Source organism: Virgibacillus sp. AGTR (genome assembly GCF_016919725.2).
In the GTDB taxonomy this organism is placed as follows: Bacteria; Bacillota; Bacilli; order Bacillales; family Amphibacillaceae; genus Virgibacillus; species Virgibacillus salarius.
Map to the genome: position 1 here is coordinate 1 of NZ_JAJERH010000017.1, position 52229 is coordinate 52229.

Sequence of the window (52229 nt, forward strand, 5' to 3'; positions counted from 1 at the left end):
GCTACTAGAGGAAGCGTAAATCTGAGCATTTAGTGATAAGGACTGAGCGAATTTTGCTCCGTTTTTCTTATGGAATTATTTAGATGAAACGACCTGAGTCGATCGACTCAGGTCGTTAAGTTGTTATTATGATATATTCGCTTGTTTTGATTTTCTACTTAATGAATTAGTGATAGAGGTTATTGCTCCGTCTCCAGTGACGTTACAAGCTGTTCCAAGGCTATCTTGAGCTAAGTATAATGCGATCATTAACGAAACCATAGTTGGACCAAAATGAAGCATGCTTTCTAATAATCCAATTGCAGCCATAACTGCTCCTCCTGGAACTCCTGGTGCAGCAACCATTGTTATCCCTAGCATTAAAATAAATGGAACAATAGTAGCGAAACTAACAGCATCCCCCTGCAAAAACATAACAGCTAACGCACAGCTAACTATTGTAATAGTACTTCCAGACAAATGAATGTTTGCTAGTAAAGGAACCGTGAAATCTGCAATGCCTTCACGTACTTTTAGAGTTTTTGTGTGCTTTAGTGTAACAGGAATAGTAGCTGCTGAAGACTGTGTTCCCAATGCTGTGAAATATGCTGGCACCATTCTTCTCAACATACTAAATGGATTTTGTTTACTCATTGTTCCCGCTATTGTATATTGAATAGTTAAATACAATATGTGAAGTATAACTATCATAACAAACACTTTAGCAAAAACTGCTAGAATCGTACTTACTTGCCCAGCTGCAGTCATATTGGCAAATATTCCAAAAATATGAAATGGAAGTAATGGAATAATTACTTTTTCAATAACTATATGAATAATGTTACGAAAATCCTTTGTAATATTATATAATGCATCTCCTTTTATCGCAGCAATTCCAAGGCCAATTACAAATGAAAGAAGAAGTGCTGTCATTACTTCCATTGGTGGTGGCATAGCTACTTGGAAAAACCCTTCACTAAGACCTTCTGATGGATCTGTAAAGGATTGTAACGATTGATTGTTCAGCATTAAAGGATATAACATTTTTGCTGCAAGAAATGCTAAAATGCCAGCAATAACTGTAGATGAGTAAGCAATAATACCAGTTAGTCCAAGTAATTTACCTGCACCACGCCCCATTGAACCAATTCCAGGCGCTATAAAGCCTAGAATAATTAATGGGATTATAAAACCAAGAAAGTTCCCAAATAGGTCGTTAAAAGTAGCAAACAAGCGAATAAACCAGTCATTAGCAAATGACCCAACGGCAATACCTAGTAGGATTGCTATTAGTATTCTTAGTAGTAATCCAAAACCTTTCACTGATTCCCCTCCCTTTTGTAATACCCCCTATTTTACACAATTTATAATTGATAGTAAAACTAAATTTAAAAAAAGCGTACCAATTTTGTTGGTACGCTTTTGTCTGTTTAGCTCATCCCATAAGGACCTAATTGTTGGGAATTACTAGAATTTCCATTATTTGAGTTTGTCATTTGCGAAACAAACGGAATCATTTTCTGCATGGTCTGTCCAAGATTTTGATTATTTTTAGTCATCGTATAATACGTTGCTGCTCCTACACCTACAGAGGCAATAATCGGTAACCACATTCCATTTTTTTGCATTTAAACCAACCCTTTCTAAGATCCTTATAGTTAAAACGCAGACAATATTAGATTGATCTACTTGTCTTAAATAATGCAAGGAATCAACTACCAACATGTCCAGACTCAATGGCCGCGTTTAATCCAGCTAATCTTCCAGTTACTAGAGCTGAAGTTATATTATAACCGCCGGTATAACCGTGTATATCAAGAATTTCGCCACAGAAATAAAGTCTTTCCATTATTTTTGACTGCATTGTATTTGGAACAATTTCTTTAATTGAGACACCGCCTCCTGTCACAAATGCTTTATCAAGAGGTAAAGAACCATGAACTGTAAAGGTAAACTGTTTAAGATCATGTATAAGTTGTCGAATGATTTGCTTAGACAGTGATCCTGCTCTTTGATCTTCTTTAATCTGATGTTTAGTTAGCAGATATAAAATAAATCGTTCTGGAGCTATCCCTTTTAAGATATTTTTAAAGGATTTTTTAGGATTCATCTCCACATTACGTAATATTCTATCTACAATTATTTGTTCCGATTCATGTGGTAATACATCAATAATCATTGGAACAACAGTTCTTCCCTTTTTTAACTCTTTTACAACAAATTGAGAGCATCTTAGTACTGCAGGACCTGAGATCCCAAAATGAGTAAAGATCATATCCATTTGATGGCTAATAATCGGCTTATTCTTTTGATTAAGTACAGATAACTTAACATCACGTAAAGATAGACCTTGAAGAGCTTTATTCTGTATAAAAGGTTCATTAGATGTTAATGCAACCTCTGTTGGATAAAGTTCTGTTATTGTATGACCAGCTTTTTTTGCCCATGCATATCCGTCTCCCGTTGAACCTGTTCACTTACAAGGCATGTTTTAATTGAAGGTTATCTCTTTAATATCAACCTTGTCTATACCTTTTTTGTCCTCATCAATATCAACAATGATTTTATCAATTACTATCTGCATAAGCTGTTTCTTTTCATTTTGTTCAAGTGCTTCCCAATTATTAGCGGTGCTTTTCATCATTTCTATTATTTCGGAATTTATTTGATTCGGCTTATTCATATTAAATTTAGCAATTTTCTTTTCATATTCTGCATGTTTTTCGTGTTCTTCCTTCATGCGATCTTGAAATTCTTCATCCGTTAACATTTCATTCGCCCAAGCATATTGCCATTTCTTTTGTCGCTGTTTAATTTTATCTATTTCCTTTTCTAGTCGCCTGATTTTTTGCTTATTTTCCTTATTATCCAATGGATTTATTTCAACTTCATTTTCATTAAATGCAATATTCTTTAAATAATCGATGAATTTCTGCTCTATAAATAATTCACTAAAGCTGGGCATATCGCATTTATGGTATAGATTATTGGTACATCTATAACGTTTATATTGTCGTGCTTTAATCCCTTTCATTTTCGCTCCGCATCGAGAACATCTTAATATACCAGAAAAATAATAGCTACTAGTGGCTTGTTTACCATGAAATTTTCGTCTTGCGTCCCTTGTCGCGAGTGCGCGATCAAAAGTTTTTTTATCAATTATAGGAGGGTAAATGTCATCTACTTCAAAGCTTTTATCTTGGTTAACCCTCACACCGTATTGTAACGTTCCCACATTCTTTTTATTTGTTAATACATACTTTACCTTTCGTTCATCCCATTCGGCTCCTGTACGTGTTTCTAAGCCCATTTCATTTAACTTTATAGCAATACTTCTATCGCTCAATCCAGATAGATACCATTCATACATATCTTTTAAAATGGATGCTTCATGTTCAACAATGACGAAATTTCCATCAATTTTATTATGTCCGTATCCAACTGTTCCACCTTTCCATTTACCTTCTCTTGTCATTTGCTCCATTCCCATAGAAACACGCTCCCCTAATCTTTCGCGTTCGAATTGAGCGAAAGAGGCAACGAGTGTAATAAACATACGTCCGATTGCGCTTGTGGTGTCGTAAACTTCTGTAGCTGATTTAAATTTACAATTATTTTCCTCGAATTTTTGTAGCAAATTGTATAAATCTAATACTGATCTTGTTAGTCTGTCCAATTTATAAACAAGAACACAATCAATTAAGTCATTTTCGATGTGGGTGATCATGCGCTTTAATTCAGGGCGATTTGTGTTTTTGGCGCTCGCTCCTTCTTCAACATAATAGCCCATAATCTCCCATCCTTGCGATTCGCAATATGCTGTAAGCTGTCTTTTTTGCGCTGATATAGAAAAGCCATCTAATTGTTCACGAGTAGATACACGAATGTATAAAGCTGTTCTCAAAGTTTATTCCCCTTTCTTAATTAAGTGTTTTGGCATGTCAACATAATCAATAATGTTTCCAGTTAATTCCCCATTTTCATCCTTCCATATGCCCTTGTACACAGGTATATTTAATATTTCCTCAGCTCTCTTTTGTCTTCGTTTAGCTTCCAACGATATAACGTTCATGATATACCTCCTGAATATAAAATTTATTTTTGTACATTTCTAATCTATTGTAAGCAAAGTCATAATCGACATTAAATATCTGCATAACATCATATATTGTATAGTTGTATAGCTTGTCTAGCATAAAAGTAGGAATTGCTAAATGATAGCTGAAATTATTTGCTTGCCATTCTTGCAATTCTAAAAATGGAAACGGAAGAAATTCTTGTCTACCAACATGCCAAAGAGGGTGGCATAACTCATGAGTAAAATCCTCCCATTGTTTCTGTTTAGAGGCAAAAGCATCAATGAAAATAATATCTTTGCCATCCTTAGAAACTGTTTCGCTACTATATTCCCAATAATAAACGGGCATATTTAATCTTTCTGCTATCGTCATTATATTTAATTCTTTCGGATCAGTAATGTTACATCTAATTAAAAGTTTTTTTATATAATCCTCTGTTCTTGAAGTAGTGATAAACATAAAATCCCCCTTGTTTATAGAATGTATGTTCGATTGTTGGTTATAAGAGAGGGTGTACATGATTTGTACACCTTTATTCAAAATTTATATATACTTTATCTCTTTCATTTTCACCAATTTGAGCCAAACCTTTTTCGGTCCAAGCATATTTCGCGATAGCAACTAATTTACCAAATTCTTCACTATCTGATGGTTCGTGAATGCGAGCTGTGATAGAATCAGATCCCCAATATTCATCCGAAGAGAGTTTATCTATAATAGATTTAATTTCATCTTCACCATTCGCATCCGTTACTAATCTTGCTACAATTCTTCCTTCTCCCGGTTCTTCTTCCTCTATTATTTTGTAGTCGATATCAGCGCTACTATTACATGCTGTTAAAATGAAAACAATACTAATTAAAATCAATATTTTTTTCATTCTAATCCCCCCTTTTTAATTTTCTATCTATGAATAATCTTAGTTGTCTTTTTCATCCTCTTTGAAAGCTTCCCATATTTTCTTTAATCTTTTAAGATCTTCCTCTTTATTTTTTGGAAGTTCTCTATACCATCTTTCTAATGATGGATCGTTACGGAAAGCCTCAAAGGCTTCTTCTTCTGTCATGTGTGGTTGGTCGCTATGACCTAATAAGTAGTCTGTAGTGACATTGTATAATTTAGCTAGATTTCTTATTATATCTGGATCTGGATTTCTAGTACCGTTTTCATAACCAGATAATGTATTACTTCTTACCCCTATTTTATCTGCAACGAATTTTTGGAGATATCCGTTTTTTTCTCTTAACTCTTTAAGTCTCTTAGCAAGAATCTTATCATTCATATACAACAACCTTTCTTGCATGCATTATATCGCAAATCATGAATTATTAATTAAAAAATCGCAAAAAGTGATAAAAAATGTTGACTATCTCATTTTGCGATGTTATATTTAGAACAAGACATCACGAAATGCGATTTTTTGAAGGAGGTGAATCTCTTGAAAGACACCGAGATCATTACTAATAATTTAAAAAAAATGAGGGAAAAAAGGGGGATTAAACAAAAATTTATTGCGGAACAACTAGGTATATCACCTAATTATTACTCTCAAATTGAAAACGGTCATCGCCAACTACAGATTGAACACATTTTAAAATTGCGCTCTATTTTTGATGTTAGTTTAGATGAAATTTTTTTTAATAATGAGATCGCAATTCGCGAAAATAAACAAAAACAAGCAATATAGGAGGTAATCAGATGAGTTCAAAAATGAAACAAAAAATTCAATTTGATAAGTTGCAGCACTTGCAGATCAACATGAATGGGCAAAAGCTTTGTTATGAAGGAAGTATTGAGATTAATGGACTTCAATTGGAAGAGGGTATTAGTTCAGTTGAATTGATTCTCAAAGCCAGTAAAAGTCCAGAAGTTATTGTTGAGTATCACCCTCGTTTAATTAAACAGGAAGTTGCGGTAGCACTTGGATTAACTATTGTTGAGTAATCTTCCTCTTGAATGACGGTTCAAGAGGAAGTGTAAAACTATTTCATGATTACAATTGGCGCTTTGCTTGTGAAATAAACTTCAGTTTCTTGTATCAATCTTGGGTTTTTGTAGTGAAAGTGATTCACAGTATCAGCAACATCTTGTTGATCAAAGTGTTCCAGATGATATTCGGTAGTACCTTTTGGCGCATTTTTAATCAATTGCTCTATTTCTTTCGCTATATATTCTCTATAAGCCATAATCACCCTCCTTTCTAGCACTAGTTTACTAGAAAAGGTTGGAAATAAAAATAAAGGAGCGATTCAAATGAATCAATTAAAAGTAATTTCATTCAATGGAAAATTAGTAACCGACAGCAGAGAAGTGGCAGAAATGGTTGGTAAATCTCATGACCAACTTATGAGAAGTATTAGAAAGTATGTTGAATATTTAACCTCTGCAAAAATGCAGACGTCAGAATTCTTTGTTTCTAGCACATATAAAGATTCAAAAAACGAAAGTCGACCGTGTTTCTTAATTACTAAAAAAGGTTGCGATATGGTCGCTAACAAAATGACCGGGGAAAAAGGTGTACTATTCACTGCTGAGTATGTAACAAGATTTGAAGAAATGGAAAAGCAACAACCGAAAATTCTATCAGATAAAGAGCAACTCATGGCTTCCATGAAATTATCTATTGAACACAATGAAAAGATCGAACAGCATGATGAGCGCATTACAAACCTCGAAGAAACTATGCGTATAGACGGAGCGCAAGAACACACTCTTAATAAAAAAGGTAAAAAAGTTGTTATGGAAGCACTAGGTGGTAAATCGTCACCTGCATATAAGAGCATGGCATTCAAAGTATTTTCGGCTTTTTGGAGAGATTTTAAAAACCATTTTGAAATACCTAGGTATGGCGATTTACCAAAGAAACAGTTTGAAGAAGGATTGCGCTTTATAGGCATGTGGCAACCATCGACCAGTTTAAAAATAGAAATTGATGAAACCAACAACCAACAAACGTTAGAAGGTGTTATTTAAATGATTACTAAAAAATTAACTTTAGTACTTGGTGATTGCCAAGCAGTTGTGGAAGTAGAGAAACAAGGTGATGACTTCTATATATTCACTCTTTCGGAATATGAGGTCAATACAGACAAAACAAACGACGAAGAAACACAACGCGAGGTTACTAGTGTTATAGAACTGTTTCTTGGTTCGGATGAAATTAACGAATTAATAGATTCTTTAAGGCATTTAAGAAGTGAAGGTCCACTAAGTTTTTTAAATAAATGAGGCAAAAAGAGGAGCGCATTAAAGCGCTAATAAATAGGGAGGGTCTAAGATGCCAACAAAAGTTACGTACAAAACAAGCGAGGAACACACAAAGAAACTAATGCTTAACTTTTTTAAGAAAACAAGCATTCCGCGTATTATCGCGGAACACCAAAACAAACAGGAGGAATCAAAAACACCGAGTGGGGGTCGGTAATTACATCATAACGTATTTATTGAAGCATTACTGTGCAACCCCTGCAATTGTGCGAATCCTGCACATTGAAGGAGGTGAAAATGATGGAATATGGAGCACGATTTCGGAAGATGAGAAAGCGAGCTGGTTTGTCACAAGAGGACTTGTCGGAAGTAATGCACATGTCACGGAGCAATGTATCAAGGCTAGAAAGTAATAAGCTTAAGATTTCATTCGATGATGCAATCAAATGGGCGCAAGCAACGAACTCACAGGACATGCTTATTGCATTGGTTTGCAACATAGATATAGCGAGCGCCGCCCAAATGATAGCCGATACGTTCCAAGCAGCAGGAACAATTCTGTTAGGAGGTCTTATATGAAGGAAGCAAAGGATTGCTATGTAGCTGTATACGGTTTAATCATATTGTTCTTTATCATTATTAATTATTTCTAGGAGGTAACTATGAATCTAGAAAAGCACTTTTTAAAAGAGCATCGTAACAGAGCAAGCAAAGAGTACTGCTGTGTAAAGGATTTGAATAAAAGGATACCAGAATTGATAGAAAATGGAGATTTTTATAAGGCAAAACATACGATTATTGACCTTACTAAATCTATTCATGAATTGGAACAAATGAGCAGCAAGAAATACAAAGAAGACAAACTTCATAAACTGGTGCAGGAATTAGCACATCGAGGCGTTGACGTAGAAATAGTTAGGATGCATTTAAATGAGCGATAAACAAATAGATTGGTTTTATAACTGTCTAGGAATCGTGATGTTAATTGTGTGGTTTTTCTTACTTATCAACTATTAGGAGGTAAAACATGCGAGCAATAATAAGTTTTGAAGGTAAGCAATGTCCAGTGAAAGGTATCCGGTGGAATGAAGATGGAAGCATTGCACATTTAAGCTTTTATGATAAAAATGGAGAATTCCGGACTATTTTTAAAGAGGATTACGATCTTAAAAACATGGTCACGTGGGAGGAAGTAGAGTGAATCACCCAGCTGTCGAAAGAACATTGCGTACAGGCTATCCAGCAATGAACTATCGCACAAATGAATATTGCGTGGACATGTTTGGTGAAACGGTATGTACTGGCGACGAGATTCTAGTCTTTCAAGATTCGTTTTTCTTGGCCGGAGCACTGACCGAACGAGAAAAGGAGATCTTGGAATTGCTGGGCGCAACTTATGAAGAAGCGCAATAAAATACACCCTCTGCCAAGGGTGCAAAAATTGATCGGTGAAAATCATTAAATTATGACTTTATTATACTTCACCGATCCAATTAGGACAAGGGAGGAATAAACAATGGCCATATCATTTGTCGATGAATACAAGCTATATCGTTATAACGGTTGTGGTGACACCAAAGCATTTGGTCTTGTAGCTGCACGAATAGCGTTAAGTGGTACACATGCGGATTTAAAGGCAGTACATGATTTATATATAGATGATCTTATTAATGACAGTCAAAATTCTATTAATCAATTGGAGGGTATGAATTATGAGCGAATTACAAATGCAGTATCAGCAGTCTAACAATACAGGGGTTACAGCACAATCTTCTTCAAGTCGAGAAATGGAAGAGGTAAAGGGTCAAATATTTATGGCTCGCCAGTTTCCGAGGGATGTTTTTCAGTCAGAACAACGCATTTTGGATGCCTGTAAACGACCAGCCTTAGCAGAAGTGGCGGTTTATAGATATCCAAGAGGTGGGTCGAAAGTTGAAGGGCCATCTATAAGATTAGCGGAAGTATTAGCACAAAATTGGGGGAACCTAGCATTCGGTGTGAAGGAATTAGAACAACGTCCTGGTGAATCTGTGGCTATGGCTTATGCGTGGGATTTAGAAACGAACGTGCGACAGGAAAAAGTATTTACTGTTAAGCATTCACGAAAAGCTAATGGCTCTGTTCAAAAACTTACGGATCCTCGTGATATTTATGAAATGGTAGCAAATCAAGGGGCTCGACGAGTACGCTCGTGTGTCCTATCCATTATTCCTGGTGACATTACAGAAAAGGCTACAGAGGAATGTAATAGGACTTTACAAGGAAACAACAAGGAACCTTTAAAAGAGCGTTTAGCGAATGCTCTATCAACCTTTAAAGACAAGTATCGTGTCACAAAAGAACAGATAGAAGAACACATGGGCTACAACATATCAGCATTTACCGAACGTGATTACGTTGATCTTATCAAGATATTTACATCTTTAAGAGACGGAATGAGCAAGCCTGATGACTGGTTTAAAAAAGAGGTCAAAAATAAGCAAGAATCGAAGCTGTCAGAAGCTTTTAAGGCTGATGAAAGTAAAACTATGGATAAGGAAGAAAAAGAGACAGACAAGCCTAAAACAGAGGAAGTGAAGGCTGATGACGACGAAGGAACACAGCAAGAAATTGACTTCGAATAATTACTATTCTCTTGAAATGGACAGGCAATATATGTCTGTATCGCAATTTAAACGTTTTATAGAATGCGAAGCTAAGACTATGGCTTATTTGAAAGGTGAATACAAGGAGCCGACTTCCAGTGCAATGCTGGTCGGTTCCTATACACATGCAGCATTTGAAAGCGAAGAATCATTTAATCAGTTTATAGAAGAAAATAACGGATCTATCTTTAAAAAACGTGGTGGCAAATACCAAGACTATGAACAAGCTGATTTGATGATCGAATCTTTAAAGAATGATCCCTTTGCCATGTTTGCTATGACTGGTGAAAAAGAGCAAATATATACAGCAAACTTATTTGGAGTCGACTGGAAATGCAAGATTGACAACATTAACCATCAACATCATTTTCTTTCGGATTTAAAGACTACACAGGACATTCATAAACGCTATTGGAGCGAGAAATACGATGGTTGGGTGTCGTTTATCGAGCGATGGGATTATGTGTTGCAGATGTCTATTTATCGCAAGATTATCGAGCAAAATACAGGTTATCTGTATACACCTTATATCGTCGCTGTAAGCAAAGAAAAACAACCAAATAAAGCTGTCGTGTATTTTGATGAAACTCGGTTTGATTTTGAGTATGAATATACAGAAGCAAAAATGCAACGAATTATGGAAGTTAAAAACGGTGAAGTGGATCCAGTTAGCTGTGGGAAATGTGATTATTGCAAGAGCAAGAAGAAGTTAAATGGAGTAATTGAAGTTGGAGAATTGATCTATGCACAATAAATCAAATGTACGTCTCCCAGAACATCTCTGGGAGACTGCACAAGACCAAGAAGATTTAAAGCAACTGATATTGCAGTATATGGAGCGTTATGAGGGTTATACCGTTTTAAAAGTTAAAGGCAGATTCGCTGTTTGTCAGATTAATAGGTAATGAGGTTGGAGGTGATAGAGTGGCTAGACCAACGAAAGAAGGATTGGACTATTTTCCACTTGATGTTGACATTGATCAGGACGACAAAATCGCATTAATTGAGGCTACCCACGGACTTGAAGGATTCGGAATAATTATCAAGTTATTAATGAAAATCTATGACAACAGTTATTTCTATAAGTGGGGAGAAAAAGAACAATTACTTTTCTCTAGGAGAGTTAATGTAAACATTAATAGAGTTAATGACATCATTAATGATTGTGTTAAGTGGGGGATATTCTCAAAACGATTGTATGAACAACATGAAATTCTTAGTTCAGCTGGGATTCAGAGGCGATATTTGGAAGCATCATCAAGGAGAAAACAAGTCAACATCACCTCTGACTACCTGCTTTTGGATGAAAAAGAGGTTAATGCATACAAAAACTTAGTTATTGTGAACATTAACTCGATAAATGAGGAATTTAGTGCACAAAGTAAAGTAAAGGAAAGTAAAGGAAAGGAAAGTAAAGCAGTAGTAAACGAAAACTCTACCGCCTTTGCATTAATTAAAAAATATCTTGAATTGAAGAATCAAATGCATCACAGCTCTAAAGATGAATTAGCTGCCCAAGAGGTTGAAAAAGAAGGAGTTCCTCCAGATGAAGCTGTTCAATATTTAGAAGAATGCTTTAGAGATTATGAATCAAAGAAAAAACATAGCAGAGATCAAATAAATACTCTTAACTATTGTGTTGGATATATTCTAGATCGCCATTACCAAGAAAGGGAGGAATCTAATAATGTCACAGGGATTCGCGGACGTAGGGGGAGCTATTCAAAAAATAATAGATCGGGCACAAGCTATGAGCAAGCAAAGCGAGAACTCGACGCAGCAGAAAGAGCCTTTGGAGGACATTAATTGTTTAGATTGCAGAGACACAGGCATGTTGATCGAAAAAGTGGAGGAAGAATTAAAACTAAAAGGACAAGAGCCTATGAAGATTCTCAAAGATGTAGGCAGACCTTGCCACTGTGTTAAGCAGAAAAGCTTAAAAAATAGATTTAAAAATGCACTAATTCCTGATGAATTTAAGGATGCCCGATTTGATAACTATGTCTTAGAAAGTGATGTACAAAAAACATTATTTAAAGCCATCAAAGACTATCTAGAGGACTTTCCAAACATTATTGAAAATAAGCCAGAACATAACAGCATAGGGTTTATGGCTTCATTTGGAGAAAGTCGAATTCGTGCAATGAATGCCGAGGATCGTTATCAGGCTAAAGCTGAACATAATAACTTTGGACTCGGCAAAACACATTTACAAATGGCTGCGGCTAAGTGGATATTAAACCGCATTCGTGTAAGGGATGAAATTGCACCAGGTCAGAAATCGAAATTTGATCGTGGTTGCAGGGTGCTTTGTGTATCGGACGTTACCTTTATGGATGATCTTACTAGCGCAAAAATGGCTAGCGATGGTGGAGAATCCCTTAATAAATTAACAGAAAGTGCACTACAAGCTGATGTGTTGGTTTGGGATGATCTAGGAAAATCAAAGCATTCGGAATCAAAAGAGGGTCTCTATTACAAAATTATCAATGAGCGGTACCTACACAAGAAACCAATTATATTCAGTTCTAACGAAGATACAGGAACTCTAGCGGATAAGATCGGATATGCAGCATCAAGTAGATTGCTAGGAATGTGCGGAGATCATTTATATAAAGTCGAAGGCAAAGACTATAGATTACGGAAAGGAGCTTAATCATGCAACACACAGAATGCGCCACTTGTGGCAGAAAGCTAAAGGATAAAAAGAGCATTGAACGTGGTTATGGTCCTGTCTGTTACGACAAGCATTTACAAGCTATCGAAGAAGAATTTGAAAGGAATCAAATGACTATTTATGACGTGATAGAGGGGGAAGCCTATGTGTAACACCTGCAATAACACAGGAGGAATCGCATATCGGACAAGCTGGGGCATTGAATTTAAACCCTGCCCAGATAATCACTGTGACTTTTCTCGGGATGATAGCGATATTGAACGGTTGCAGGCATGGCTGGATAGCTTGGATAGGAGTAAGTCGGCGTGAATACTGCAAGCGAATCAAATATTCCTCTACTTCCTAAGGGTGTGAAATATAGATTTATCTTGGAAGATTTGGAACTTGCTTTCAGTGAAAAACAATTAAAAAACATCGTGAGCCAATGGGAATACGGCAGAAGCATTGAAGATATTGCAGAAATCAACTCCAGGAATCCACATGAAATATTTTTAGCTCTGTATGATCAAGCACGAAAAGAAAATATAAAACGTCCGTTTGCTTATCGGATTGGGAGGTCTAGGAAATGAAATTAAAAATATTTAGATTTGGAAATGATCGTTGCGATTGGGTGTGTCATGAAAGCAAAGAAAAGGCAATACAATTTTATGTGTCAATATGTGGCGACACTTGCTACCAAGATTTGCTGGAATTTTGGGGAGATGAAGCTGTAACAGAAGAACCTATGGATAAAGTATTTACATTTTACCCTGATGAAGAAACGCCCGATAAAGACACATTTGAGAATCTCATTAAGAAATATTGCGATAAGCCGGATTTTTTTGCTCATAGTGAATTATAGGAGGTCTAGGTGTGAGTGATTACATTGTCTACTCAACTCATATGAAACCTTCTAAGATAAAGGGAGAATTTCCAGATATATTCTATGAGTACATTGCTGTCGATTCAGCAATAGGGTTTTTCTACACCCTTACAAATGACAGAGAAAATGCTTATATATTCGATGAATCGCAATTAGAGGATGCTCGTTTTATTGCAGATTGCTGGAGAATGAAAATTAAGGAGGTCTAGGGATGGATAACAGAAAGATAGATCAATTAGTAGCTGAAAAGGTTATGGGATTTGAAGTGCGGAATGGTCAACGTGCGGAAGATGGAAAAAGGTTTGGAATCCCATCCTACAGTCAAAAAATAGAAGATGCTTGGCAAGTGGTTGAGAAGTTAGATCGAAAATATGAATTTGAACTCACGAGATTTGAAGATGAAGACAAATGGTATTGTGATTTAACAAATTGGAATGATGATTTAAGGAGTATTAGATCGGTTGAAAAGACAGCCCCACTAGCAATATGCAAAGCAGCACTAAAAACAGTAGGTGTGGAGGTTTAGGGATGGATAAACGGTTGGAAGAAGCTAAAGAACTAGTTGCCGACTATAGAAATAAACAAAAATCAAATAACGTACTTTTAACTGACTATGGTCTGGACTTAATTGATTATCTTATCCAACAAGCAGAACGTGCGCAGGAGTTGGAGGCAGAACTCGATGCATGTGCATCACTATACGAAAGGAAAGATGGTTGGGCTTGTTATCTTGCGAAAAAGAACAGACGCTATGAACAATATTTGAAAGATATACGGGATATAAGCACAGGATCACCACACAATTTTGCTGTGGAAGCATTGAAAGGAGGAGAATCCAATGGATAAACGGTTGGAAGAGATAAAAGAAGCTTATAGATTATCTCATAAAGAAATAGGGGCTTATGTTAATTCAGAAGGGATAGAATACCTTATCCAACAAGCAGAACGTGTGCAGGAGTTGGAAACTTCAAGAAAAGAAATAGCTGCATCTTTCGCTGAAACGTGGCAACAAAACCAACGCTACAAACAGGCTTTGGAAGAAGTGCTTTTTGAAGCTTATGAAGAAGCAGGAACGCATCCAGATACAGGTTTACAAATGGATACATGGATAACTAGACGGATTGAACAGACATTGAAAGGAGTAGCCAATGGATAAAATATGCGAAACACATGGGCGTTTAAGGTGTAGCGAGTGTGATTATGTAGGAGAGTTAGAAGAACGTGTGAAAGAGTTGAGGAAGCTGTCCTTGAAACTCAATCATGATTTATTCAGTGAACGGATGGAGAAAGACAGATACAAATATGTAAATGAGATTCAAAAAGAAAGAATTAAAGAGTTAAAACAGGCTTTGGAGGAAATAGAATCACGAGCATTGCAAGAAATCAATTCAGGGGGTCAGCTAGATCCCGAAGAAGTGGTTGAAATAGTACGTCAACATTTATAAAAAAAGGAGAATCAGAATGAAAACAATAGTCTTTTGCCACAGAACCGGCGTAGGTGAACATGATATTGATGAAGAAGAATTCGAATTTGAAGATGATGCTACCGAAGAAGAGATAAACAAAGAATTTGCAGACTGGGCATGGGAGCGAGTTATGGATGACTTCACTTGGTACGAGAAGAGAGTAGAGGGATGAACTATAACAGGCAATACTATAAAGGCATTCCTCTACGGTTGATTAAGCGTAATTATAAAAAAATGAAAGCTAAACGATTCGTAATCAATGACACCAATCAAAATGTATGGATACCTAATAAACATCTGAAATCGGACGGAACTATCAAGAATACGGAGAATCTGGACTATATCTTTCGTAGAGCTAAAAGACAATTAGAAATTGCATTGAAAGGAGTAGAGAAAGGTTAAATTAGACAGAAAATATGAAGGAGTGAAAAATATGCATAGTTTTATGGTGTATGACAAAACAACCAATGAAACGATTTTCGAAGCCAATACGGAATGGGAGTGTATGGAATATATGTTAGAAAAACACCCTAATGACGACAACGTAATCATAGGCAGGACTAATACAAAATCCGAATAAAAAGCGAATTAAATAACTAACCCTCCCTTAATGGGAGGTGAAGGAGGAAATGGAATGAAGAACTATTTTTATAAAACAATTTTTAGATGTTTCAGTAATGCCGTTTTCGCTAGATACGGAAGTGTAGCGATTACGCTATACAAAGATGAAGCAAAGTCATTAATCAGATTTGTGGTATATGACATACCGAAAAGTAAGTTAGATGAATTACCAGAAGATAAACACGTCAATCATATTCAAATCGACAATTCATATTCCATACACGATGTTGATTTCAACGATGATATAAGCGTATCACAAAAAATAATTGATCTTTCGACTGCTTTTGAAATAGAAGTGTACAGTTCTTAATTAGAGGAGGAAATGGAATGAAGGCAAACATAAACCTTGAAATAAATAAGGAAGATCTCAATTACGAACTTGAATGTTTGGTGTCTAAAGTAGCTTCAGAACAAGTTAAAAAAATGGTTAGAGAACAAGCAACTGACATGGTGCGAGAAGAAGTAGAAAAAATCATTGCCCCAATTGTGGATAGTTATTTAAAAACAGCTATAGTTGGGGAAGAATATAAACCCATTCATAGCGATAAACCACCAAGGACAGAAGTTGATAAATATATCAAACGTACTCTGCAAAATTATTTAGATGAACCTTGTTTCCGTTATTCAAATACTGCAAGCAAATTAGGCGAAAAATATATGCCGTCTTCAAGTGGTGGAACGAAAACTACCAGAGCCGAATATTGGATTATGGATAAGGCAAGAGAATATGCAGATAAAGAATTGTTCTCGAAAATTGATTCACAAATCGAAGAAACAATAAAAAGCGTTATCCCTACAGGAGAACAAATTCAAGAAATGATAAAACAAGAAATACAAAACAAATTCAACCAGAAAGGCGTAACGTCAAAGGAGGAATCTGTGTGAAGGATATTAAATATCGGGCGTGGGATAAGAAAAGTAAAAAGATGCGATATGTAAACTGTATTGTTTTCGACGGGAAAGGTTCTTTTGAAAGTAATACTCAATCTATAAAACTAGTGAATTTGTGGGGATATGACATTATCGAAGGAAAAAACATTATTGTCCAAAGAGAACCTAAAGACGTCGATTTACTTCAATATACAGGCTTAAAGGACAAAAATGGAACAGGGATTTATGACCAATATATTTTAAAAAGAACAGTAACTGTCGTTGTTTTCGGAAGTGGTCATCCTCCTGAAGATGTTATTGAATACTTGAAAGTTGAATACAGAGAAGATTATGCAGGTTTTTACATTGGAGAAGACCCATTAGATAATTTTGTCGGTGCTAGATATGACGTGGCTACTGGTTGTGATTGTACTGATGTCGAAGTAATCGGAAACGCATTTCAGCACTCACACCTACTAGAAGGCGTAACGTCATGAAAGAACAATACCAGGAGGTCAAACAATGAAAGCTTGGCACACTCAAGATATTAACGGAGAAATGCAAGAAATTGTGTTCGCAGAAACTAGAGCAAAAGCGATATATCAAAGTGAAGCTTACGGGTGGACTGATTATATTAACGTGAGAATTAAAAGAGCGAGATACGCTGATGGTTTAGAAGGGAACCCCAAACAATTAAAACAGAGTATGTTAGAAAACGGATGGTGGTTTGAGTGTGATAGTTGTTTGACACATGTAGATATCGAAAATTTAATAAATCAACCAATTGTAACCAATAACGGAAAGGTAATGTGTGATACGTGTTTCAATAAAAAATTCAATCGGAGGTCAAACAATGAACTTAAATAAATTATTCCCCATTCAAAAGGAATTAGATACAAGGATAGAAAGAGAAAAAGGTCTGGAAGGACAGAACTTGCTAGATAAAAAGATACTAGCTCTACAGGTTGAATTAGGTGAGTTAGCTAATGAATGGCGTGGTTTTAAGTTTTGGAGTAATAAACAAAAGCCACAGCTCGCATACAATAAAGGTTGCGATGAATGCATTGGTGGCATTTCTAAGTCATCTCCTTTATTAGGGCCATATAGAAAGTGTGAGTATTGCAGAGTTAACCCACTCCTAGAAGAATACGTAGACTGCCTACACTTTATTTTGAGTATTGGGTTGGAAAAAAATCTTGAAGGTGTAAATGTTCCACTATCTGATAGGTTGCAAGTTGATATAACAACACATTTTAACGAGGTGTTTTTCTGGGTCAGTAATTTTAGAGATGTAGTTCTTGATAATGGTGAATTTGGAGATCTTGATTATATTTATAGAATTTTATTCATGCAATTTATTCGATTAGGCGAAATGCTAGGCTTTACCACAGAACAAATCGAACAAGCCTACCTTGATAAAAACAAAGTGAACCACGAAAGGCAAGCAAATGATTATTGAAACATTATACAAACACCGAGAAGGTCAAACATTAGTCGTTGCTGGGCACTTGTCAAAATATGAAATAAAAGCACTTATAAATAAGGGCTGGAGATTTGAGGAGCCAAAGGTCAATAAACATGGGATAAAAGTTAGTTAGGGGGATTGGGATGAATGAAGAAACAGTAAGAACTTTATCCAAAGTATTATCTAGAAATGCAGAGATATACGCTGAAAATATTCGTTCGAAAATAAGTAAACTAAGGAGTGATTGCATGAGTGAATGGCTTACTACAGGTGAAATGATAGATAAGTTGAAGGTTGGGGAGATTGCAGAATTGAAAAACACCTATGTCAAAGGAATAGAGGATATTGCATATAACGCTGTCATACGAGATAACGAAGGTTTTAAATGGTATCGCATCGATAGTGATAAAAAGGACTCTGAGTGCTTTGAAATTAACAATGTTGTGATTAATTGGGAATGGCGCATCTTACCAAACTATGTATCTTTTGAAGAAGCTATGGAAGCTTTGAATAAAGGGAAAATCACACATTTCCATCCCTTTCATAATCAGAGTGTCACTGTACATCCGGATGCTAATTTACAAGGTTGGATAGAAACGTACACATGGAAAGACTTAATTACAGGCAAATGGACGATAGAAAATGTATAGCAAAGAACACAATATAAAACCTATCTGGAATGGTTGAGGGGGTAATAAACATGAGTGAAGAAACGTGGCTTACTGCTGGTGAAATGATGAATAGCTTAAAAGTTAGAGAGATCGCCATTAGTAAAGAATCAAATATAAAAATAACTAAAGCCTTAAATGGAAATCTAGAATATGTAGATTACCCACAAGGAATAGTTGCTATGGAGCCGAAAATTCTTAATGCATTGTGGAGGATTGAACCCAACTATGTAAGCTTTGATGAAGCTATGAGTGCAAGAAAAAATGATGGCAAACAGGTATATTTTATCGATCCAGCAGATGGATCTCAACTTGAATTAAAAGGAACAGATCCTTTGTCATACTTTGGTCGGTTCAGCTGGGAAGAATTATTTAACGGAAATTGGTTGATTGAAAATGCTTGAATTTACGATACCTGGTAAGCCAGTACCAGCTGTCAGAATGACTCAAAAGAGTATGTACAAGAACAAATACGCACAGCGTTATCTGGCATATAAAAAGCAGGTTGGGTGGATTGCTAAGCAGCACATGAAGGATAAGCCCATTGAGGGACATGTAGGAGTTAGATTAACTCATTATATACATGGTAATAGAGCTGATATAGATAATCTATTTAAAGGCGTTACTGATGCTCTCAATAAGATCGTATACAAGGATGATCGGCAAGTTAAACAGATGGAATCAAGAATTATTCCATGTGAAAAGGAAGAACAACGGACAAAAATCGTAATTTATGAATTAGATCGGCTGGGGAATATAGCAAATTAGAACGTATGTGTCGATTCTGGGCGTTTTTATAACAGGTTAATAGTTTTTACTCATTTAATTAATAGAAACGCTCAGATTGGCTCTATTTTAAAATGTGGGGGTTAGGTCATGAAAGAATCAAAAGCAACTGTAGATTTAAATGAAGATGCAGTCTATCGAGTTGTTCAAGGGAAACTAGAAAAAATGGATAAGCCTCCAACTGGGTTTGGTGAGGTTATTCAGAAGTGGCAAGATGGGAAGCTTGGTCGATATGAGGTTAAGTATACTAAGTGAGGGGCTTAATAAAATGAAATTGCATGTAAGTTTTAAAGCTAGAATCAAACAATTGTTTTGTAGTCACAATGGGAAAGTCGTAAGAAGTTGTTGTAGCCAAGGAATAAATAGCAAAGAGGGTTATTGGTATATGGATTATCAGTGTCTTGATTGCGGATTTTCTTATGGCGAATGGATTAAAGCTGATAGAAATCAAATGGAATTATTGTTTAAAGCAGAAAGACATAAAATTAAATAACAAGCTACTGGAACAACCAGGGCACTGAATGACAGCATTAGCTGCGTTTGGTGTCCTTTTTATGTCATTGCAACTATTTTACAAATTTAATCGATTTTTGCAACCGAGTGGGAGGAAAGAAATGTATCAATGGAAAGTCAGTGAATACAGAAAAGATAAACGAGTGGGCGCACTATCTCCTGTAAAACGGAGCGAGTATGTACAATCATTATTTCAAACGGGGGTTGGTTGGAATGCAAACATGGGCGGACAAATTAATAGGCGAGTACAAAGTGGGACGCGAGGGCTTAACAACGAAAAAAAACAAATTGGATCCAGAGATACTAGAAGATAAACAAGATAGGAAACAGATTAACAGCATGTTCAATGATATGTCGTATTCTATTGAGTGGATGGAATCAGGGAGGCAACCAGGATTATATCGTGGCGTTGATAAAAAGAATGCTTATAGGAAAAAGCAATATGATGAAATAGAAATCATTCCAGATATTACAGAGCAATTAGAGCGAGAGCCTTTGTATATGAGTCAGGAACAGCGGCGCATAACACTTGATTTACTAAGGAATTTTTCTCACAGAGAAAGGGAATGTTTCGTCATGCACGAAGCTGAACAGTTAAGCATGCAACAAATTGCTGATAAGCTTAACTTGAAGAAACGTACTGTGCAACAGTATATTGAAAGAGCAAGAGAGAAAGTTAAGAAAATAAGCGCATAAAGGGTGAGAGTTATGGAAGCGAGAAAAGAGAAAAAGTTATCAAAGGAAGAATTGAAGTTTCTAAAAGCTATGCAATTCGTGGACGTGTTTGGTAAGAGAAATAAAAAGAAAGAGAAAGACGGATTTATATATTTGGTGAAAGATAATGCTTCAAACCTTGTGAAAATAGGAATTACAACAAACCACGTGAACAGGTTGAAATCATTAAACACAATGGTTCCGTTGGGAGTAACCACTATTGCTGTTATTCCCTCAAAAAGATATGAGTCTTTAGAAAAAGAAGTACATGAAAGGTATAAACACAAAAGGCGAAATGGCGAATGGTTCGATTTTAACGACGATGATGTAAAAAGTTGCTTGGATTTCATCAAAAATAATGACGTACGATGACGTACGAAGTTCTGATAATTGATAGGGCTGTTATATAGTTCTCTTGCTATATGCGGTAGTAGCCCGAGAAATACCTTACGGTATTAGCACACTCTTTATAAGGAGGTGTTGCAAAAGGAATCGGTTATGTATTTACGCTCATTGATTACCTGGGGTCAGTGAGTGATCGGTTACGATATATTGTACTAGGATATGTAAATGGTGCATCCAAGTTTTGCGAGGGCTTGGGTGCTATTTTTTCGTTGGAAGTGTAGGAAATTATTCCCTTTTGTCGTATTATGGAGGCAAAGGGGGTGAGAAGATGATAGAAAAGATTAAATCATTATTAGATACTGGTGATTATAAAATCGAACTATATAAAGATGACACTGCTGTACAAGACGATGTTGTACTAGTGGTAACAGTATCACATAAAGTTAATAAAGATGGATTTGACAGACATGAGTTCGCACTTCGAGATGAAAAAGACAAAGAAACTTTATTAAATTATTTATCACAATTATTTATTTAGTATAAGGATCTAAAGCACCCATAGTGGTGCTTTTTTATATGCATAAATTTACTACTACAAGGGGGTAGGGTGATGACATAAATGGCTAAATTAACTGCAAAACAAGAGTTATTCTGTCAGGAATACATTATTGATTTAAATGCTACTCAGGCAGCTATTAGGGCAGGCTATAGTGAGAAAACAGCTAGGCAGACTGCTGCAAGACTGTTAACAAAAGCTAACATTTCCGCGCGTGTGAAAGAATTAAAAGATAAAAGAGCTGAAAAACTGGAGTTAGATGCTTACTGGGTCTTAAAACGGTTAAAAGAGATTTCGGATAGATCTATGCAGCAAGAACCTGTTATGCAATGGGATCCCAATTTAGGTGAAATGGTTGAAACTGGTGAATATCAGTTTGATAGTAACGGAGCTAATAAAGCCACTGAATTAATTGGTAAGCATATTGGTATGTTTGATCCTAAGTTAAAATTACAGCTTGAAGCACTTCAAATTAAGAATGATAAAACGAAGAAAGAAACGGAGTTCATCGAGGAACGCACTAAGCTTATTAAAGGTGAGAAGAAAGATACTAGCTTGCTAGATGTTCTAATAGATGCGGTGACGGATGATGAATAAGAAAATAAAGTTATCGCCTAAGCAAAAACAGCTAGTAAAGCAACCGTTTGATGTTGGTTTAGAAGTGGAGGAAGGAACGCCACGTTCTGGTAAAACAACAGGCGTACATTTTCGGTTAGCGTATCTTTATACCATTTCAAGAGATACAAACCATTTAGTTAGTGCCTATAATCAGGAACAAGCTTTCAGGCTATTTATTGACGGTGATGGAACTGGGTTAATGCATATATTCGGTGATCTAGCAAAAATCAAGCATGATGAACATGGGGATCACTTAGAGATTCATACTCCTAAAGGCGTTAAAAAGGTTTATTACAAAGGTGGAGCCAAAGCAAATAGTGTTGGTGCTATTACTGGTATGTCACTAGGTTCTGTGGCATTTGGGGAAATCAATTTACTTCATATGTCATTCATACAGGAATGTTTTAGACGAACAATGGCAGCACAGGATAGATATCATATTGCAGACCTTAATCCACCAGCTCCTAATCATCCGGTTATTAAAGAAGTATTCGATGTACAAAATACACGATGGACTCATTGGACCATCGAAGATAACCCAATAATTAGCGAAGAACGAAAACAAGAAATCTATGAAACCCTTAAAAAGAATCCGTATTTGCTAGATCGTGACTGGTTTGGAAAAAGAGTAATGCCAGAGGGCGTTATCTATTCCATGTTTAATCCAGCCATTAATCAGATTCCTTCTTTGCTAGGGAAACCATATGAAATGTACTTTGAAGCTGATGGTGGGCAATCAGATGCTACTTCATGTAGCTGTAATATCGTTACATTGTATGATGGTAAATTTAGATTGAATCGGGTAGCTAACTACTATCATTCTGGTGCTGAAACAGGACAAGTAAAAGCCATGAGTACCTATGCCAAAGAGATTAAAGAGTTTATTCATTGGTGTGTTGAAAAGTTTGAAATGAGATTCACAGACGTATTTGTGGATCCTGCCTGTAAATCATTAAGAGAAGAGCTTCATAAAATCCAAATTGATACAGCAAGGGCAGATAACAACGCCTCAGATGCGAAAAAACAGGGTGGAGGTATTGAGGTTGGTATAGAGCGATTCCAGAACTCTATGACTAATGAACAATTCTTCTTAGTAGAGACGGATAAATATGATCATTACAACTTTATTAAAGAAATTGGCATGTATGTACGTGATGATAACGGTAATCCAATAGATGACTGGAACCATGCGCTGGATGAGGCAAGATATGCCAACAATTACTTTTATAAAAATTACGTGTTGTAGGTGGTGAGGCGATGTTCAAGCGGTTTATAGCAAAGGTGAGGGAGGTGCTCTATAAGATGAATTTGATTAAAGGTATTAAAAAGCTTTCTGATACGAAAGACGTGTACATGAATGAAGAAATGTATAATGCTATTGAAAAATGGAATTGTTTATACAAAGGCTATTTCGAAGAGATACACAAAGTTTTTTATCATACTATTGATGGCAAGAAAACAAGAACGATGCACTCGCTTAATATGCCAAAAGTTATTTCTGAGGAAATGGCATCGTTAGTGTATAACGAAAAATGCGAGATCAGCATAAGTGATGAGTCTCTTTCTGATTTTATCAAAGAAGTGTTTAAGAACAACAAATTTGATAAGAACTTTCAAGATTATCTTGAATACAACTTTGCTCTTGGTGGCATGGTTATAAAACCTTACGTAAAAGACAATCAAATAAAACTATCATTTGTAACTGCTGATTGCTTCATCCCCTTATCTTGGGATAACAAAGGGGTTTACGAAGGTGTTTTCATAAATCAGTTTGTTAAAAATAACAAGTATTACACACATTTAGAATGGCATACATGGGAAGCTGACACACTAATTATTCAAAATACCTTACATGTCAGTGATACTAAAGGAGAATTAGGAGTTGATATTACAGGTCGCTTTGATGATTTTTTCCCTGGTGTTGCAATAAAAGCAGTATTTCCTATTAAAAAGGAGAAGAAAGCAAACTCATTTGTGTATTTCAAACCTAATATTGCTAATAACATCGATACTCAAAGCCCATTGGGTATTTCTTTATTTGCTAACGCTGTCGATACTTTAAAAACAATAGATACCCAATTCGATAGCTTTAATAGGGAATTTAGGCTTGGGAAAAAACGTATTATCGTACCAGCTCAGATGGTAAAAACAACGGTAGATCCAAACACACAGGAAATTCACCGTTACTTTGATCCAGAGGACGAAACATACGAGGCTTTTAAATTCGGTGATCCGGAAGAAAGTCCTGTAAAAGATATTAAAGTTGAATTGCGAGTGGATGAACATATATCAGCTATAAACGCTAATCTAAACTACTTAGCGATGCAAACAGGTTTTAGCGCAGGTACATTTACTTTTGATGGACAGAGCATGAAAACAGCAACAGAGGTTGTAAGTGAACAATCAAAAACATTCAAATCTAAAAAATCACATGAAACGATTATCGAGGCTGGAATACATGAATTAATTGAATCAATCGTTCAAATAGCAGAACAATATAAAATTTATACAGCACCAGAAAATATTGAAGTTACAGTGGCATTTGATGATTCTGTTGCTGAGGACAAAAACGCTGAAATAGCTAAACAAATTCAAATGATAAATAATAAGTTGAATTCACGTAAGCGAGCGATCATGAAAATACATGGATTGGGTGAAACAGAAGCCGAGGAATTACTTGCAGAGATTAACGAGGAAAATAAGACAGCTACAGCAGAAGAAATGGACTTCTTCGGAACTGGTGGTGGAAAATAGTGAACAAAATACCTAGTTTGGATGTTGGAACTAACCTTGTAAAGAGAGGTGGTTTAGCATTAATTTATAAAGGCGAAAGAGTGATCCCGTTAAAAGATGTGAAAAGGCATGAATAAGCGTAAATTACAGAAGCTATCTAAGCCAGTCACAGACGTTTATTTAGTTATCGAGGAACAAATACTCTTGAACATAGCGAAACGCCTTAAAAAGTATGATTCTGTGCTGAATAATGACATAGAATCATGGCAGTTGAATGCATTGAATGAAATAGAGTCACTAAACAAGCAAAATATTGAGCTACTAAGAAAGCATTCTGGTAAAACAAGTGAAGAGATTATGAAAGCTATAGAAAAGGCTGGGTATGGATCATTATTAGACATTGAGCCAATGCTAGAAGATGGAGCTAAAAGAGGTAAGCTTAATAAAGTGCCCCCTGTTAAAGAAAGCAGTTCATTGCTACAGGTCTTAGAAGGTTATGAGAGACAAGCCAAGAACAGCTTTAATTTAGTTAATTCAACTATGCTAGATCAATCAAGAATAATATATTTAGACATTATTAATCAAACTACAGGCGAGGTTTTAGCAGGAGTAACTACAGCTCAACAAGCATTGAGAAAAACAGCCAGTAAATGGGCTGAACAAGGTGTTCCGGCGTTAATTGATAAAAAGGGGCGGCAATGGTCTACGGAAGCTTATACAAGTATGGTAATGCGTTCAACAAGTAACGATGTAGCCAATGGAATGCAAGATACTAGATTTAATGAATATGGTGTTGATCTAGTGGAAATCAGCTCACATGCAGGAGCCAGACCATTATGCGAACCATATCAAGGGCGTATCTTTAGTAGAAGTGGTAACAGCGAGAAATATCCAACTTTATCAGAAACCAGTATTGGGCATCCTGCTGGTTTATTTGGTGTGAATTGTGGTCATGTTAAGTATCCTTATTTTGAAGGAATGAAAAAAACATATCATCCTTATGACCAAGAAACTAATGATAAGCAATACGAAAGTAGTCAAAAGCAGCGTTATCTGGAAAGACGTATTCGTTATGCAAAACGTGAGGAAATGATGCTTAACGAATTAGGGGATAAAGAAGGTGCTGAGATAGCAAGGCGTAAGGTACTGGATAGACAAGCGAATATAAGAAACTTTATTAACGAAACTAATCGTACCAGAAGGTATGACAGGGAGCAGGTGAGATAATGGGTAAGAAAGTAAAGGAACTAGAAGAAAAGGTAGGACATTTGGAAAATATGTTGCTGACCTTAGCTAAAAAAGTGCATGACCTAGAGAATAAAGATAAAGAACCTAAATACTTTGGTTAGATTGTCCTTAGCATGACATAAAAAGGCTTTTTTATTATGCCTTTTATCTGTTAGGCGTTAAAGAGACAGAAGGACAATTATCCGTAATGGAGGGAAATATAAATGCTTAAATTTTTACCGTTAAACTTACAATTCTTTGCCGATGGAGGCGAGGGAACAGATGAGGGCGACCAGCAAGCTGACAACCAAGCTGGAGGAAATAACCAACAACAGGACCAAACACAAGATAAATCGGGTACTGATTCCCAACAATCAGAGGACAAAACTTTCTCTCAAGAGGATGTTAACAACCTTGTTGCTAGAGAAACAAAGAAGCAACAGGAAAAGCTATTGAAACAATTAGGTGTCAATGAGTTCAAGGATGCTAAAGAAGGTATGAAGCAATTTAAAGAATGGCAGGAAAGCCAAAAGACAGAGCAAGAAAAGTTGAATGAGAAGTTAACCACATTCGAATCTCAAATCAATGAAAAGGATGCTACCATTTCAGATTTGCAAGCAGAAAATGAAGCTATCAAAGCAGGTATCACAGATGAAAAGAATTTGGAAGCTGTCATTACATTAGCTAAGACCAAGGTTAATGATGATGTGGATATCAAAGAAGCTATTAAGCAAGTAGTAGAAGATTATCCGCATTTTGCAGGAAAACAAGATGAAGAAGAATCTAAGCCGTCTTTTACGACTGCAAAACACCAACAGCAAGGTAAATTAGATGCCTTTGCACAAACATTATTAGGAAAATAGGAGATGATAACATGCCAAATGCTATTAACTATGCACAAAAGTATCAAACTGAATTAGACCAAGTAATTAAGCAAGCTACACTAACAAATGACCTTGAAACACCAAGTGTGAATTGGATGGGGGCAAGAACTTTCCATGTTCCTTCTCTAGCTGTTTCTGGGTACAAACAGCATAGCCGTAATGGTGGATTTAACCGAGGTTCCGTTAATGTAACTCATGAACCATATACACTACAATTTGATCGTGATGTAGAATTTTTTGTTGATCAAATGGATGTAGACGAGTCTAATCAAGCAGCGAGTGCAGCTAACGTAACTAGAGTTTTTCTAAATGAAAATGCTGGTCCTGAAATAGATGCTTACCGTTTTTCTAAATTAGCAGCTAAAGCGAAAGATGTTGGTCAGGATACGGCTGAAAATGTAACTGAAGGCACACCAAAAGACGTATTTGATCGTTTAAAGGCGGATATTAAAAAAGTTCGTAAATACGGAACCGCTAACCTCAAGGTCTATGTATCTACAGATGTAATGGATGCTGTGGAATCTTATAAAGAGGGGAAAGGTAACTTCTCATTACAGAATGAAAATACAAACATTGAAACAAGAGTAACAGTTATAGATGGTGTAAAACTTATAGAAGTATTCGATGTAGATCGTTTTCATACTGCATTTGATTTTACAGATGGTTTTGTTCCAGCAGTAGATGCACAACAATTGAATTGGATAATTGTTTATCGTGGAGCTGTTATTGCAAAAGCAAAGCTAAATTCCGTTTATTTATTTCAACCAGGTCAACATACAGAAGGCGATGGATACCTATACCAAAATCGTTTGTATCATGATCTGTTCGTACTAAAAAATCAAGCTAAGGGTGTAGTTGTATCCAATAAAGCACCTGATACAGGCGCATAATAGAGGGGGAATAGAAATTGATTTTACGTAAAGAAAATGTTGTTCTAAAAGAGGAAGATAATGGAAAAATTAAAGAACTTAAAGCAATGGGGTATCAGGAGACTGATGAACATGGAAAAGTTAAAGGAAAGGAATCAAAAACTGTTGCTGATGCTACCCATAAGAAAACATTAAATGAAAATAAGGCATTAAAAGAAGAAATCAAGACACTTAAAGAAGAAAACGCAGCATTAAAGAAAGAATTGGAAGAAGATAAAAAGGCATCCTCTAAATAAGGGGGGTGCTTTTATGTATATTGATAAAACCTATTATATAGACGATTTCTTAGGCGAATCTGTAGAAGATGAAGAGACACTAGACCGTTATATCAAGCGCGCCAGCGAGGTTATAGATCAAGTAACTAATTACAAGATCCAGATGAAAGGGTTTGATAGTTACATTCCTTTTATTCAAGAGCAGATCAAGAAATCTACTGCTGCACAGGTTGAATTTTATGCCGAAAAGGGTGGAGTTTCAGCAATAGATGCAGGAACAGAAAGCGAACTTACTAGTGTAAGCATCGACTCCTTTTCATATCAAGATGGAGGGGCAAGTAATAGTGGAAACGCTAGCAAGCAATCAAAGCGAGTAAGTCCTTCTGCCTTAGAATATCTCAAAATTACAGGGTTGCTTTACACTGGATTGGATGTGCGCTAACTATGGCAATTATTAAACAAATTCCTAAAAAATTGCTAGTACATTCCGTTAAATATCAGCCTTTGATTGGCAATGATGGTTGGAACAATGAATACGGCGAGGAAATAACCATTAACCATGTACGTGTTGTTCCTATAACCTCTATGAATAGAAGTTCGAATAGTGAGGGGAAACAGGCGAATCATACGGTTATTATAGATCGTGTTAATTCATCCTATTTCCCTGATGATGCTAAAGCAGGGGATAAAATAACCTTTAGAGGAACAGGACGAGAAGCAACTCTTGTTAAATACCCGAGTGCGTTTGATAGTGACCCTCATCACCTAGCAATAGAGGTGATCTAGTTGTTTAAAGTTAAAGTAGACTTTGATACCAAGAAGGTAAACAAAAAAGTAGATGACGCGTTAGGATATGGTCAATTTGTTTTGGATAATCTTGTCTTGAAGGATAGTAATTATTATATTCCTAAAGACTACGGTTATTTAGAGGAAAGCGGAATTTCGCATTCGAAAATAGGTGAAGGGGAAGTCGCTTGGGATACACCGTATGCAAGGAAATTGTATTACAATCCACAGTACAACTTTAGTAAGGATAAAAACCCTAATGCCAGAGGATTATGGTTTGAAGCATCTAAAGCTGAAAAATTGAAACAATGGCTAGATGAAGCGCAAAAAGCCACTCGATTAAAAATATAGGGGGTGTAAATAATAGACTTTCTAGAATCATTAAAATCGTATACAGAAGGGTTGTCATTTACACCTTCCGTTGTTGGTATTGGTATGTATAATCAAAAAGGAAACAGCATAGCTATACGACCATCGCCAGCCAATATAAACGAGAGATACATGGAAGAGGGGTTAATATACCCTTTTAGCTTTCAGCTATTAGTACATCATCAAGATAACTTAGAAGGTTATGACATGATTAATCGATTAATGAGCGAATATGAAAACCTATCAAATGGAGCTATCACAAGTCGTGATGGCTCTTTTCGTTTGGTTTCATTTCAATGTACAACAACACCTAATTTTGTACAAAAGACGAGTTACGGTGTTCTTTGGACTGCCTTATTTGAGGCGGAATTATATATTTAAGGAGGATGAACATGCCAGAAGGATTCTTATTAAATTCAAAATACAAGATGGAAATTAATATAACGCCTAATGAAGAAACGGAAACATGGGGAAGGTTAGCTAAAGGTATCACTAGTATGGAGCCAGATCCAAACGAAGAGACTTCTCAGGATAATTATTATGATGGGGATGGTTACGGAGAAACTGATGTTATTGGTGCACAACTCATTAGTTCATTTTCAGGTCATCGCTATTATGGTGATCCAGCGCAAGACTACATCTATTCAAAGGTGCTTGAAATAGGACCAGCGAGGCGTACCGATTACCGTTTAACTTTACCAGATGGATCCACTTTCGAAGGACCATGCACCATAGCAAATATTGTTGGACCCGGTGGGGATGCCATGGCAAAAGGTGAGATTTCATTCGAGATACATTTTGCTGGTAAGCCACAATACACAGCGCCTACTCCCTAAGGCGCCCACTAGCCTTTTAGCTTCCAATGAAACAGATACGAGTGTTGATCTAAATTGGAATGCCGCTGAGGGTGCTAGTGGGTATAACGTATATCAAGATGGTGCAAAAATTGACACTGCATCCATAAATAGCTATTCGGTATCCGGGCTAACAACAGCTACCAACTATGCATTTTATGTAACAGCAATAAATGATAAATATGGTACTGAATCCGATCCGTCAACTGTTGTAAATGTAACTACATTATAAGAGTAGCCAAATGGCTGCTCTTTTTCTATGGGAGGAATTTAGATGAAGGAAATAGGTATTCAAAGAGCGATAGAAGAAGTTTCAATTGATGGAACAGTTTATGAAATAGATACCTCAGATGATAAAAGAAAGAAGTATGCGGAATTAGCTTCCAGATTAAATAAATTAGGGGATGAAATAGAAACACAAGCAAAGCAAAATGATGAAAAAGTGCTGGTAGAAGCATTGGAAAAGGTAAAAGAAGAAACAAAACTAATTACAAACGAGGTTATTGGAGAAGGTGCTTTTGAAGATATATATCCAAAAACCAATAATTCCACAGAGCATACTATTGGTGTAGTCTCTGATGTTCTTCAATATATCAAGATAAAACAAGACGAACGACAGAAACAGCATTTTGAGAAAAAGCGCTCTAAATACACCAAAAAGAAGAAGTAAGAACCTATGTTTTTAACGGAGCAATTAAAAGATACATGCACTTATCAAGGTATACAACTGGAATTAGATTTAACTTTCGATAACATTCTTTTTTTCTTAGAAATGCTGAAAGATAAAGAGCTACACATTATAGAAAAGATTCTAATAGGATTAGAGATGCTTATTGAAAACTTTGAAGATATAGAGAACCTAGCTTTAGAAGAAAAAATTGATTTATATATATATATTTTAGAAAATGAGCTTGATTTTGTAAGGAAAGATCAAAATGATCAAGAAAATCAAGGCTTGAAGGATGATACGCAAGAACAAGAGGAACAAGAAGATAAAGATTATGATTTTAATGTTGACGGGGAGCGTATTTACGCTTCTTTTTTAATGGATTATGGCATTGATTTACTTGAACAACAAGGAAAGATGCATTGGAAAAAATTCATGTCTTTATTTAGTGGGTTAAGCGAGAAAACGCCTTTCATGCAAGTTGTTCAAATAAGAACAATGGATGTTCCTTCTCCTAGTAAAGATAACCAGAAAGAGCGTAATAAAATTTTAAGTCTTAAACGGAAATACGCACTTGAACAAAACACTGGTAAAACAGCAGATGAAGCGTTTGAGAATATAATTACAGCCTTCGGAGGAAAGGCAGGTGGTAAATAAATGGCAGACGGTTCTATTACGATAGATACGAAAATAGATCAAAAGGGTGCTGAACAAGGTGTTGGTACGCTACAAAAAAACTTGAATGGTACTGCTAAGAAGATGAAAAAAGTTGGCGGACAAATGTCGAAGTACGTTACTGCGCCAATGGCAGCACTAGGAACAGCTTCTATTGTAGCAGCTGACACAGTAGACAAAGCGTATAACAATATTATCGTTGGTACAGGTGCGACAGGTGACAAATTAGATAGTCTTAAATCTAGTTTTGATAATGTCTTTAAAAATGTGTCTAATAGTGCGGATGAGGTTTCTAATGCTATCTCTAACTTAAATACATTAACAGGTGCAACTGGTCCAGTTTTAGAGGACTTAACCAAAAATGTATTAGACGCTTCAAGAACGCTTGGTGAAGATGGGGTCGCTAACTCAGAAGCTTTTGGTAAAGCAATGGGGCAGTGGCAAATACCTGCTGAAAACGGAGTGTCTGAATTAGATAAGTTATATAAAATGACGCAGGATTATGGAGTTGGTCTAGATCAGATAACTGGCCATTTAAATACTTATGGATCCGTACTAAAAAATGCAGGCTTTAACATGACGGAATCAGCAGATTTAATGGCAAGATTGGAAGCCAATGGTATTTCTGTCTCTAGGGTTATGCCTGGTCTAAATAAAGCTTTTAGAACATGGGCAGGTGAGGGAAAGAACTCAAGAAAAGAGTTCGAAAAAGTAGCTACTAAAATGAAAGAAGCTGAAACAGAAACAGAAGCCCTTGCAATAGCTACTGAAGCGTTTGGCGCTGAGGGTGCACAACGTATGACAACAGCAATAAGAAATGGCGCTATACCTTCACTTGATGAACTAGGGAAAGGGTTTGAAGATGCTGGTGGATTAATACAGGATACTTCAGATGAAACAAAAACAATTGGTGAAAGATTTCAAGAATTAAAAAACACTGCAACGATTGCTTTAAAACCTTTAGGTAATGTATTGCTTGATATAGCTGAAAAATGGCTTCCACCGTTAATTAATGGGGTAACGAAACTTGCAACCTGGTTTAATAATTTATCACCAACAACTCAAAAATTAGTAGTAGTATTAGGAGCGGTGGCTGCGGCTATTGGTCCTCTTTTATTAGTGCTTGGTAGTTTAATGTCTGCCCTTCCAGCAATTATTCCAATGATTAAAGGAGTAGGTGCAGCATTTCGTTTTATGACAGGTCCTGTAGGATTAATTATAAATCTAGTAGCATTATTAGCTATATTTGTGGTTACCCATTGGGAACAAATAAAAGCAGTGACAATTACAGTTTTCACAGCCATATGGAGCTTCCTACAATCTACATGGAACATCATTGTCGAGGTAGTAAAAGTAGCTGTACAAGGCATATGGGGTACGATACAAGCCATTTGGACCATGATCAAAACAACTACTGTTACTATATTTACAGGTATATGGACATTCCTGCAAGCAACTTGGAATGTAATTTGGACAGTAATTAAAACTGTGGCACAGGGAATCTGGGGAACGATTCAAGCGGTGTGGAATATGATTAAGACCACCACGCAAGCGGTATGGAATGCGATAAAAGTAGTCATTTCAACTGTGTGGAATATAATCAAATCAATTGTTAAAGGCGCAATAAATGTTGTGAAAACAGTTATAACAACTGTGTGGAATACAATTAAAACAGTAACAAGTGCAGTGTGGAATGGCATCAAAAAAGTGATATCTAGTGTCTGGAACGGAATAAAGTCCGTAGTTTCTAGTGGTATCAACTTAGTTAAATCTATTGTTACTAGTGTGTGGAATGCTATTAAAAGCGTTACTTCTTCTGTATGGAATGGAGTTAAGGATACAGTAGGAGGATTTATTGATACTATCTGGGGTACAGTTAAAAGAGTATTCGGTAAAATTAAAGACTTTATTGGTGATGCTTGGGATGGAGTGAAAAGTGGTACTGATGACGTTTGGGATGGAATAACTGGATCCATAAAAGGTGCAATTAATGGAGTTATCGGAGCTATTAATGGAATGATAGATGCTCTAAATGGTCTTCACATAAACTTACCTAAAATTCCCGACTGGGTTCCTGGTTTAGGTGGAAAAGGCGGGGGTTCAATTAGCTTTCCTGATATACCTAAAATCCCGAGCCTTGATGTTGGTACAAACTTTGTTGCTAAAGATGGACTAGCTATGATTCATAAAGGTGAGGCTGTCGTACCTAAGAAATATAATCCTGCTCTCGGTAATGGTGGCGGAAAGAAAACGGATCTACACATTGCATTAATTGTTGATGGAGAAGAATTAACAAGGATTGTAGAGCCTAATATAGATACATCAATGGGAGACAAACTAACACTTAATGCGTATTTGCGGGGGGATAGATAATGTCTATTATCCAGCGATTAGACGGGAAAACCTATGACTTGAAAAAATTAGGTATTCGCACAAAAGATTTCATTATTTCTTCCCCATCATACGAACACACAACAGAAACTGTAGCAGGTAGACCAGGGGCAATTGACATGGGGTCTACTTTCGGACCAAGAGAAATTACTTGCGAATATAAAGCGATTGCTTATGATACTGCTGATTTTCCACTAATGAGAGATGAGATATTTAGAATGTTTCGCAGCGATGAAGCTTTTTATCTAATTGAAAAACGAGAACCAGGGAAACGATGGCTTGTTAAAGTAAGTAATACCTTCCAACTAGAACAAGCTTATGTATATGGTGACTTTAGTGTTACATTCATTTGTAATAAGGGATTTGCAGAATCCATAGCTACAACAGCCACACCTTATGAATGGGATGTTGATATGTGGCAGTGGGGTATGGGTCTAGATTGGGATAACCACCAATACGAGCATACAGAAAACAATTTTACTATATTGAATTCTGGCGATGTTGCTGTGGATCCACGTTATAGAGACTTAAAGATAACCATACAAGCAAATGCCCCATCTTATTTAGAAATAATTAATCACACAACAGGTGACATTTACAAATACAATGGTTCACTTGACCTTAATGATACTTTGCTAATAGATGGCATACGAAGCACTAAAAACGGCTTTTCGGTATTTCGAGATACAAATAAAAAATTAATTACGCTCGCACCTGGTCCTAATGAAATTGAAGTTAAAGGGGCTACGGTAGAGCGTATTTTATTTGATTTTAGATTTTATTACTTATAGGAGGTTGGTGGTGTGAAACTTAATCTGACGGAATCACCAATAACTAGAAAAGAACGATTAAAAATTAAAGAAAATTGGATGATGATTCAAGATGACTTCAACAATGTAGTCAGCAAAATATCTGACGAAGCATTTCAAGAGGTTGTCGACAATGCAAAATTAAACTGGTTACCCGAATATGTTGATACGTATGAGGATATAGCAACCATATACCCTAATCCAGAAGAAGGCGACACAACTATGGCACGTCATGCTTCTGCTGATTTTCCAACTGATCCCGATGATAAAAGAGACGCTGGAGTTGTATGGCGGTTTGATGGTACAGAATGGCAGCCTATTCAACAGATCGATGTATCAGCTTTTAACCAAGCGTTTGATGATTTAAATAAAGAAATAGGAAGCGTACAATCAAACTTGACAGGTCATGAAACGGATTTAGACAATCCACACCAAGTTAATCCCGATCAAATAGGGGCAAATCATAGCCAAGTATTTGATATCAGATCTTATGATAATGATATTCAAAGTGCATTAACAGCTTGCTATAATGCAGGTGGCGGAACAGTATTTGTTCCTGATGGATTATACGAGATCACTGAAACATTAGAAATCTATGCAAACACACATCTATTGTTGTCTCATAACGCTGTATTGAAAAAGGTAGCAGCATTTAGTCCTATGTTATTAAATGGTCAAAAAGGCGTGGATAGTTTCGCTGGCTATAACGGCAATGGTAACATCACAATTGAAGGTGGAACCATTAATGGAAATGGCACTGAAATTCAAGTAAGATCATCTGAAATTATGTTTGCTCATGGTTATGACATAGTAATAAAAAATGTTCGGTTTATTGATAACTATGACTCTCATATGATAGAAATCAACTCTTCTAAAAACGTTAAAATATATGACAATACATTTGAAAAGCAAACAATGGATACAGCACAAAACAGATATCCGGAAATGATTCAATTAGACCTTGCTACCGAAGAAGGATTCCCTCATTTCGGAGAATGGGATGGCACTCCATGCCAAGGGGTTATAATAACAAATAATTATTTTACAAATGGTATTAGAGGGATAGGAACACATTCATCTTTAGCTGGGGAAGATTATATACACAAAAATATAATAATATCCAATAATACATTTATCACTATGGAAGCACAGTGCATAAGAGGACAAGATTGGTGGAATGTATCGGTAAACGGAAATACTATGGAATATGTGGGGTCTGGAATTGAATCGAGAGCAGAAAGTAATACAGTTCACTATTGGAATATTACAGGAAATATACTGAAAAATTCTGATAGGCTTGAAGGAATATTTATAACTAACAATACTGATAACAGTGTTAAAACCCACAATTTTATAATCGATGGAAATATACTTGCTCATACTAGAGGTAATGGGAGAGCAATATATGCTAGGGAAATTTCTAGCTCTATTATTTCTAACAATAAAATAACATCCCCATTGCAAGATGGAATATTTGTTAGAGATTCAGGGAGTCATGTAGTTGTTGAGGGGAATCACATTTATGGAGCAGGCAGGGAAGGTATATATATTTACAATGGAACGCAAAGAGTAATAGTTCAAGGTAATTATATTTATAATTCTGCTAGAACAGGAATACAGATACATTCTGCTGAACATTCATTAATAGCAAATAATATTATTTGGTTTGCTAATGGAGTCAATGGTGAAGGTGGTTTTTGCATTTATGTTTCAAATGGATCTGCTTATACAAATGTGGTTGGTAATAAATGTGTAGGAGTATCATCTGGTGCTCAAATAATCTATATATCTGGAGAGTCTAGTTATGTTTTAGTAAATGGTAATCATACAAGCGCTGGAGGTCACGAAGGAGTGTATGCAACTTCATCTTGTAAATATGTGTTTGTGACAGGCAATATGTGTATTGGTAATGACATTGTTGCATCCGGAACAGGTTCTCAAATAACAAACAATTTAACAACATAATGTCATTGATCAGGGAGGGAATTATTATGCTATCAGTAATGGATTTACAAGGAAATACAGAACCTTTAGTAGATTTCCAACAATATACACGTAAGCGCAAGGTAAACGGAGAAAAAACCATATCTATGACTGTCGTTCCTAGTGAAAATAATAAACATGCTTTTCCATTGATTGGGGAAGAAACTACCATTACACATGGTGATGACGAATATATCATAAAAAAGTATTCGGCTAAATCGCTAGGAAACAAATATATAAAGCGCATAGACGGTGTACACAAGTTTTATGTAGATATGATTAACAAACAACAAGAAAAGGTACACAATGGCTCTATTACATTTCAATCATATATGAATTTGGTTTTTGAGAATACAGGTTATACATTTGCTACTATTGATAGCTTTCCAGCTAGAGAATTCGATAACTTAGGGAATGACAATCGTTTATCCATGCTTGAAAAAGGCTTAAAGCGATTCAAGGCGGAAATGGAACTAGTCGGAAAACAAGTTCGTTTTAAAAAGATGGTAGGTAATGATACAGACTTTCAATTCCGCTATGGTCATAACATAAAAAGTATCGAAGAATCTTGCGATACTACTAATTTAGCTACAGTTATTCGTGGTGAAGGAGCAGACGGTATCACTGCATATTATAGAAGTCCTAATGCAGATATATTTGGAGAGATCGATGCACCGCCCGTAATGGATGAAAGGTTTACATCTAAAGAATCACTTCTAGAAGAAATGAAAGCAAGGCTTGAAGATACACCCCTATTCTCTGCCAAAATTGATTTTGCCGATTTAAGAGCAGCAGGATATCCTTACACGGTTCCCAATGAAGGGGATCGTGTTTTTGTTATATACGAACCTATGAATGATTTGATATTAGAGACAAGAATACTAGATATCGACGAAACATTCGATGATGATTTAAACCCTATAAAAACTACTGTTACCTTAGCTAATCATAAGAAAAGCTTTGCTGATGTAGTATTTGATAATACACAAAAGCAATTAGGGAAAATTATTAATGATGACGGTATTGTGAGAAATGATGTTCTAGATCAAGCTGTCCAGATAGCTACAGAAGCAATAAAGAACGCAAGAACTGAATTGCAATTTCCTAATGAGGGCGGAATTTGGGCAGTCGATAAAGACGATCCCAATAAAGTTGTTGTATATAACTCTGCTGGTTTAGGCGTTAGTAAAGATGGTGGTCAAACATTTGGCAATGCTATTACTGGTGAAGGTATAGTAGCAGAAGCTATAATGGCAGGGTTAATGTATGGTGTAAATATTATTCAAGATGATGGGCAAGGTGGGAAAATTGAGTTAATTAATGGTGTTCTACGAACGTTCTTAAATGATATACCAGTTATGAAAGTTGATGAAAAAGGATTAACGATGTTTAATTCTAGCAATGGTGGAGAAGCAGGAACGCTTAGAGATTCACAACTTATTAACGATAAAAGTAAAAAAGGAATATCACTTAATTCCGCAACAGATTTTATAAGTATAGGTTTTGGAAGAAGCGGGGGAAATGATTTCCCGATTTTACATGGAAGTAAATATAATAAAAAAACATCATTATATAGGTATACACCTAGCGGGAATACTGGATTTTTGTACGCTGAACATAACAAAACAACCATTTATGCAGGCAACGGTGATGGGAGAAGGAAATTTATCGAATTAAAACGTAATACATCTACTAATGCAGATGTATTTTTGCATTATAATTTACATCCTCTTGGCAATTCAGAAGGATATAATCAATTTTATTTCAATTGTGACGGTTATTTTACTGGATGGGTATCAGCATCAAATGTTATTAACAGATCACTAGAAAAGTATAAAACAGACATAAGCAAATTAAATGTAAATGCTCTATCAATATTGTTAAACGCTGATTTATATGAATACAAATTAAAATCTGACATTGAAAATGGAATAGATTACGTAAATTATGGTTTAGTGATAGGCGCTGATTATAATACACCAGAAGAATTTTTGTCTCCTGAAAAAGAGGGAATCAACAGCTATAAACACCGTACATTAAATACGAAAGCTATACAGGAATTGGCAGAAGAAAATAAGCAACTAAGAAACGAGGTAGACGACCTTAGAGAAGGTTTAATGAATGCATTAAAAAGAATAAAAGCATTAGAAAACGCTGGATAGGCGTTATTTTTTATGTCTTAAAACAGGGGGTTGAGTATGAGTGAACAATGGTATACAAACAAAGACTTATTCGAACTAATTAATGGTCTACGCTCTGAAATGCAAGAAACTAGAAATGTAATAAAAAAGTACAATGGCTTGCGTGAAGAATTGGGTGTTGTGAAAGAAAAGGTAGAACGTATTGAGGCTAAAACAGAAGGAAGGAAATCAGTAGCAGAAGCTATCCGCCTATGGGGCGGGTGGCTTTTTGCTTTAGTAACACTAGTTGTTTTATTGATTACCAAAATTTAAGGAGGAATTAACATGAAACAAGCAATTGTAAGACTTGTCGTATTAGCAATTTTACTAGCAAATCAGGCATTAGTTGTCTATGGATGGGATCCACTACCATTTACTGAAGATCAAATTTATCAAGGTGTGTCTACTGTAGCAACAATCGGCGTAGCTGTATGGGCATGGTTTAAAGACAATCCTGTTACTAAAAAAGGTAAGCATAATGATAAATTTTTACGTGATAGGGGGATGAAGTAATGCCAAAAATAATTCAAGATTTTATACCTAAATCTCAAACGAATCAACGCCCTGGTCATTCTATGAAGCCAAAATTTTTAACAGTTCATGGTACTGCTAACGAAAAGAAGGGCGCAGATGCAGAAATGCACAGTCGGTATTTGCATAATGGCGCAGGTGGCCGAGTGGTTGTTTGGCACTACACTGTCGATGACAAAGAAATATACCAACACATTCCAACGAATGAAAACGGTTGGCACGCTGGCGATGGTGAAAGAGGTACTGGAAATAGACAATCAATTGGAATTGAAATATGCGAAAACAGCGATGGAGACTTTAACAAAGCGGTTAAAAATGCCCAATGGCTTATTAAAAAATTAATGAAAGAACACAACATACCTATTGAACGTGTTGTACCTCATAAGCATTGGTCTGGCAAGAACTGTCCTCGCTTGTTGTTAAATATGTGGAGTACATTTATAGATGGGATTGAGGGTAAAACCGTAGAAGCACCCGATCAAGAAGTTGAATCTGAAACAGTAACTAATGGATCTATTGTCGATTATCTTAACAGCATTGGTAAAGATTCTAGCTTTAGCGCACGTAAGAGGTATGCTGCAGATTACGGTATTAAAGGTTATAAAGGTACAGCTAAACAAAACACTACATTGCTAAACAAAATGCGTAAAGGAAAACCATCCAAGCCCAAAGCAAGCTATATTGGTAAACGAGTTGAATCCAAACATAATGGACAGTTGCGATTTTACAACAAGCCCAGTTGGTCAGATAAGCACGTAGCTGGTTACCTTAAAAAAGGATATGGATTCCCTACTATTGTAGACAAGGTTAAGGTTGGAAAAGGATATCAATACAAGGTTAAAAATAGTAAAGGACACATTTATTACGTAACAGCTAGCAAAAAATACGTAAAAGTGGAGTAAATGAAAATAGCCCTCACTGTTGTGGGGGCTTTATTTCATTTTTATGGTTCTGATAAAATTCATACAACTTTAAAGCATTATCAAGTGTAATGCTTCCAATATCAATCTGACCCCTCCTAATTCTGGAAATGGTACTTTCGGATATGCCTGTTTCTTTTTTGATCTTATAACCAGTAATATCGGATTCAATTAATTTACGGATGTCTTCTTTCATTTTCTAACCGCCTTTTTTTCTTAAGTAGTCGATTACGTTCTTTTCTCAGAAATAAATATCTAATTCCAAGTATGGCGATGGCAGTCCAAATTATGATCATTGATATCATAAATAGCATAGTTTTGTGGTATACTTAGTAATGAGAGGGAAGGGATTAACCTCCCCGTCTCATTCTTTTGATTTCTAGCTTCAGTTTTTCAATTTCTAACCTAGACTTTTGGGTGGTCAGCCAAAGTTTATAAGCAGTTAGAATTGAAATGACTGAGGCTATTATTTTTGCTAAGTATTCCACTTCCTCCCTCCTTTCTATATATTAATTATACAATAATGCTTGCGATATTACAAGTATTTTTTCCCATTATTTCTATTTTTTTCTAAGTAATTTATCCTTGAATAAGAACGGTAGTTCGCATATAATAAGAACAAACGTTCTAAAGGTGGTCTTATCATGAAAGGATTACTTAATCGTTCTGTGGAGAATAAGCAAAAAATCATTATCTTTTATATAGATAGCAATAGCGATGTTACAGAGCGTTATATTCGTGTGCTTGAAGTGAATGAGAAGAGTATTCTGGCTTATTGTTACTACCGTAAAAAAGTGAGAACATTTAAGTTAGATAATATCCTTTCAGCTGGATCAGTACGGAAGAGAGCTATGTAAAATAACCCCGTCCTTAGTTGGATGGGGTTATTTAAATATCTTCTTTATTGTTTTCCCTGCCGCTTTACCAGTTACACGTCTACCTACCCGTTTTCCTACTTTTCCTTTTCTTACAGCATCAACATCGTTCCATATTCGTAAGAATTTATAAATGCTTGATTTAAGGCTCATGATATCATTCCCTCTACATGAATTTCTTACAGTATATAATAGGAAGAAACTCGACACAAATCAGCCTATCATGTGAACAGGAGATCCAGTATGGGGTACTGCCTTCCCACCAACGGCAATAACTACACTTTTCGTTTGTACTTTTGTACCGTCTCTTAAAATGACGCTGTGGTTATTTTCTTCATAATGAATAGCTTTAACAGGCGTTTCTAATCGAACTACCACGTTAAGGTCATCCAATTGTTTTAATAATGCGTTCACCACAGTTTTTGACTGATTAGAGACAGGGAACATTCTTCCATGGTCTTCCTCCTTCAACGGAACATCTAATCCTTCAAAAAATTCAATAATATCATAATTATTAAAAACGGAGAAAGCACTAAATAAAAATTTTCCATTGCCTGGTATATGCTTAATGACTTCTTCCTGAGGTAGACGATTCGTTACATTACATCTGCCGCCACCTGAAATAGCAAGTTTTTTTCCTAATTTCTTTCCTTTTTCTATTAAAAGTGTTTGTGCACCTGATTCAGCTGCAGCAATTGCCGCCATTAACCCTGAAGGTCCACCACCAATAACAATTACATCATAGGACAATTTTTTTCATTCCTTTCCGTATGTATATTAACACGTTAAACAAGTACAAACAATTATCGTTTTCTAATTGCAGATCTCCCATACAATATGTGAAGAAATTAGTACAAATGTAAGTTGCTCAGTGCCTATATCAGTGTAAAAAGATGGTTGTATAGTCATATATACATAAGTATAAACCTTTAAATGTGATAAAATAGTCCATATGATTCTTTTTATCTAATAAGCAATTTCGTTATAATCAAATAATGAGTGTTTCGAAATTTATATCAAATGTAAATAAATGCAGGTGAAATAATGTCAAATATTGTCCGAGGAACGATGTTATTAACGGGAGCTTCTTTTTTATCTAAATTCTTAGGAATGATATATGTTGTTCCCTTCAACGCTTTAGTAGGTCCAAGTGGTGGTACGTTATTTGCTTACGCATATACACCGTATAGTATATTTATTAGCCTATCGACAGTTGGTGTTCCGTTAGCGGTGTCTAAATTTGTATCAAAATACAATGCGGTTGGAGATTATGAAACGGGTATGAGAATGTTTCGAACCGCTATGACTATGATGATGGTCACTGGTATATTTGCGTTTTTAGCAATGTTTTTCAGCGCAGAGTGGTTAGCAAGTGGAATGATTACCAGTGATGACCCAGCTAATATTACTGTCTCTGATGTTGCCTTTGTCATACGTATGGTAAGTTTTGCTTTAATAATTATCCCAGTTATGAGTATTGTCCGAGGTTTTTTTCAAGGACATAATTCCATGGGGCCTACTGCAATATCACAAGTAATGGAGCAAATCGTACGTATTGTGTTTCTTTTAGGTGGCTCATTTATTATTTTAAAGATACTAAATGGATCCGAACTAGCGGCGGTTGGCTTTTCAACCTTTGCTGCTTTTCTTGGTGCAGTAGCTTCATGTCTCGTATTGTGGATTTATTGGAATAAAAGAAAATCTCATCTATATAAACAAATTGAGCAGCAAACATATTCATATGATATACCTAAGAAAGATCTGTTCTTAGAACTATTTAGATATGCAGGACCATTTGTATTAGTAGGATTAGCTATACCATTATATCAATTGGTTGACCAGTTTACTTTTGAACGGTCTATGGTAGCAAGTGGTAATAAGGAAATATGGGAATTCACATATTCTGTAATCAACTTCTATGGTCATAAATTGGTCATTATTCCGATAACACTTGCTACTGGCTTGTCACTTGCCATTCTTCCTGAATTAACCAAGTCATATACACAAAATAATTCGGAGTTATTAACGAAACAAATTAACCAGGCCTTACAAATTATTATGGTACTTGTTATTCCAGCTGTTGTTGGTCTTTCATTACTTTCAGATGAGGCATATGGAACATTATTTGGAGAATTAGACAAATTAGCTATTTCAGGTCCACTGTTAGCATGGTATGCACCAGTGGCTCTGTTCTTCGCATTATTTAGTGTAACATCATCAGTACTACAAGCGATAAACCAACAGCGTTTTGCAGTTGTTAGTTTGTTAGCAGGACTACTTGTTAAGGTGCTTTTTAATATACAACTTATTTATGTATTTGGTGCTAAGGGGGCCATTTTTGGAACAGCTTTAGCTGCCGGTATAGCGGTCAGTTTGAATCTATGGCGGATACGTAGTTCGATTGATTTTTCTTATAAGCAACTAATTAAACGAACTATCTTAATTGGAATCTTTGCCATTATTATGAGTGTTTGCATCCTCATACTCAAAGCGTTGTTAGGAATGGTGATTCCTAATGGAAGATGGGGGCTTGCGATAATTCTTACCATTTGTGTTATCGTTGGTGGTAGTGTTTACTTATGGTTCGCTTATCATTCGACATTACTGGAAAGAGTTTTAGGAAAACGAGTACGTGTATTGGATAAATTATTTCGTAGATAGGAGGAGGACTAATGCGACTTGATAAATTGTTGGCCAATACTGGGATTGGTAGTCGAAAAGAAGTGAAAGTGTTGCTAAAGAAAAAGCGCATTACAGTAAATGATACTGTGATTAGAGATGGCGGCAAACATATTAATCCCACTATGGATCAAATAAAAGTAGATGGTAATACGGTTCACTACAAACCAAACATCTATATCATGATGCATAAACCTCCTGGAGTAATCTCTGCAACTGAGGATAAACGACAAAAAACAGTGATCGACTTATTGACAGATGAGTTTCAACATTATAAGCCATTTCCTGTTGGTAGATTAGATAAGGATACAGAGGGGTTATTATTACTTACAAATGATGGAGACTTAGCCCACCATTTGCTTTCACCAAAGAAAAAGGTTGATAAGGTCTACTACGCCAAGATTAAAGGAAGGGTAACGGAACAAGACCATATCAAATTTAGTAATGGCATTCAATTAGAGGATGGCTATATGACTATGCCAGCAAACCTAAACATACTTCAAACGGATGATATCTCTGAAGTAGAAATTACAATTACAGAAGGAAAGTTTCATCAAGTGAAACGGATGTTTCAGGCTGTTAATAAAGAAGTTATTTACTTAAAACGAAAACAAATGGGAAGGCTAAAGCTGGATGATGCTTTAAGAGTAGGATCATATCGTGAATTGTCTAAGGAAGAACTAGGATATTGCCTCAGCTTGAAAAAATAATTGGAGGAGTTTAGGATGACTGAACAACCACATTATTTTATTGCCATTCCGCTTTCGACCCATCTGCAAAATTATTTTTCTATGTTGCAGGAAAATTTAATGGAGCAATTATCATATAAGCAATGGCCTCACAGGCAGGATTTGCATGTTACATTAAAGTTTTTAGGGCCAGTAGCCGATAAAAAATTACAGGCCTTAATACAAGTATTAGAAGAGCTTCATTCTTTTCAAGCGTTTAACACACAGGTAGGTGGCGTTGGAGCATTTGGATCGAAAACGCAACCTAGAGTCCTTTATGCGGATGTAGAACTAACTGATCGTCTCAAAAAATTGCAGGAGCAGGTTGAAAAAGCTGTTGAACAGATTGGCTTTTCTAAGGAAAAGCGTGATTTTGTACCGCATATAACATTAGCAAAAAAATGGACAGGTTCGACTGGAATGGCGAAAACATTAGCTACCGTGAAAGCTACATACACAGAAAAACAGCCTTTTCTTATCGATAAAATAGGGTTGTTTCGTATTTATCCTAAAGAAATGCCTAAATATAAAATCGTTGCTAGCTTTAATGGAATTGGAGGTGAGGATTCTGGCTCAATTAATTAAACTTCAGGATTATATCTCACGCTACGAATGGAATGCATATCGTTATCCTAGTCAATTTATCCGACTGAAGCAGGATAATTGGCAAAAGCTGAATGCACTCTGGTTAAAAAGAGAAGAAATGACCGAAATAGACATACATACAACAGAAGAGATCTCTCGCTCTCCTAAATGGAAGATTTGGAAGAAAAAGGAGCAGGTTGAGGAGCTAAATGTGCAGGATGAAACATCTTCATTACCAAATTCTAAGATAGAGTTAAAGCAATTTTTTCTTGATAGACTCCTACAAATTCAGCTGAAATGGGCAACTTCTACTGTAACTGACCTTTCATTCATCGATAAGTCTTATGCGAGTGATCCAGAAATTAAATATTTTCTTCAGCGATTTCCGGATACTTATTTAATTATGTATTATCCTATCTTTAATATTAAAAAAGCACCAGTAGATGGCGAAATTATCCTGATAAGCCCAATTGGTGTTGAAATCATCTATTTAATGGATGAGGGGATAGGAACTACGATAATGGCTGGTGATGAACGAACTTGGACCGTAACAGATGAAGATGAACAACGTAAGGTTTTAAACCCGCATATTCCTTTGAAGCGAACGGAACAAATTGTCAAGAGCGTTCTTAATTATAATAAGATAGATTTTCCCATACAAAAGACAGTATTATCCAAAACGAATAATATTATTTTTTCAGAGGAGCCGTTTCAAACAAAGATTATTGGTAGACAGCAGTACGAACAGTGGTTTCAGGATAAAAGAACCCTTTCTTCCCCATTAAAAAACAGACAGCTGAAAGTAGCAGAGGCGTTATTAAATCATTGTCAAACAACCTCTGTGAAACGTCCAGAATGGGAAGAAGAGCAAACAACCTTTGAATTTGCCGATGATGAGCTTTGATGTGGTAGGATTGATTACTACATGATAAACTATTCACATATTTGTATTTTTGTATAAATATCGATAAAATGTATTATTGAACGCTAAATTTTGAAAGATGTGAGGAATTTATGGTGGACTGGCTGAAGCGAGTTCTAGGTAACGAGTGGCAAGTGACTCCAGCTGGGGGGTTAACTGGAGACGCTTATCTAGCAACGAAGAACGATCAACGACTGTTTTTGAAAAGAAATTCTTCACCATTTTTAGCTGTACTCTCAGCAGAAGGCATTGTTCCAAAGCTAATTTGGACAAAACGGATGGAAAATGGTGATGTGATAACAGCGCAGGAATGGCTTGAGGGTAGAGAATTAAAACCTGCAGAAATGCAACATACAGATGTTGCTGCATTGCTACGGAAAATTCACCATTCATCAGAGTTATTACACATGCTTATGCGACTGGGGAAAAAACCAGTTACATCAGATGAAAGCTATTTAAATATATTAAAGAGATTAGAATATACAGATTTATTAAAGACAAACGAATACGTACAAAAAGCACTGGTATATTTAAAGAAATTATTACCGATCACAAGAGAACAAAAACTTGTGGTTTGTCATGGTGACTTAAACCACAATAATGTTTTACTTACTGATGAAGGCAACCTCTATCTAATTGATTGGGATAACGCATTGATTGCAGACCCAGTGACGGATTATGGTATGGTTTTGAAATGGTATATTCCAAAAGAGAATTGGGATGAATGGCTGCGGAACTATGGAATTACTAGTGATAATCGTCTAATTGAACGGATGTACTGGTATTTATTACTTGATGCTCTACATTATGTTTGTTGGCATGTTGAAAGAAAAGAAATTAGTAAAGTACATGAAAGATTACAGGATTTAAAAGAATTAAACGATCATATTGTTGCATTTAATTTAAATTAGATTGGTGTATTGCATTTATCCAATTATTCAAGTTATCATTATTGGCAGTAATATGCTGTTCAATATCCTGTGTCTTCTCTCCTTCTTTTCCATAATAATGAATTTCTGGAAGTAACTGCATCAGTTGTTTGTCTGTTACATTTGAGTTATTCATAAGAGATTGTACAATTCGTGTTATTTGCTGATATTCAGAAACATTCCCACAGCAGTCGAGCTTTTGTTCGTCTAAAAGGTCCTTCAGTAATGTTAGTTGATTGTTTACGTTTAATGTCATCCTCGATCACCTCAGATCTTAGTATCGTTCATATTTCTTTTTCTATACTTTTAACTACAGAAAGAGAGGAAGAAAATGCGTCAACGAAATAAACCTTGGGCTGATGATTTTTTGCAGGAAAACTCACATATTGTGATACCAAATTCCTCGTCGCATAAAAATAATTGGCATGAACTCTTTGGTAATCGTAATCCTATTCACGTTGAAATCGGCACTGGAAAGGGCCAATTTATTTCAGAGATGGCTAAACAGTTTCCAGAGATAAACTTTATTGGAATAGAGCTTGCTAAAAGCATTATTGTAACGGCGGCTCAAAAAGTAATACTATCAAAGCAGCCAAACGTTTTGTTAGTAAACGAAGATGCTGCAAATATAATAGACTTGTTTTCAGCAAATGAAGTTGCAACGATTTATTTAAACTTCTCTGATCCATGGCCGAAAAACAGGCATGAAAAGCGAAGATTAACGTACCATACGTTTTTAGAAAAGTATCAGGAGATACTAGATCCATTAGGTGAGATTGTGTTAAAAACAGATAATATGGGGTTATTCGAATATTCATTAATGAGTTTTTCACAATATGGATTTGTACTTTCGGAAGTAAATTTAGATCTGCATTCCATTGATGATCCAACAAATAGAATGACTGAATATGAAGAAAAATTCTCGGCAAAGGGTCAACCGATTTATCGTTGCCGTGCTTCAATTAGCAATAAAAATAGGAACTGAGACAAAATAATGAAGCAACAATAATAAACGAACGATGATTAGGTTGGAATTAATTATCGTTCGTTTTTTGATCAGAATCATTCATTTAGCACCTGAAATAAGCGAGACTCCAGCGGGAACAGCACGAGTCCGAAGATCCACTTGGTAACGTGTTTTTCTTTACCAAGTTAGCTGAGACTGTACCCGGGGAAAGCGCGTATAGTTTCACGGTGCGGTGATGATACTCCTATTGATAACATGATTATTCGTATTTTGAGTAAAGAAGTTGTGTTTTGTCCGATCCTCATAATTATTGTTTAGGAAAATATAAAATTTGCCCATGTGGATCCATATGGGCGTGTTGAGTTGCAGCAGCTCCAGCGCCCAGAAACGAGGGCGACTTCACGAATCACCCTAATCTAAGTCATCATCGGCTCACAAGTTCATCGTGCTTCCTTTATCTCCGTTGACTCGTTCCAGTCACTACCCTTCTAATCGGGCACTTGCTCTTTTGTTCTTGTATGGCGAAAGCACGGACAAAAGAGTTTAATCGAAGAAAAAATGAATAACTGGAAAGGATGAGTCATAGCTACTCTGGAAATAGCGTAGTTGATTGCTCGTCATAAATGAATCGTTCTAATGTCACAAAAAGAAAATAAGATAACGAAACTCCGAGCAAAATAGGCTACTTTGCCTTTGCTTAAATGCTTTATTGTATATAGCATGCTGTGCTGAAATTTTGAAAGCCATTAACGACGCTTTAAGAGATTAGGGACAAGGCAATAGCTTACAATCTGTCATACGATGTCATTTTTTAAAATGATAGCGTTTGCGATTTTGTTCAACGTTTTGCTAAACTAAAACTATAAAAAAGGGGAGATAAGTGGTGGAAAGGCTTAAGGTAGGAAGAGCGACATTAACATGGCTTCAAGGTGGAGTAAATTATTTGGACGGTGGGGCTATGTTTGGTGTAGTACCAAAAGTATTATGGAGTAAGAAATATCCCTATAACAACCAAAACCAGATTGAATTACGAACAGATCCGATTCTAGTAGAAATTGATAATAAAAAATTCTTAATTGATAGCGGTTTGGGCTATCATAAACTAACGGATAAACAGATGCGTAATTTCGGTGTAATGGAGCAATCAAATATAGATGCGTCCTTAGCAGAAATTGGATTATCAGTCGATGATATAGATGCAGTACTAATGACACATCTTCATTTTGATCATGCTTGTGGACTAACAAAGGTAAAAGGAGATTCATATGAACCAGTTTTTAACAATGCAACTATCTATACGTCGAAGCTAGAATGGAATGAAATGAAAAATCCAAATATACGATCTGTGAATACATATTGGAAAAAGAACTGGGAGTCAATAGTTCATCAAGTACAACCGTTTGCAACTGAAATAGAACTCATTCCTGGGTTAAAGATGATTCATACTGGTGGACATAGCGAGGGACATAGTATTATTGTCTTCGAAGACGGCGATTCTTGTTTTATTCATATGGCAGATATTATGCCAACACATGCGCATCAAAATAAATTATGGGCGCTAGCCTATGATGATTATCCGGTTACTTCCGTTCATCAAAAAGAAAAGTGGATGGATATTGGATATGGAAAGCGCGCTTGGTATACGTTTTACCATGACGCATATTACAGAGCCATTAAGTATGACGAAGCAGGTAATGCCGTTGACAAAATAAAACGAAATAGCTAAAAATACACGACACAATCAAAAAAGCTGCACGTATGTTCAGCAGCTTTTTTTGATTAAGTAAGTATCGAGTTGTAACTTGTAGACACCTGTTCTAGGCAGTTTGTACAGAGTCAATAACAGCACCTGTTTCTACATCTACGTAGAATTCATACTGTTTATTTTCCCCATCAAGGTTACGTGTTACACCACCACGATAGGCGCTGTATAGTAGACCGTTTTTCTCTATTTCTTGTGGCTTCATATAGATCCACGAACCACTTATAGGACCTTGTTTTTTAAAGGTTTCTTTCGCTTGCTTTAAAGCTTTCTCCGGGGTTATTTTTTGCATTTGATCAATTTGTTGTTTAGCAATGTACCCTACTGCTACACCTAACCCTGCTGCAAGAACTGCTTTTTTCATACCCATTTCTATTCACCTCTTGCTATTATTTTGAATCTATATCACTAATCTTTACATATGCTAGTATATCGTATTCTAAAAAAAATAGAAAATAATAAAGTGACATGAGCCAATAGTGGAAACAGATAGACAACTTCCGTTATACTATTAATAGTACATAGAAAGCAAAGGGTGGGATTTTACATGAATCAGGAAACGCTAACACTTTTTAAAAATTTAACGGAATTGCAAGGTGCACCAGGCAATGAAAAGCTTGTTCGAGAATTTATGAAACAAGAACTAAGTAAATATGCAGATAATATTGTTCAAGATAACTTAGGTGGTATTTTTGGAGAGAGAAAAGGAGAAGGTCCAACAGTATTGGTAGCAGGTCATATGGATGAAGTAGGCTTTATGGTGACACAAATTACAAAAAATGGAATGATTCGCTTTCAAACATTAGGTGGATGGTGGAGCCAAGTATTACTTGCTCAACGAGTTCAAATTATGACAGATAATGGGCCAATTGTAGGTGTCATTGGATCAATACCACCACATAATCTAACAGATGCACAGCGTAAGCAGCCAATGGAAATAAAGAATATGCTAATTGATATCGGAGCAGATGATAAAGAGGATGCTGAAAAAATTGGAATTAAGCCTGGGCAATCTATAGTGCCGCTAACTCCTTTTACTCCAATGGCGAATGACAAAAAAATTATGGCAAAGGCTTGGGATAATCGTTATGGATGTGGCTTAGCAATCGAATTACTACAAGAGTTACAAGGTCAAACGATACCGAATCATTTATTTTCTGGGGCAACTGTTCAAGAAGAAGTTGGGCTAAGAGGTGCACAAGTAGCCGCAAATATGATTAAACCAGATATTTTCTATGCACTTGATGCTTCACCAGCAAACGATGCTTCTGGAAATAAAGAGGAATTTGGTCAACTGGGAGAAGGGGCATTGTTACGAATTTTTGATCGTTCGATGATCACCCATCAAGGAATGAAAAACTTTTTGCTGGATACAGCGGAAAGCAATAATATTCCATATCAATACTTTATCTCTCAAGGTGGTACGGATGCTGGGCGTGTACATTTAGCAAATAATGGTGTGCCATCAGCCGTTGTTGGGATTTGCTCACGCTACATTCATACGTCAGCATCAATCATTCACGTTGATGACTATGCAGCTGCTAAAGAATTATTAGTAAAGCTAATTAAACAAACGGACCAAAATACATTAGATCAAATTCATCAATCTGTATAATAGTTATAATAAAAAAGGAGATAAAGCATGAATATTACAGTCGGATCAAGCAATCCTGCTAAGCTAAAAGCAGTGACAGAAGTTTTTCCTGAAAGCTATGTAACATCGAAGCGTGTCCAATCTCATGTGGCAGCACAGCCATTTTCCGATGATGAGACTAGACAGGGAGCGATTAATCGTGCCATTGCTTGTGCAGAAGGCTCAAATAATTTTGGAATAGGTCTTGAAGGTGGCGTAATGTATATCGGTGATCAGCTTTATCTTTGTAATTGGGGTGCACTAGTAACTCCTGAAGAAACTGTCTATACAGCTAGTGGTGCTAGAATTATTTTGCCTAAAGAACTTGCAACGGAATTGACAGAAGGTAAAGAGCTTGGCTATTTGATGGACGCGTATGCAAATAAGGAGGACGTAAGTAAAAAGGAAGGTGCAATTGGAGTTTTCACGAATTACCTAATGACTAGACAAGCGATGTTTTCTCATGTAGTAACCTTATTAAGAGGGCAATGGGAATTCCATAAAGCATAAAAACTCTATCCAAACTTTAGGCTGTCGAAACTATCGACAGCCATCTTCATTTGATGACATCCATTCAGACACGAACTATAGACTTGGACTTTCGTCAGTAATGAGCGAGTGATAGGCATGAAGAAAGCTTGCAAGATTTATCCAGCATATAAAACCTTCACTTCAAGCAATACAGTAAAACCACTACCAATATTGGTAAGTGAGGGTTCAACTGCAGTAAATGTCCGATTGGTTCACCTAACAATCAGTGGGTGATAAACCAACCCTCCACTGATTGAAGTTTCACTTTATTCAAATATATAATTAATGACTTCTAAAGCCTGTTCTATCGATTCAACGGTGACATTTGCTTTCGCTGATAACTCCTTTAATGGATGTATTAGGGATTCTGGTCGAATAATAATGGTCGGTTTAT

88 protein-coding genes and 2 pseudogenes (1 of these 90 running past the window's edge) are annotated in these 52229 nt (G+C 36.0%); 74 read left to right on the forward strand and 16 right to left on the reverse strand.

Annotation, left to right across the window (positions count from 1 at the left end):
* Positions 1–126: 126 nt before the first annotated feature.
* The 8 genes and pseudogenes from JUJ52_RS08550 to JUJ52_RS08585 form a co-directional block, all read right to left on the reverse strand.
* On the reverse strand, positions 127–1302 hold the full coding sequence (locus JUJ52_RS08550; RefSeq protein ID WP_121605560.1) for a dicarboxylate/amino acid:cation symporter: 1176 nt from the start codon (positions 1300–1302) through the stop codon (positions 127–129).
* 107 nt (positions 1303–1409) lie between these two features.
* Complete coding sequence (locus JUJ52_RS08555) at positions 1410–1607, reverse strand: hypothetical protein (RefSeq protein WP_166530848.1); 198 nt, start codon at positions 1605–1607, stop codon at positions 1410–1412.
* An 83-nt stretch (positions 1608–1690) separates the two neighbouring features.
* A pseudogene (locus tag JUJ52_RS08560) lies at positions 1691–2452 on the reverse strand (aminoacetone oxidase family FAD-binding enzyme); the annotation flags it as partial.
* A gap of 18 nt (positions 2453–2470) precedes the next feature.
* A complete protein-coding gene (locus JUJ52_RS08565; RefSeq protein ID WP_205388746.1) occupies positions 2471–3883 on the reverse strand; it encodes a recombinase family protein in 1413 nt (470 codons plus the stop codon).
* A gap of 3 nt (positions 3884–3886) precedes the next feature.
* The gene (locus JUJ52_RS08570; protein WP_205388745.1) at positions 3887–4051 is read right to left on the reverse strand and encodes a hypothetical protein; all 165 of its coding nucleotides are present in this window, start codon (positions 4049–4051) and stop codon (positions 3887–3889) included.
* Entirely contained in the window at positions 4026–4517 is a 492-nt protein-coding gene (locus tag JUJ52_RS08575) for an ImmA/IrrE family metallo-endopeptidase (RefSeq protein WP_205388744.1), read from the reverse strand. The genes JUJ52_RS08570 and JUJ52_RS08575 overlap by 26 nt, the downstream gene beginning before the upstream one ends.
* 73 nt (positions 4518–4590) lie before the next feature.
* Positions 4591–4938: a membrane lipoprotein lipid attachment site-containing protein gene (locus tag JUJ52_RS08580; protein ID WP_228088856.1), complete on the reverse strand. Its 348-nt coding sequence runs from the start codon at positions 4936–4938 to the stop codon at positions 4591–4593.
* 39 nt (positions 4939–4977) lie between these two features.
* Positions 4978–5340 (reverse strand): helix-turn-helix domain-containing protein, encoded by a 363-nt coding sequence (locus JUJ52_RS08585; protein WP_228088857.1) that lies wholly within the window; start codon positions 5338–5340, stop codon positions 4978–4980.
* 156 nt (positions 5341–5496) lie between these two features.
* On the opposite strand from JUJ52_RS08585, the gene JUJ52_RS08590 reads away from it, so the two are divergent.
* Both JUJ52_RS08590 and JUJ52_RS08595 read left to right on the forward strand, forming a co-directional pair.
* Positions 5497–5745: a helix-turn-helix domain-containing protein gene (locus JUJ52_RS08590; protein WP_228088858.1), complete on the forward strand. Its 249-nt coding sequence runs from the start codon at positions 5497–5499 to the stop codon at positions 5743–5745.
* Positions 5746–5756: 11 nt separating this feature from the next.
* On the forward strand, positions 5757–6002 hold the full coding sequence (locus JUJ52_RS08595) for a hypothetical protein (RefSeq protein WP_228088859.1): 246 nt from the start codon (positions 5757–5759) through the stop codon (positions 6000–6002).
* Positions 6003–6040: 38 nt separating this feature from the next.
* On the opposite strand, the gene JUJ52_RS08600 is transcribed toward JUJ52_RS08595, so the two are convergent.
* Complete coding sequence (locus JUJ52_RS08600; protein ID WP_228088860.1) at positions 6041–6244, reverse strand: hypothetical protein; 204 nt, start codon at positions 6242–6244, stop codon at positions 6041–6043.
* Positions 6245–6311: 67 nt separating this feature from the next.
* Here JUJ52_RS08600 and JUJ52_RS08605 point away from each other — a divergent pair, with 67 nt between their 5' ends.
* From JUJ52_RS08605 to JUJ52_RS08905, 62 genes are all read left to right on the forward strand, one after another.
* Positions 6312–7031 (forward strand): ORF6C domain-containing protein, encoded by a 720-nt coding sequence (locus JUJ52_RS08605; RefSeq protein ID WP_205388742.1) that lies wholly within the window; start codon positions 6312–6314, stop codon positions 7029–7031.
* Positions 7032–7286, forward strand: a complete 255-nt coding sequence (locus JUJ52_RS08610; protein WP_121605551.1) for a hypothetical protein — start codon at positions 7032–7034, stop codon at positions 7284–7286.
* A gap of 49 nt (positions 7287–7335) precedes the next feature.
* Positions 7336–7482 (forward strand): hypothetical protein, encoded by a 147-nt coding sequence (locus tag JUJ52_RS08615; protein ID WP_162986470.1) that lies wholly within the window; start codon positions 7336–7338, stop codon positions 7480–7482.
* Positions 7483–7565: 83 nt separating this feature from the next.
* Positions 7566–7844 (forward strand): helix-turn-helix domain-containing protein, encoded by a 279-nt coding sequence (locus JUJ52_RS08620; protein ID WP_205388741.1) that lies wholly within the window; start codon positions 7566–7568, stop codon positions 7842–7844.
* Between the two features lie 83 nt (positions 7845–7927).
* Positions 7928–8206 (forward strand): YqaH family protein, encoded by a 279-nt coding sequence (locus JUJ52_RS08625; RefSeq protein ID WP_205388740.1) that lies wholly within the window; start codon positions 7928–7930, stop codon positions 8204–8206.
* 86 nt (positions 8207–8292) lie between these two features.
* Complete coding sequence (locus JUJ52_RS08630; protein ID WP_205388739.1) at positions 8293–8466, forward strand: hypothetical protein; 174 nt, start codon at positions 8293–8295, stop codon at positions 8464–8466.
* Positions 8463–8678 (forward strand): hypothetical protein, encoded by a 216-nt coding sequence (locus tag JUJ52_RS08635; protein ID WP_205388738.1) that lies wholly within the window; start codon positions 8463–8465, stop codon positions 8676–8678. The genes JUJ52_RS08630 and JUJ52_RS08635 overlap by 4 nt, the downstream gene beginning before the upstream one ends.
* Before the next feature lie 103 nt (positions 8679–8781).
* A complete protein-coding gene (locus JUJ52_RS08640; RefSeq protein WP_205388678.1) occupies positions 8782–9012 on the forward strand; it encodes a hypothetical protein in 231 nt (76 codons plus the stop codon).
* Positions 8978–9889 carry a hypothetical protein gene (locus JUJ52_RS08645; RefSeq protein WP_228088861.1) on the forward strand — a complete coding sequence of 304 codons (912 nt, stop codon included), beginning with the start codon at positions 8978–8980 and terminating at the stop codon, positions 9887–9889. Before JUJ52_RS08640 ends, JUJ52_RS08645 begins: the two co-directional genes overlap by 35 nt.
* A complete protein-coding gene (locus JUJ52_RS08650) occupies positions 9849–10664 on the forward strand; it encodes a PD-(D/E)XK nuclease-like domain-containing protein (protein WP_226983532.1) in 816 nt (271 codons plus the stop codon). The genes JUJ52_RS08645 and JUJ52_RS08650 overlap by 41 nt, the downstream gene beginning before the upstream one ends.
* A complete protein-coding gene (locus JUJ52_RS08655) occupies positions 10654–10815 on the forward strand; it encodes a hypothetical protein (protein WP_205388676.1) in 162 nt (53 codons plus the stop codon). The genes JUJ52_RS08650 and JUJ52_RS08655 overlap by 11 nt, the downstream gene beginning before the upstream one ends.
* A 19-nt stretch (positions 10816–10834) precedes the next feature.
* Positions 10835–11716 carry a DUF4373 domain-containing protein gene (locus JUJ52_RS08660; RefSeq protein WP_228088862.1) on the forward strand — a complete coding sequence of 294 codons (882 nt, stop codon included), beginning with the start codon at positions 10835–10837 and terminating at the stop codon, positions 11714–11716.
* On the forward strand, positions 11598–12566 hold the full coding sequence (locus JUJ52_RS08665) for a DnaA ATPase domain-containing protein (RefSeq protein WP_228088863.1): 969 nt from the start codon (positions 11598–11600) through the stop codon (positions 12564–12566). Before JUJ52_RS08660 ends, JUJ52_RS08665 begins: the two co-directional genes overlap by 119 nt.
* A gap of 2 nt (positions 12567–12568) precedes the next feature.
* On the forward strand, positions 12569–12739 hold the full coding sequence (locus JUJ52_RS08670; protein ID WP_205388674.1) for a DUF6011 domain-containing protein: 171 nt from the start codon (positions 12569–12571) through the stop codon (positions 12737–12739).
* Positions 12732–12896, forward strand: a complete 165-nt coding sequence (locus JUJ52_RS08675) for a hypothetical protein (protein ID WP_205388673.1) — start codon at positions 12732–12734, stop codon at positions 12894–12896. The genes JUJ52_RS08670 and JUJ52_RS08675 overlap by 8 nt, the downstream gene beginning before the upstream one ends.
* Entirely contained in the window at positions 12893–13156 is a 264-nt protein-coding gene (locus JUJ52_RS08680; protein WP_205388672.1) for a hypothetical protein, read from the forward strand. Before JUJ52_RS08675 ends, JUJ52_RS08680 begins: the two co-directional genes overlap by 4 nt.
* A complete protein-coding gene (locus tag JUJ52_RS08685; RefSeq protein WP_205388644.1) occupies positions 13153–13428 on the forward strand; it encodes a hypothetical protein in 276 nt (91 codons plus the stop codon). Before JUJ52_RS08680 ends, JUJ52_RS08685 begins: the two co-directional genes overlap by 4 nt.
* 11 nt (positions 13429–13439) lie before the next feature.
* Positions 13440–13658 carry a hypothetical protein gene (locus tag JUJ52_RS08690; RefSeq protein ID WP_205388643.1) on the forward strand — a complete coding sequence of 73 codons (219 nt, stop codon included), beginning with the start codon at positions 13440–13442 and terminating at the stop codon, positions 13656–13658.
* A gap of 2 nt (positions 13659–13660) precedes the next feature.
* Positions 13661–13975: a BC1872 family protein gene (locus JUJ52_RS08695; protein WP_205388642.1), complete on the forward strand. Its 315-nt coding sequence runs from the start codon at positions 13661–13663 to the stop codon at positions 13973–13975.
* Positions 13976–13977: 2 nt separating this feature from the next.
* Positions 13978–14295: a hypothetical protein gene (locus JUJ52_RS08700; RefSeq protein WP_228088864.1), complete on the forward strand. Its 318-nt coding sequence runs from the start codon at positions 13978–13980 to the stop codon at positions 14293–14295.
* Positions 14288–14605: a hypothetical protein gene (locus tag JUJ52_RS08705; protein ID WP_228088865.1), complete on the forward strand. Its 318-nt coding sequence runs from the start codon at positions 14288–14290 to the stop codon at positions 14603–14605. The genes JUJ52_RS08700 and JUJ52_RS08705 overlap by 8 nt, the downstream gene beginning before the upstream one ends.
* On the forward strand, positions 14598–14894 hold the full coding sequence (locus JUJ52_RS08710) for a hypothetical protein (protein ID WP_205388641.1): 297 nt from the start codon (positions 14598–14600) through the stop codon (positions 14892–14894). The genes JUJ52_RS08705 and JUJ52_RS08710 overlap by 8 nt, the downstream gene beginning before the upstream one ends.
* 16 nt (positions 14895–14910) lie before the next feature.
* Entirely contained in the window at positions 14911–15087 is a 177-nt protein-coding gene (locus tag JUJ52_RS08715; RefSeq protein WP_205388640.1) for a hypothetical protein, read from the forward strand.
* Positions 15084–15317 carry a hypothetical protein gene (locus tag JUJ52_RS08720; RefSeq protein ID WP_205388639.1) on the forward strand — a complete coding sequence of 78 codons (234 nt, stop codon included), beginning with the start codon at positions 15084–15086 and terminating at the stop codon, positions 15315–15317. Before JUJ52_RS08715 ends, JUJ52_RS08720 begins: the two co-directional genes overlap by 4 nt.
* A 31-nt stretch (positions 15318–15348) precedes the next feature.
* Positions 15349–15495 carry a hypothetical protein gene (locus JUJ52_RS08725; protein ID WP_205388638.1) on the forward strand — a complete coding sequence of 49 codons (147 nt, stop codon included), beginning with the start codon at positions 15349–15351 and terminating at the stop codon, positions 15493–15495.
* A gap of 54 nt (positions 15496–15549) precedes the next feature.
* Complete coding sequence (locus JUJ52_RS08730; protein ID WP_228088866.1) at positions 15550–15846, forward strand: hypothetical protein; 297 nt, start codon at positions 15550–15552, stop codon at positions 15844–15846.
* A gap of 17 nt (positions 15847–15863) precedes the next feature.
* A complete protein-coding gene (locus JUJ52_RS08735; protein WP_228088867.1) occupies positions 15864–16421 on the forward strand; it encodes a hypothetical protein in 558 nt (185 codons plus the stop codon).
* Entirely contained in the window at positions 16418–16903 is a 486-nt protein-coding gene (locus JUJ52_RS08740) for a YopX family protein (RefSeq protein WP_228088868.1), read from the forward strand. Before JUJ52_RS08735 ends, JUJ52_RS08740 begins: the two co-directional genes overlap by 4 nt.
* A 25-nt stretch (positions 16904–16928) precedes the next feature.
* Complete coding sequence (locus JUJ52_RS08745; protein WP_205388734.1) at positions 16929–17273, forward strand: hypothetical protein; 345 nt, start codon at positions 16929–16931, stop codon at positions 17271–17273.
* Entirely contained in the window at positions 17260–17865 is a 606-nt protein-coding gene (locus tag JUJ52_RS08750; protein WP_205388634.1) for a dUTP diphosphatase, read from the forward strand. The genes JUJ52_RS08745 and JUJ52_RS08750 overlap by 14 nt, the downstream gene beginning before the upstream one ends.
* On the forward strand, positions 17855–18004 hold the full coding sequence (locus tag JUJ52_RS08755; RefSeq protein WP_205388731.1) for a hypothetical protein: 150 nt from the start codon (positions 17855–17857) through the stop codon (positions 18002–18004). Before JUJ52_RS08750 ends, JUJ52_RS08755 begins: the two co-directional genes overlap by 11 nt.
* A gap of 10 nt (positions 18005–18014) precedes the next feature.
* A complete protein-coding gene (locus tag JUJ52_RS08760) occupies positions 18015–18521 on the forward strand; it encodes a hypothetical protein (RefSeq protein ID WP_228088869.1) in 507 nt (168 codons plus the stop codon).
* 50 nt (positions 18522–18571) lie between these two features.
* Positions 18572–18943, forward strand: coding sequence for a hypothetical protein (locus tag JUJ52_RS08765; protein ID WP_228088870.1), 372 nt, complete (start codon positions 18572–18574; stop codon positions 18941–18943).
* Positions 18936–19307, forward strand: a complete 372-nt coding sequence (locus tag JUJ52_RS08770; protein ID WP_228088871.1) for a RusA family crossover junction endodeoxyribonuclease — start codon at positions 18936–18938, stop codon at positions 19305–19307. Before JUJ52_RS08765 ends, JUJ52_RS08770 begins: the two co-directional genes overlap by 8 nt.
* 108 nt (positions 19308–19415) lie before the next feature.
* Positions 19416–19580, forward strand: coding sequence for a DUF3954 domain-containing protein (locus JUJ52_RS08775; protein WP_205388669.1), 165 nt, complete (start codon positions 19416–19418; stop codon positions 19578–19580).
* A gap of 13 nt (positions 19581–19593) precedes the next feature.
* The gene (locus tag JUJ52_RS08780) at positions 19594–19818 is read left to right on the forward strand and encodes a hypothetical protein (protein WP_121605402.1); all 225 of its coding nucleotides are present in this window, start codon (positions 19594–19596) and stop codon (positions 19816–19818) included.
* A 233-nt stretch (positions 19819–20051) separates the two neighbouring features.
* Complete coding sequence (locus tag JUJ52_RS08785) at positions 20052–20534, forward strand: sigma factor-like helix-turn-helix DNA-binding protein (RefSeq protein ID WP_228088872.1); 483 nt, start codon at positions 20052–20054, stop codon at positions 20532–20534.
* A gap of 12 nt (positions 20535–20546) precedes the next feature.
* Positions 20547–20924: a GIY-YIG nuclease family protein gene (locus JUJ52_RS08790; RefSeq protein ID WP_228088873.1), complete on the forward strand. Its 378-nt coding sequence runs from the start codon at positions 20547–20549 to the stop codon at positions 20922–20924.
* A 301-nt stretch (positions 20925–21225) separates the two neighbouring features.
* On the forward strand, positions 21226–21435 hold the full coding sequence (locus tag JUJ52_RS08795) for a hypothetical protein (protein ID WP_228088874.1): 210 nt from the start codon (positions 21226–21228) through the stop codon (positions 21433–21435).
* 81 nt (positions 21436–21516) lie between these two features.
* Positions 21517–22050, forward strand: a complete 534-nt coding sequence (locus JUJ52_RS08800; protein WP_121605529.1) for a terminase small subunit — start codon at positions 21517–21519, stop codon at positions 22048–22050.
* Positions 22040–23317 (forward strand): PBSX family phage terminase large subunit, encoded by a 1278-nt coding sequence (locus JUJ52_RS08805; RefSeq protein WP_228088875.1) that lies wholly within the window; start codon positions 22040–22042, stop codon positions 23315–23317. The genes JUJ52_RS08800 and JUJ52_RS08805 overlap by 11 nt, the downstream gene beginning before the upstream one ends.
* A gap of 11 nt (positions 23318–23328) precedes the next feature.
* Positions 23329–24825 (forward strand): phage portal protein, encoded by a 1497-nt coding sequence (locus JUJ52_RS08810; protein ID WP_228088876.1) that lies wholly within the window; start codon positions 23329–23331, stop codon positions 24823–24825.
* Between the two features lie 108 nt (positions 24826–24933).
* The gene (locus tag JUJ52_RS08815; RefSeq protein WP_228088877.1) at positions 24934–26031 is read left to right on the forward strand and encodes a phage minor capsid protein; all 1098 of its coding nucleotides are present in this window, start codon (positions 24934–24936) and stop codon (positions 26029–26031) included.
* Positions 26031–26153, forward strand: a complete 123-nt coding sequence (locus JUJ52_RS23340) for a hypothetical protein (RefSeq protein WP_255637596.1) — start codon at positions 26031–26033, stop codon at positions 26151–26153. Before JUJ52_RS08815 ends, JUJ52_RS23340 begins: the two co-directional genes overlap by 1 nt.
* A gap of 102 nt (positions 26154–26255) precedes the next feature.
* Positions 26256–26894 (forward strand): hypothetical protein, encoded by a 639-nt coding sequence (locus JUJ52_RS08820; protein WP_205388728.1) that lies wholly within the window; start codon positions 26256–26258, stop codon positions 26892–26894.
* An 11-nt stretch (positions 26895–26905) separates the two neighbouring features.
* Complete coding sequence (locus tag JUJ52_RS08825; protein WP_121605522.1) at positions 26906–27805, forward strand: hypothetical protein; 900 nt, start codon at positions 26906–26908, stop codon at positions 27803–27805.
* Positions 27806–27822: 17 nt separating this feature from the next.
* On the forward strand, positions 27823–28080 hold the full coding sequence (locus JUJ52_RS08830) for a DUF5320 domain-containing protein (RefSeq protein ID WP_121605521.1): 258 nt from the start codon (positions 27823–27825) through the stop codon (positions 28078–28080).
* A gap of 13 nt (positions 28081–28093) precedes the next feature.
* The gene (locus tag JUJ52_RS08835) at positions 28094–28501 is read left to right on the forward strand and encodes a head-tail connector protein (protein WP_121605520.1); all 408 of its coding nucleotides are present in this window, start codon (positions 28094–28096) and stop codon (positions 28499–28501) included.
* A gap of 2 nt (positions 28502–28503) precedes the next feature.
* Positions 28504–28845 (forward strand): putative minor capsid protein, encoded by a 342-nt coding sequence (locus JUJ52_RS08840; protein ID WP_205388727.1) that lies wholly within the window; start codon positions 28504–28506, stop codon positions 28843–28845.
* Positions 28846–29196, forward strand: a complete 351-nt coding sequence (locus JUJ52_RS08845; RefSeq protein ID WP_205388726.1) for a minor capsid protein — start codon at positions 28846–28848, stop codon at positions 29194–29196.
* 51 nt (positions 29197–29247) lie between these two features.
* Positions 29248–29595 carry a phage tail terminator protein gene (locus JUJ52_RS08850; protein ID WP_205388725.1) on the forward strand — a complete coding sequence of 116 codons (348 nt, stop codon included), beginning with the start codon at positions 29248–29250 and terminating at the stop codon, positions 29593–29595.
* A gap of 11 nt (positions 29596–29606) precedes the next feature.
* Positions 29607–30050: a phage tail tube protein gene (locus tag JUJ52_RS08855; protein WP_205388724.1), complete on the forward strand. Its 444-nt coding sequence runs from the start codon at positions 29607–29609 to the stop codon at positions 30048–30050.
* Entirely contained in the window at positions 30013–30300 is a 288-nt protein-coding gene (locus tag JUJ52_RS08860) for a fibronectin type III domain-containing protein (protein WP_228088878.1), read from the forward strand. The genes JUJ52_RS08855 and JUJ52_RS08860 overlap by 38 nt, the downstream gene beginning before the upstream one ends.
* 42 nt (positions 30301–30342) lie before the next feature.
* Positions 30343–30738, forward strand: coding sequence for a hypothetical protein (locus tag JUJ52_RS08865; RefSeq protein WP_228088879.1), 396 nt, complete (start codon positions 30343–30345; stop codon positions 30736–30738).
* Between the two features lie 6 nt (positions 30739–30744).
* Positions 30745–31392, forward strand: a complete 648-nt coding sequence (locus JUJ52_RS08870; RefSeq protein WP_228088880.1) for a Gp15 family bacteriophage protein — start codon at positions 30745–30747, stop codon at positions 31390–31392.
* The gene (locus JUJ52_RS08875) at positions 31393–33783 is read left to right on the forward strand and encodes a phage tail tape measure protein (protein WP_228088881.1); all 2391 of its coding nucleotides are present in this window, start codon (positions 31393–31395) and stop codon (positions 33781–33783) included.
* Positions 33783–34592: a distal tail protein Dit gene (locus tag JUJ52_RS08880; RefSeq protein WP_226983531.1), complete on the forward strand. Its 810-nt coding sequence runs from the start codon at positions 33783–33785 to the stop codon at positions 34590–34592. The genes JUJ52_RS08875 and JUJ52_RS08880 overlap by 1 nt, the downstream gene beginning before the upstream one ends.
* Before the next feature lie 12 nt (positions 34593–34604).
* Entirely contained in the window at positions 34605–36575 is a 1971-nt protein-coding gene (locus tag JUJ52_RS23585) for a right-handed parallel beta-helix repeat-containing protein (RefSeq protein ID WP_228088882.1), read from the forward strand.
* Between the two features lie 26 nt (positions 36576–36601).
* On the forward strand, positions 36602–38755 hold the full coding sequence (locus tag JUJ52_RS08890; protein WP_205388721.1) for a phage tail protein: 2154 nt from the start codon (positions 36602–36604) through the stop codon (positions 38753–38755).
* A gap of 36 nt (positions 38756–38791) precedes the next feature.
* A complete protein-coding gene (locus tag JUJ52_RS08895) occupies positions 38792–39046 on the forward strand; it encodes a hypothetical protein (RefSeq protein WP_205388899.1) in 255 nt (84 codons plus the stop codon).
* Positions 39047–39058: 12 nt separating this feature from the next.
* Positions 39059–39286, forward strand: coding sequence for a phage holin (locus tag JUJ52_RS08900; protein ID WP_228088883.1), 228 nt, complete (start codon positions 39059–39061; stop codon positions 39284–39286).
* A complete protein-coding gene (locus tag JUJ52_RS08905; protein ID WP_228088884.1) occupies positions 39286–40206 on the forward strand; it encodes an N-acetylmuramoyl-L-alanine amidase in 921 nt (306 codons plus the stop codon). The genes JUJ52_RS08900 and JUJ52_RS08905 overlap by 1 nt, the downstream gene beginning before the upstream one ends.
* A gap of 13 nt (positions 40207–40219) precedes the next feature.
* Here JUJ52_RS08905 and JUJ52_RS08910 read toward each other — a convergent pair whose 3' ends face one another.
* Together JUJ52_RS08910 and JUJ52_RS08915 are read right to left on the reverse strand one after the other, a co-directional pair.
* Entirely contained in the window at positions 40220–40420 is a 201-nt protein-coding gene (locus JUJ52_RS08910; protein WP_228088885.1) for a helix-turn-helix domain-containing protein, read from the reverse strand.
* Between the two features lie 154 nt (positions 40421–40574).
* Positions 40575–40712, reverse strand: coding sequence for a hypothetical protein (locus JUJ52_RS08915; protein WP_205388716.1), 138 nt, complete (start codon positions 40710–40712; stop codon positions 40575–40577).
* A gap of 156 nt (positions 40713–40868) precedes the next feature.
* On the opposite strand from JUJ52_RS08915, the gene JUJ52_RS08920 reads away from it, so the two are divergent.
* On the forward strand, positions 40869–41081 hold the full coding sequence (locus JUJ52_RS08920; protein ID WP_121605503.1) for a hypothetical protein: 213 nt from the start codon (positions 40869–40871) through the stop codon (positions 41079–41081).
* Between the two features lie 27 nt (positions 41082–41108).
* Here the strand turns inward: JUJ52_RS08920 and JUJ52_RS08925 are convergent, their stop codons facing one another.
* Both JUJ52_RS08925 and JUJ52_RS08930 read right to left on the reverse strand, forming a co-directional pair.
* Positions 41109–41252, reverse strand: a complete 144-nt coding sequence (locus JUJ52_RS08925; protein ID WP_162986455.1) for a hypothetical protein — start codon at positions 41250–41252, stop codon at positions 41109–41111.
* A gap of 81 nt (positions 41253–41333) precedes the next feature.
* Positions 41334–41849: pseudogene (locus tag JUJ52_RS08930) on the reverse strand (aminoacetone oxidase family FAD-binding enzyme); the annotation flags it as partial.
* Positions 41850–42143: 294 nt separating this feature from the next.
* Between JUJ52_RS08930 and JUJ52_RS08935 the strand changes: the two are divergent.
* From JUJ52_RS08935 to JUJ52_RS08955, 5 genes are all read left to right on the forward strand, one after another.
* Entirely contained in the window at positions 42144–43760 is a 1617-nt protein-coding gene (locus tag JUJ52_RS08935) for a putative polysaccharide biosynthesis protein (protein ID WP_026681490.1), read from the forward strand.
* Between the two features lie 11 nt (positions 43761–43771).
* Positions 43772–44488, forward strand: coding sequence for a pseudouridine synthase (locus JUJ52_RS08940; protein WP_026681489.1), 717 nt, complete (start codon positions 43772–43774; stop codon positions 44486–44488).
* A gap of 15 nt (positions 44489–44503) precedes the next feature.
* The gene (gene thpR, locus JUJ52_RS08945; RefSeq protein WP_026681488.1) at positions 44504–45091 is read left to right on the forward strand and encodes an RNA 2',3'-cyclic phosphodiesterase; all 588 of its coding nucleotides are present in this window, start codon (positions 44504–44506) and stop codon (positions 45089–45091) included.
* Positions 45066–45995 (forward strand): NERD domain-containing protein, encoded by a 930-nt coding sequence (locus JUJ52_RS08950; protein ID WP_226983530.1) that lies wholly within the window; start codon positions 45066–45068, stop codon positions 45993–45995. Before thpR ends, JUJ52_RS08950 begins: the two co-directional genes overlap by 26 nt.
* Before the next feature lie 110 nt (positions 45996–46105).
* On the forward strand, positions 46106–46924 hold the full coding sequence (locus tag JUJ52_RS08955) for a phosphotransferase family protein (RefSeq protein ID WP_026681486.1): 819 nt from the start codon (positions 46106–46108) through the stop codon (positions 46922–46924).
* On the opposite strand, the gene JUJ52_RS08960 is transcribed toward JUJ52_RS08955, so the two are convergent.
* Complete coding sequence (locus JUJ52_RS08960) at positions 46911–47198, reverse strand: YtzH-like family protein (RefSeq protein WP_026681485.1); 288 nt, start codon at positions 47196–47198, stop codon at positions 46911–46913. The two genes, JUJ52_RS08955 and JUJ52_RS08960, sit on opposite strands and share 14 nt — an antisense overlap.
* Positions 47199–47273: 75 nt before the next feature.
* Between JUJ52_RS08960 and trmB the strand changes: the two genes are divergently transcribed.
* The gene (gene trmB / locus JUJ52_RS08965; RefSeq protein WP_026681484.1) at positions 47274–47927 is read left to right on the forward strand and encodes a tRNA (guanosine(46)-N7)-methyltransferase TrmB; all 654 of its coding nucleotides are present in this window, start codon (positions 47274–47276) and stop codon (positions 47925–47927) included.
* 865 nt (positions 47928–48792) lie between these two features.
* Positions 48793–49635, forward strand: coding sequence for a YtnP family quorum-quenching lactonase (locus JUJ52_RS08970; protein WP_026681483.1), 843 nt, complete (start codon positions 48793–48795; stop codon positions 49633–49635).
* A gap of 91 nt (positions 49636–49726) precedes the next feature.
* Here the strand turns inward: JUJ52_RS08970 and JUJ52_RS08975 are convergent, their stop codons facing one another.
* Positions 49727–50041, reverse strand: coding sequence for a PepSY domain-containing protein (locus JUJ52_RS08975; RefSeq protein WP_026681482.1), 315 nt, complete (start codon positions 50039–50041; stop codon positions 49727–49729).
* A 177-nt stretch (positions 50042–50218) separates the two neighbouring features.
* On the opposite strand from JUJ52_RS08975, the gene JUJ52_RS08980 reads away from it, so the two are divergent.
* Together JUJ52_RS08980 and JUJ52_RS08985 are read left to right on the forward strand one after the other, a co-directional pair.
* Positions 50219–51286, forward strand: a complete 1068-nt coding sequence (locus JUJ52_RS08980; RefSeq protein ID WP_026681481.1) for a M42 family metallopeptidase — start codon at positions 50219–50221, stop codon at positions 51284–51286.
* Between the two features lie 27 nt (positions 51287–51313).
* Complete coding sequence (locus tag JUJ52_RS08985) at positions 51314–51814, forward strand: DUF84 family protein (protein ID WP_026681480.1); 501 nt, start codon at positions 51314–51316, stop codon at positions 51812–51814.
* A 287-nt stretch (positions 51815–52101) separates the two neighbouring features.
* Here JUJ52_RS08985 and JUJ52_RS08990 read toward each other — a convergent pair whose 3' ends face one another.
* Positions 52102–52229, reverse strand: the final stretch of a protein-coding gene (locus JUJ52_RS08990) for a YtoQ family protein (protein WP_026681479.1). The gene runs 313 nt beyond the window's last position; the window shows 128 of its 441 coding nt (coding positions 314–441); its start codon lies off the right edge, out of view; the stop codon is at positions 52102–52104.

Bases quoted from the DNA above. Each gene is read 5' to 3' on its own strand.
- JUJ52_RS08555 (WP_166530848.1), bottom strand. From the start codon at position 1,607: ATGCAAAAAAATGGAATGTGGTTACCGATTATTGCCTCTGTAGGTGTA.
- JUJ52_RS08820 (WP_205388728.1), top strand. From the start codon at position 26,256: ATGCTTAAATTTTTACCGTTAAACTTACAATTCTTTGCCGATGGAGGC.
- JUJ52_RS08640 (WP_205388678.1), top strand. From the start codon at position 8,782: ATGGCCATATCATTTGTCGATGAATACAAGCTATATCGTTATAACGGT.
- JUJ52_RS08735 (WP_228088867.1), top strand. From the start codon at position 15,864: ATGAAGGCAAACATAAACCTTGAAATAAATAAGGAAGATCTCAATTAC.
- JUJ52_RS08695 (WP_205388642.1), top strand. From the start codon at position 13,661: ATGGATAACAGAAAGATAGATCAATTAGTAGCTGAAAAGGTTATGGGA.
- JUJ52_RS08745 (WP_205388734.1), top strand. From the start codon at position 16,929: ATGAAAGCTTGGCACACTCAAGATATTAACGGAGAAATGCAAGAAATT.
- JUJ52_RS08875 (WP_228088881.1), top strand. From the start codon at position 31,393: ATGGCAGACGGTTCTATTACGATAGATACGAAAATAGATCAAAAGGGT.
- JUJ52_RS08625 (WP_205388740.1), top strand. From the start codon at position 7,928: ATGAATCTAGAAAAGCACTTTTTAAAAGAGCATCGTAACAGAGCAAGC.
- JUJ52_RS08910 (WP_228088885.1), bottom strand. From the start codon at position 40,420: ATGAAAGAAGACATCCGTAAATTAATTGAATCCGATATTACTGGTTAT.
- JUJ52_RS08750 (WP_205388634.1), top strand. From the start codon at position 17,260: ATGAACTTAAATAAATTATTCCCCATTCAAAAGGAATTAGATACAAGG.
- JUJ52_RS08775 (WP_205388669.1), top strand. From the start codon at position 19,416: ATGAAAGAATCAAAAGCAACTGTAGATTTAAATGAAGATGCAGTCTAT.
- JUJ52_RS08610 (WP_121605551.1), top strand. From the start codon at position 7,032: ATGATTACTAAAAAATTAACTTTAGTACTTGGTGATTGCCAAGCAGTT.
- JUJ52_RS08810 (WP_228088876.1), top strand. From the start codon at position 23,329: ATGTTCAAGCGGTTTATAGCAAAGGTGAGGGAGGTGCTCTATAAGATG.
- JUJ52_RS08960 (WP_026681485.1), bottom strand. From the start codon at position 47,198: ATGACATTAAACGTAAACAATCAACTAACATTACTGAAGGACCTTTTA.
- JUJ52_RS08645 (WP_228088861.1), top strand. From the start codon at position 8,978: ATGAGCGAATTACAAATGCAGTATCAGCAGTCTAACAATACAGGGGTT.
- JUJ52_RS08725 (WP_205388638.1), top strand. From the start codon at position 15,349: ATGCATAGTTTTATGGTGTATGACAAAACAACCAATGAAACGATTTTC.
- JUJ52_RS08890 (WP_205388721.1), top strand. From the start codon at position 36,602: ATGCTATCAGTAATGGATTTACAAGGAAATACAGAACCTTTAGTAGAT.
- JUJ52_RS08840 (WP_205388727.1), top strand. From the start codon at position 28,504: ATGGCAATTATTAAACAAATTCCTAAAAAATTGCTAGTACATTCCGTT.
- trmB (WP_026681484.1), top strand. From the start codon at position 47,274: ATGCGTCAACGAAATAAACCTTGGGCTGATGATTTTTTGCAGGAAAAC.
- JUJ52_RS08900 (WP_228088883.1), top strand. From the start codon at position 39,059: ATGAAACAAGCAATTGTAAGACTTGTCGTATTAGCAATTTTACTAGCA.
- JUJ52_RS08585 (WP_228088857.1), bottom strand. From the start codon at position 5,340: ATGAATGATAAGATTCTTGCTAAGAGACTTAAAGAGTTAAGAGAAAAA.
- JUJ52_RS08620 (WP_205388741.1), top strand. From the start codon at position 7,566: ATGGAATATGGAGCACGATTTCGGAAGATGAGAAAGCGAGCTGGTTTG.
- JUJ52_RS08935 (WP_026681490.1), top strand. From the start codon at position 42,144: ATGTCAAATATTGTCCGAGGAACGATGTTATTAACGGGAGCTTCTTTT.
- JUJ52_RS08630 (WP_205388739.1), top strand. From the start codon at position 8,293: ATGCGAGCAATAATAAGTTTTGAAGGTAAGCAATGTCCAGTGAAAGGT.
- JUJ52_RS08985 (WP_026681480.1), top strand. From the start codon at position 51,314: ATGAATATTACAGTCGGATCAAGCAATCCTGCTAAGCTAAAAGCAGTG.
- JUJ52_RS08780 (WP_121605402.1), top strand. From the start codon at position 19,594: ATGAAATTGCATGTAAGTTTTAAAGCTAGAATCAAACAATTGTTTTGT.
- JUJ52_RS08790 (WP_228088873.1), top strand. From the start codon at position 20,547: ATGGAAGCGAGAAAAGAGAAAAAGTTATCAAAGGAAGAATTGAAGTTT.
- JUJ52_RS08605 (WP_205388742.1), top strand. From the start codon at position 6,312: ATGAATCAATTAAAAGTAATTTCATTCAATGGAAAATTAGTAACCGAC.
- JUJ52_RS08980 (WP_026681481.1), top strand. From the start codon at position 50,219: ATGAATCAGGAAACGCTAACACTTTTTAAAAATTTAACGGAATTGCAA.
- JUJ52_RS08785 (WP_228088872.1), top strand. From the start codon at position 20,052: ATGCAAACATGGGCGGACAAATTAATAGGCGAGTACAAAGTGGGACGC.
- JUJ52_RS08675 (WP_205388673.1), top strand. From the start codon at position 12,732: ATGTGTAACACCTGCAATAACACAGGAGGAATCGCATATCGGACAAGC.
- JUJ52_RS08760 (WP_228088869.1), top strand. From the start codon at position 18,015: ATGAATGAAGAAACAGTAAGAACTTTATCCAAAGTATTATCTAGAAAT.
- JUJ52_RS08650 (WP_226983532.1), top strand. From the start codon at position 9,849: ATGACGACGAAGGAACACAGCAAGAAATTGACTTCGAATAATTACTAT.
- JUJ52_RS08720 (WP_205388639.1), top strand. From the start codon at position 15,084: ATGAACTATAACAGGCAATACTATAAAGGCATTCCTCTACGGTTGATT.
- JUJ52_RS08880 (WP_226983531.1), top strand. From the start codon at position 33,783: ATGTCTATTATCCAGCGATTAGACGGGAAAACCTATGACTTGAAAAAA.
- JUJ52_RS08870 (WP_228088880.1), top strand. From the start codon at position 30,745: ATGTTTTTAACGGAGCAATTAAAAGATACATGCACTTATCAAGGTATA.
- JUJ52_RS08825 (WP_121605522.1), top strand. From the start codon at position 26,906: ATGCCAAATGCTATTAACTATGCACAAAAGTATCAAACTGAATTAGAC.
- JUJ52_RS08665 (WP_228088863.1), top strand. From the start codon at position 11,598: ATGTCACAGGGATTCGCGGACGTAGGGGGAGCTATTCAAAAAATAATA.
- JUJ52_RS08805 (WP_228088875.1), top strand. From the start codon at position 22,040: ATGATGAATAAGAAAATAAAGTTATCGCCTAAGCAAAAACAGCTAGTA.
- JUJ52_RS23340 (WP_255637596.1), top strand. From the start codon at position 26,031: ATGGGTAAGAAAGTAAAGGAACTAGAAGAAAAGGTAGGACATTTGGAA.
- JUJ52_RS08940 (WP_026681489.1), top strand. From the start codon at position 43,772: ATGCGACTTGATAAATTGTTGGCCAATACTGGGATTGGTAGTCGAAAA.
- JUJ52_RS08920 (WP_121605503.1), top strand. From the start codon at position 40,869: ATGAAAGGATTACTTAATCGTTCTGTGGAGAATAAGCAAAAAATCATT.
- JUJ52_RS08700 (WP_228088864.1), top strand. From the start codon at position 13,978: ATGGATAAACGGTTGGAAGAAGCTAAAGAACTAGTTGCCGACTATAGA.
- JUJ52_RS08865 (WP_228088879.1), top strand. From the start codon at position 30,343: ATGAAGGAAATAGGTATTCAAAGAGCGATAGAAGAAGTTTCAATTGAT.
- JUJ52_RS08770 (WP_228088871.1), top strand. From the start codon at position 18,936: ATGCTTGAATTTACGATACCTGGTAAGCCAGTACCAGCTGTCAGAATG.
- JUJ52_RS08570 (WP_205388745.1), bottom strand. From the start codon at position 4,051: ATGAACGTTATATCGTTGGAAGCTAAACGAAGACAAAAGAGAGCTGAG.
- JUJ52_RS08710 (WP_205388641.1), top strand. From the start codon at position 14,598: ATGGATAAAATATGCGAAACACATGGGCGTTTAAGGTGTAGCGAGTGT.
- JUJ52_RS08705 (WP_228088865.1), top strand. From the start codon at position 14,288: ATGGATAAACGGTTGGAAGAGATAAAAGAAGCTTATAGATTATCTCAT.
- JUJ52_RS08905 (WP_228088884.1), top strand. From the start codon at position 39,286: ATGCCAAAAATAATTCAAGATTTTATACCTAAATCTCAAACGAATCAA.
- JUJ52_RS08715 (WP_205388640.1), top strand. From the start codon at position 14,911: ATGAAAACAATAGTCTTTTGCCACAGAACCGGCGTAGGTGAACATGAT.
- JUJ52_RS08795 (WP_228088874.1), top strand. From the start codon at position 21,226: ATGATAGAAAAGATTAAATCATTATTAGATACTGGTGATTATAAAATC.
- JUJ52_RS08730 (WP_228088866.1), top strand. From the start codon at position 15,550: ATGAAGAACTATTTTTATAAAACAATTTTTAGATGTTTCAGTAATGCC.
- JUJ52_RS08955 (WP_026681486.1), top strand. From the start codon at position 46,106: ATGGTGGACTGGCTGAAGCGAGTTCTAGGTAACGAGTGGCAAGTGACT.
- JUJ52_RS08815 (WP_228088877.1), top strand. From the start codon at position 24,934: ATGAATAAGCGTAAATTACAGAAGCTATCTAAGCCAGTCACAGACGTT.
- JUJ52_RS08600 (WP_228088860.1), bottom strand. From the start codon at position 6,244: ATGGCTTATAGAGAATATATAGCGAAAGAAATAGAGCAATTGATTAAA.
- JUJ52_RS08835 (WP_121605520.1), top strand. From the start codon at position 28,094: ATGTATATTGATAAAACCTATTATATAGACGATTTCTTAGGCGAATCT.
- JUJ52_RS08595 (WP_228088859.1), top strand. From the start codon at position 5,757: ATGAGTTCAAAAATGAAACAAAAAATTCAATTTGATAAGTTGCAGCAC.
- JUJ52_RS08755 (WP_205388731.1), top strand. From the start codon at position 17,855: ATGATTATTGAAACATTATACAAACACCGAGAAGGTCAAACATTAGTC.
- JUJ52_RS08765 (WP_228088870.1), top strand. From the start codon at position 18,572: ATGAGTGAAGAAACGTGGCTTACTGCTGGTGAAATGATGAATAGCTTA.
- JUJ52_RS08855 (WP_205388724.1), top strand. From the start codon at position 29,607: ATGCCAGAAGGATTCTTATTAAATTCAAAATACAAGATGGAAATTAAT.
- JUJ52_RS08895 (WP_205388899.1), top strand. From the start codon at position 38,792: ATGAGTGAACAATGGTATACAAACAAAGACTTATTCGAACTAATTAAT.
- thpR (WP_026681488.1), top strand. From the start codon at position 44,504: ATGACTGAACAACCACATTATTTTATTGCCATTCCGCTTTCGACCCAT.
- JUJ52_RS08615 (WP_162986470.1), top strand. From the start codon at position 7,336: ATGCCAACAAAAGTTACGTACAAAACAAGCGAGGAACACACAAAGAAA.
- JUJ52_RS08925 (WP_162986455.1), bottom strand. From the start codon at position 41,252: ATGAGCCTTAAATCAAGCATTTATAAATTCTTACGAATATGGAACGAT.
- JUJ52_RS08580 (WP_228088856.1), bottom strand. From the start codon at position 4,938: ATGAAAAAAATATTGATTTTAATTAGTATTGTTTTCATTTTAACAGCA.
- JUJ52_RS08575 (WP_205388744.1), bottom strand. From the start codon at position 4,517: ATGTTTATCACTACTTCAAGAACAGAGGATTATATAAAAAAACTTTTA.
- JUJ52_RS08975 (WP_026681482.1), bottom strand. From the start codon at position 50,041: ATGGGTATGAAAAAAGCAGTTCTTGCAGCAGGGTTAGGTGTAGCAGTA.
- JUJ52_RS08685 (WP_205388644.1), top strand. From the start codon at position 13,153: ATGAAATTAAAAATATTTAGATTTGGAAATGATCGTTGCGATTGGGTG.
- JUJ52_RS08800 (WP_121605529.1), top strand. From the start codon at position 21,517: ATGGCTAAATTAACTGCAAAACAAGAGTTATTCTGTCAGGAATACATT.
- JUJ52_RS08670 (WP_205388674.1), top strand. From the start codon at position 12,569: ATGCAACACACAGAATGCGCCACTTGTGGCAGAAAGCTAAAGGATAAA.
- JUJ52_RS08655 (WP_205388676.1), top strand. From the start codon at position 10,654: ATGCACAATAAATCAAATGTACGTCTCCCAGAACATCTCTGGGAGACT.